The organism is Pseudomonas fuscovaginae SE-1 (assembly GCF_000364705.1).
In the GTDB taxonomy this organism is placed as follows: Bacteria; Pseudomonadota; Gammaproteobacteria; order Pseudomonadales; family Pseudomonadaceae; genus Aquipseudomonas; species Aquipseudomonas fuscovaginae_A.
On record NZ_AQOH01000021.1, the window covers coordinates 1 to 57,671 of the forward strand.

Here is a 57,671-nt window from a genome sequence, read left to right on the forward strand (position 1 = left end):
TGGCAGGCGCGGTGCCCGCGACTTTCAGCACCAGGATCAGGTCGCCGGTACCGACTTCGTCGTTCAGTTTGACGTTGATGCTTTCCACCACGCCGGCAGCCGGCGAAGGGATTTCCATGCTGGCCTTGTCGGACTCGAGGGTGATCAGCGACTGATCGGCCTCGATGGTGTCGCCGACCTTGACCGAGATCTCGATGATCTGGGCCTTGCCCGACGAACCGATGTCCGGCACGTGCACCTGCTGCGCCGAGGCGGCAGCCGGGGCGGCGCTTGGAGCGGCCGCCGGTGCAGGGGCTGGAGCCGGTGCGGCGGCGGCAGGGGCCGGGCCAGCCGCGGGGGCCGGGGCAGCGGCGCCCTCGACTTCCAGTTCCAGCAGCTCGTCGCCTTCCTTCAGGCGATCGCCCAGCTTCACTTTCAGGCTCTTGATGACACCGGTCTTCGGCGCGGGCACTTCCATGCTCGCCTTGTCCGACTCCAGGGTCAGGATGCTCTGGTCGGCTTCGATGCGGTCGCCGACTTTCACAAACAGTTCGATTACTTCACCTTCACCGCTGCCGATGTCAGGTACGCGAATGAGTTCGCTCACAGGGGGTCTCCTCAGCAGTCCAGTGGGTTGCGTTTTTCCGGGTCGATACCGAACTTGGCGATAGCCTCGGCCACCACTTTAGGCTCGATGTCGCCACGGTCAGCCAAGGCTTCCAGGGCTGCCAACACCACGAAATGACGATCGACTTCGAAGAAGTGACGCAGCTTCTTGCGGCTGTCACTGCGGCCGAAACCGTCGGTACCCAGGACCTTGAACTCCTTGGATGGGACCCACTGGCGGATCTGTTCAGCGAACAGCTTCATGTAGTCGGTGGACGCGATCACCGGACCCTTGCGGCCGGAGAGGCATTGCTCGACATAGCTCTGCTTCGGCTTCTGGCCAGGGTGCAGGCGGTTGCTGCGTTCCACGGCCAGGCCGTCGCGGCGCAGTTCGTTGAAGCTGGTGACGCTCCAGACGTCGGCGCCGATGTTGAACTGCTCGCGCAGGATCTTCGCCGCTTCACGCACTTCGCGCAGGATGGTGCCGGAGCCCATCAGTTGTACGTGGTGAGCGGCTTCCTTGGTGTCTTCCTCGAGCAGATACATGCCCTTGATGATGCCTTCCTCGACGCCGGCCGGAATGGCTGGCTGCTGGTAGGACTCGTTCATCACGGTGATGTAGTAGAAGACGTCCTGCTGCTCTTCGGTCATCTTCTTCATGCCGTCCTGGATGATCACCGCCAGCTCGTAGCCGTAGGTCGGATCATAGGTGCGGCAGTTCGGGATGGTGCCGGCCAGCATGTGGCTGTGACCATCTTCGTGCTGCAGGCCTTCGCCGTTCAGGGTGGTCCGGCCGGCGGTACCGCCGATCAGGAAACCACGGGTACGGCTGTCGCCAGCCGCCCAGGCCAGGTCGCCGATACGCTGGAAGCCGAACATCGAGTAGAAGATGTAGAACGGCAGCATCGGCTGGTTGTGGCTGGAGTACGAAGTACCGGCGGCGATGAAGGAGCTCATGGCGCCCGCTTCGTTGATGCCTTCCTCGAGGATCTGGCCTTTCTTGTCCTCGCGGTAGAACATCACCTGGTCCTTGTCGACCGGCTCGTAGAGCTGGCCGACGGACGAGTAGATGCCCAGTTGGCGGAACATGCCTTCCATACCGAAGGTACGGGCTTCGTCCGGGATGATCGGGACGATGCGCGGGCCGATTTCCTTGTCCTTGACCAGTTGCGCGAGGATTCGCACGAAGGCCATGGTGGTGGAGATTTCACGGTCGCCCGAGCCGTCCAGGATGGCCTTGAGGGTATCCAGTGGCGGAGTCGGAACGCTGAAGCTCTTGGCGCGACGCTGCGGTACGAAACCACCCAGGGCGGCACGACGCTCGCTCAGGTAGCGGGCTTCGGCGCTGCCTTCTTCCGGCTTGAAGAATGGCAGGTGTTCCAGCTCCTCGTCCTTGACCGGGATGTCGAAACGATCGCGGAACGAACGCAGGCTGTCGACGTCGACCTTCTTGGTGTTGTGGGCGGTGTTTTTCGCTTCGCCCGCACCGGTGCCGTAACCCTTGATGGTCTTGGCCAGGATGACGGTAGGCTGTTCCTTGTGGTTGACCGCCTGGTGGTAGGCTGCATAGACCTTGTACGGGTCGTGGCCACCGCGGTTGAGTTTCCAGATCTCGTCGTCGGACAGGTCGGCAACCATCGCCTTGAGTTCAGGCGAGTTGAAGAAGTGCTCGCGGACGAACGCGCCGTCCTTGGCCTTGTAGTTCTGGTATTCGCCGTCGATGACTTCGTCCATGCGGCGCTGCAGGATGCCGTCGGTGTCCTTGGCCAGCAGTGGGTCCCAGAAACGGCCCCAGATGACCTTGTTGACGTTCCACTGGGCACCACGGAACACGCCTTCGAGTTCCTGGATGATCTTGCCGTTGCCGCGAACCGGGCCGTCGAGGCGCTGCAGGTTGCAGTTGATGACGAAGATCAGGTTGTCCAGCTTCTCGCGGCCGGCCAGGGCGATGGCGCCCAGGGATTCCGGCTCGTCGCACTCGCCGTCGCCCATGAAGCACCAGACTTTCTGCTTGCCTGGCTGGATAAAGCCACGGGCTTCCAGGTACTTCATGAAGCGTGCCTGGTAGATCGCCTGGATCGGGCCCAGACCCATGGAAACGGTCGGGAACTGCCAGAAATCAGGCATCAGCCATGGGTGCGGGTAGGACGACAGGCCGTTGCCATCGACTTCCTGGCGGAAGTTGTTCATCTGGTCTTCGCTGATGCGGCCTTCCATGAAGGCGCGGGCGTAGACGCCTGGCGAGGCGTGGCCCTGGAAGTAGATCAGGTCGCCGCCGTGTTCGTCGGTCGGGGCCTGGAAGAAGTAGTTGAAGCCGATGTCGTACAGGGTGGCACTGGAGGCGAAGCTGGAGATGTGACCGCCCAGGTCAGAATCTTTCAGGTTCGTGCGCATGACCATGGCCAACGCGTTCCAACGTACCAGCGAGCGAATGCGGCGTTCCATGAACAGGTCGCCAGGCATGCGTGCTTCGTGGGTGACGGGAATCGTGTTGCGGTACGGCGTGGTGATGGCGTAGGGCAGTTGCGAGCCGCTGCGGGTCGCGAGTTCACCCATACGGGTCATCAGATAGTGAGCACGGTCTTCGCCTTCTTTGTCGAGAACCGATTCCAGGGCGTCCAGCCATTCCTGGGTTTCGACGGGATCGAGGTCTTGCATGGCTTGCTCCAGGGCGGAAAGGCTTCCAGAATCGGTTGCCTGAGTTTGCGACTGGCCTTGTGGGCAGACGACATAAATTCTTGGATGATCCGGAGGTTGTTCCGGGGTTCTGTAGTTTTACTACAAATCGCCAACCATTTCAGCCTTTCGAATGTATAGACGAGTAGTAAAACTACAGATCAATGTACGAAAACTTCCTGTTGCATTGTGAGAATAATCGATATTGTTGGTTGAAAATAAACCTGTTCAGGTGTGAGCTTGATGTTGGCTGCCAAAAAAAACCGATTATCAGCTATTTCCAACTTTTGTTCGACACTCCTTTTCGGGGCATGTTTCTCGCCCTCACCGTTTGCGGCTGCTTGTTCGCCGATCAAGGATAGACCATGAGCCTACCTGCACTGGCCGTTTTGCCGGCCATTCTCCAGCCTTTTGTCAGCCGGGCCGAACAGTCCTTCCGCGCCGCCGTCGCCGCATTGGGCGACGATCACGGCCTGGCCGGATGGCCGTCCGGGCGCTGGGCCGATTTCGCCCGGGTCAGTGCCGCCAGTGATTTCTTCATTGAACAGGCGATCCGTGACCCTTTGATGTTGCTGGAGCTGGTGCAGTTCGGCGACCTGGATCGGGTTTTCGCGCCCGGGGAAATGTGCGGGCAGATCGCTGCCGCGGTCCAGCAGGCGCAAAGCGAGGATGAGCTGGGTCGGGTATTGCGGCGTCAGCGCAATCGTCAGCAGGTACGGATCATCTGGCGTGACCTGACGCGCCAGGCCGATCTGGTGCAGACCTGTCGCGATCTTTCGGACATGGCCGATGCCTGCATCGACCAGGCCTATCAATGGTTGTACCAGCGCCATTGCCAGCAATTCGGCACGCCGACCGGCCGGCGCAGTGGCGAGCCGCAGCAGATGGTCATCCTCGGCATGGGCAAGCTCGGTGCCGTGGAGTTGAACCTGTCCTCCGACATCGACCTGATCTTCGCCTACCCGGAAGGTGGCGAGACCGTCGGCGTGAAGCGCCCGCTGGATAACCAGGAATTCTTCATTCGTCTGGGGCAGCGGCTGATCAAGGCGCTGGACCCGATCACCGTCGACGGATTCGTCTTTCGTGTCGACATGCGCCTGCGTCCGTATGGGTCGGCCGGCGCGCTGGTACTGAGCTTCAACGCCCTGGAGCAGTACTATCAGGACCAGGGGCGCGACTGGGAACGCTACGCGATGATCAAGGCGCGGGTGGTGGCTGGTGACCAGGTGGCCGGTGCGCAGTTGCTGGAAATGTTGCGGCCGTTCGTCTATCGGCGCTACCTGGACTTTTCCGCGATCGAGGCGCTGCGCACCATGAAACAGTTGATCCAGCAGGAGGTCCGGCGCAAGGGCATGGCCGAGAACATCAAGCTGGGGGCTGGTGGCATTCGCGAGGTGGAGTTCATTGCCCAGGCGTTTCAGCTGATTCACGGCGGGCGTGACCTGAGCCTGCAGCAGCGGCCGTTGCTGAAGGTGCTGGGCACCCTCGAGGGCCAGGGTTACCTGCCCTCGGCGGTGGTCGCCGAATTGCGCACGGGCTATGAGTTCCTGCGTTACACCGAGCATGCGATCCAGGCGATCGCCGATCGCCAGACCCAGATGCTGCCCGATGACGACAAGGATCGGGCGCGTATCGCCTTCATGCTCGGCTTCGATAACTGGGATGCCTTCCATGCAGAACTGATGCACTGGCGTGGCCGGATCGATTGGCACTTCCGCCAGGTCATCGCCGATCCGGACGAGGATGAGAACGAGGATTGCCAGGTCGCCGTGGGGGGCGAATGGTTGCCCCTGTGGGAGGAGGCCCAGGACGAGGAGGCCGCCAGTCGCCAGTTGCAGGAGGCCGGTTTCAAGGATGCTCCCAAGGCATTGAAGCAGCTTGCGTCGCTGCGTGCCAGTCCGCAGTTGCGGGCCATGCAGCGTCTCGGGCGCGAGCGCCTCGATGCCTTTATCCCGCGATTGCTCGCCCAGGCGGTCGAGCACGCCGATCCGGACCTGGTACTGGAGCGGGTGTTGCCGTTGGTCGAGGCGGTGGCCCGACGTTCCGCCTATCTGGTGCTGCTCACGGAAAACCCCGGGGCCTTGCGTCAATTGCTGACCCTGTGTGCCGCCAGCCCGTGGATTGCCGAGCAGATCACCCGGTTCCCGATGCTGCTCGACGAATTGCTCAACGAGGGCCGGCTGTTCAAGCCACCGCTGGCGCCGGAGTTGGCCGCCGAGCTGCGTGAGCGCCTGACGCGGATTCCCGAGGATGACCTCGAGCAGCAGATGGAAGCTCTGCGCCACTTCAAGCTGGCGCACCGGTTGCGGGTCGCCGCTTCGGAAATCTCCGGCAGCCTGCCATTGATGAAGGTCAGCGACTATCTGACCTGGCTGGCCGAGGCGATCCTGGAGCAGGTGCTGGCCCTGGCCTGGCGGCAAACGGTGAGCAAGTACGGCTCGCCGCGGCGCGCCGATGGTACGCTGTGCGATCCCGGCTTCATCATCGTCGGCTATGGCAAGGTCGGTGGGATCGAACTCGGGCATGGCTCGGACCTGGACCTGGTGTTCATCCACGATGGCGACCCGAATGCCGAAACCGACGGCGCCAAGCCGATCGACACGGCCCAGTTCTTCACCCGCCTGGGGCAGCGGATCATTCATCTGCTGACCACCCAGACCAACTCCGGCCAGCTCTATGAGGTCGACATGCGCCTGCGTCCGTCGGGTGCTTCCGGCCTGTTGGTCAGTTCCCTCGGCGCGTTCGAACGCTATCAGCAGAACGAGGCCTGGACCTGGGAGCACCAGGCGTTGATCCGGGCCCGGGTACTGGTCGGTTGCCAGGACGTCGGGGCGGCCTTCGAGAAAGTCCGTGCGGCGGTGCTGGGGCGCGAGCGCGATCTGCCGACCCTGCGCCAGGAAGTCAGCGAGATGCGCGCCAAGATGCGCGACAACCTCGGCAGCAAGGCGACCGCGGCCGGTATGGCGGCCAATGCCTTCGAGGCGACGGCGCCGTTTGACCTGAAGCAGGACGCCGGAGGTATCGTCGATATCGAATTTATGGTGCAATACGCGACTTTGGCCTGGTCGAAAGAGCACCCGGCGTTACTGCGTTACACGGATAACATCCGCATCCTTGAGGGGCTGGAGCAGGCCGGGTTGATCCCCGCGGCCGATGCCGGCCTGCTGCGCGAGGCCTACAAGGCTTATCGTTCCGCCGCCCATCGCCAGGCCCTGCAGAAGGAGGCCGGCGTCATCGGTGGCGACCAGTTCGCGGTCGAGCGGCGCGATGTGATGCGGATCTGGGCTGAACTGGGACTAAGCTAGGGCCTGTAGAGAGGGTCGTCATGCAGGCGCTTTCGTACAGGGCCTGGGACGGCCATGGGCAAAGACCGGGGAGGCTACAGGCCTCCCTGATCGTTTCCGGAATATTTATGAAGATTCTCATCGTTGGGCCCAGTTGGGTCGGTGACATGGTGATGGCTCAGACACTGTTCCAGTGTCTGAAACAACGCCACCCGCAGTGCGAGATCGATGTGCTGGCTCCCGAGTGGAGCCGCCCGATCCTCGAGCGCATGCCCGAAGTGCGTGCCGCCTTGAGCTTTCCGCTCGGCCACGGCGTACTGGACCTGGCTACCCGGCGCAAGATCGGCAAATCCCTGGTCGGTCAGTATGACCAGGCCATTCTGCTGCCCAACTCGTTGAAGTCGGCGTTGGTGCCGTTCTTTGCCGGCATCCCGAAGCGCACCGGCTGGCGTGGCGAATTCCGCTACGGCCTGCTCAATGACGTGCGCAAGCTGGATAAAGAACGCTATCCGCTGATGATCGAGCGGTTCATGGCCCTGGCCTATGAACCGGGCGCCGAATTGCCAAGGCCTTATCCCAGCCCACGTCTGCAGATTGATCCGGTCAGCCGTGAGGCGGCGTTGGGCAAGTTCGAGCTGACACTCGATCGACCGGTGCTGGCCCTGTGTCCTGGCGCCGAGTTCGGCGAATCCAAGCGCTGGCCATCGGAGCATTATGCGAAAGTCGCCGAAACGAAGATTCGCGAGGGCTGGCAGGTCTGGCTGTTCGGTTCGAAGAACGATCATGCGGTCGGTGAGGATATTCGCCAGCGGCTGATTCCCGGGCTGCGTGAGGAGTCGGTCAACCTCAGTGGGGCCACTTCGCTGGCCGAGGCGATCGACCTGCTGTCCTGTGCCGACTCCGTGGTGTCCAACGACTCGGGGCTGATGCATGTGGCCGCGGCGTTGAATCGTCCGCTGGTGGCGGTCTATGGCTCGACCTCGCCGGGCTTCACGCCGCCGCTGGCGGACCAGGTGGAAATCGTCCGCCTGGGCCTGGAGTGCAGCCCCTGCTTCGAGCGTACCTGTCGTTTCGGGCACTACAACTGCCTGCGCCAGCTGTTGCCCGCGCCCGTGAATGAAGCCCTGCAGCGTCTGCAGGGTTCCCCGGTCGAGGTCCGGTAACTTGCGAGTATTGCTGGTCAAGACATCCTCCCTGGGAGACGTGATCCATGCGCTGCCGGCCTTGACCGATGCGGCCCGGGCGATTCCCGGCATCCGCTTCGACTGGGTGGTCGAGGAAGGTTTCGCCGAGATTCCGAGCTGGCATCCGGCGGTGGACAAGGTGATTCCGGTCGCTATCCGCCGCTGGCGCAAGAACCTCTGGCAGACCTTCAAGAGTGGCGAGTGGAAGCGCTTCAAGCAAACCCTGCGCGCAACGAAGTACGATCTGGTGATCGATGCCCAGGGCCTGGTGAAAAGCGCGTTCCTGACCCGTTACGTGAAAGCCCCGGTCGCCGGGCTGGACAAACAGTCGGCCCGTGAGCCGCTGGCCAGTCGGTTCTATTCCCGACGCCTGGCCGTGGCGCGGGGGCAGCATGCGGTCGAGCGGGTGCGACAGCTGTTCGCCGTGGCGCTGGGCTATGACTTGCCCGGCGGACTGGGCGATTACGGCCTGGATGTCGAGAAGCTGGTGGTGTTGCCACGCAGCAGGACGCCGTTCGTGCTGTTTCTCCATGGCACCACCTGGGACACCAAGCACTGGCCCGAAGCCTACTGGCGTGAGTTGGCCGAGCGGATGGGACAACTGGGCGTCGAAGTGAAGTTGCCTTGGGGCAACGCTGTCGAGAAGGCACGCGCCGAGCGGATCGCCCGAGGGCTGAGGCATGCGGTGGTGCTGCCGAAGCTGAATCTGGCCGGGGTGGGCAAGGTTCTGGCCGACGCCAGCGCCTGTGTCGCCGTGGATACCGGCCTGGGCCACCTGGCCGCCGCGCTGGATGTGCCGACGCTGTCGCTGTTCGGTCCGACCAATCCGGGGCTGACCGGCGCCTACGGCAAGTCGCAGATTCACCTGGCGAGCGACTTCTCCTGTGCGCCCTGCCTGCAAAAGAAATGCACCTATGTGCCCACCGCCGAAGACCAGAAGCGCTTCGATCTCAAGCGCGAGTTGCCGCTGTGCTTCACGCGGCTCAACCCTGAACGTGTTGCCAGCCGGCTGACCGCGTTGTTACTGGCCGAGGAGCGGCACTGATGCAACTGGCTTTTGTCCTGTACAAGTATTTTCCCTTCGGTGGCCTGCAGCGCGACTTCATGCGTATCGCCTTGGAGTGCCAGCGTCGCGGCCACCAGATCCGTGTCTATACGCTGATCTGGGAGGGCGATGTTCCGCCCGGATTCGAAGTGCTGGTGGTGCCGATCAAGGCGTTCTCCAACCATCGGCGCAACGAGAAGCTCAGTGCCTGGATGGAGGCCGACCTGGCCAGGCGTCCGGTGGATCGGCTGATCGGCTTCAACAAGATGCCCGGCCTCGACGTGTACTACGCCGCCGACGGCTGCTTCGAGGACAAGGCGCAAAACCTGCGGCATTCGCTGTACCGTTTCTGGGGTCGCTACAAGCACTTCGCCGAGTACGAGCGGGCAGTGTTCGCCCGGGATGCGAAGACCGAGATCCTGATGATCTCCGAGGTGCAGCAGCCGCTGTTCATCAAGCATTACGACACGCCGTTGGAGCGTTTTCACCTGCTGCCTCCGGGGATTGCCCAGGACCGCCGGGCGCCGGCCAATGCGGCCGAGATCCGCGCCGAGTTCCGCCGTGAATTCAAACTGGCGGAGGACGAGTATCTACTGGTGCAGATCGGCTCCGGGTTCAAGACCAAGGGTGTCGATCGCAGCCTCAAGGCCCTGGCGGCATTGCCGGCAGAACTGAAAAAACGTACCCGGCTATTTGTAATCGGCCAGGACGATCCCAAGGTATTCCAGATGCAGAGTGCTGCGCTGGGGCTGGGCGAACATGTGCAGTTTCTCAAGGGACGCGGCGATATCCCGCGGTTCCTGCTGGGGGCCGACCTGCTGATTCATCCGGCCTACAACGAGAACACCGGCACCGTGCTGCTGGAGGCGCTGGTGTCCGGTTTGCCGGTGCTGGTCAGCGCGGTCTGCGGTTATGCCCACTACATTGCCGAGGCCGATGGCGGCCTGGTGCTGGACGAGCCGTTCGAGCAGAACCAGCTCAATCAATACCTGAAGCGGATGCTGTCCGATGGGACGGCGCGCACGGCATGGAGCCGCAACGGTCTGGCCTTCGCCGAGACGGCCGATCTCTACAGCATGCCGCAGCACGCTGCGGATGTGATTCTGGCGGAGCAACACCGATGAAGTTGATTCTTGCCGAACCCTTCAAGAGCCTGTGGGCCGGGCGCGACGCGTTCGCCGAGGTCGAGCGCTTGCAGGGCAAGGTTTATCGCGAGCTGGAGGCTCGTCGGACGTTGCGCACGGAAGTCGCCGGGCGTGGCTACTTCGTGAAGATCCATCATGGCATTGGCTGGCGCGAAATCTTCAAGAACCTGTTGACCGCGAAAATGCCGGTGCTGGGTGCCGGCCAGGAATGGCGGGCGATCCAGTGCCTGCACCAGGCCGGGGTGCCCACCATGACCGGCGTGGCCTACGGCGAGCGTGGCAGCAACCCCGCCGGCCAGGATTCGTTCATTGTCACCGAAGAACTGGCGCCTACCATCAGTCTCGAAGACTACACCCTGCAATGGCCGGTGCAGCCGCCAGAGCCGCGGCTCAAGCGCGCGCTGATCGCCGAAGTGGCGCGCATGACCGGTGGCATGCATCGGGCCGGGCTCAACCATCGAGACTGCTATATCGCCCATTTCCTGCTGCATACCGACAGGCCGGTGACGGCCGATGATCTCAAGCTTTCGGTCATTGACCTGCATCGTGCACAGGTTCGCCCGAGCATCCCGCGCCGCTGGCGGAACAAGGACCTGGCGGGACTGTATTTCTCGGTGCTGGATATCGGCCTTACCCGGCGCGACAAATTGCGTTTCCTGCGGGGCTATTTCCTCCGGCCGCTGCGTGAGGTCTTGCGTGACGAGGCTCCGTTGCTGGCCTGGTTGGAACGCAAGGCCGAAAAGCTCTACAAGCGCAAGCAGCGTTACGGGGATGCGCTCTGATGTCGGGTTGGAAACTGGAACCTGAATACGCGGCGCTGGCGGACGATTTTGGCAGCCTGGAGGCGGTGTTCGCCCTCGAGGGTGAGCACCTGACCCGCGATCCGCTGTCGGAGGTCATTCGGGTCAATCGCAACGGCGTGAACTATTACGTCAAGCGCTACTCCGGCGCGGGCAAGGGGCTGCGGCAGTATTTCGGCCGGCCGCGGGTCCGTTCGGAATGGCAGAACCTCAAGCGTTTCGCCAAGTGGGGGATTCCGACCGCCGAAGTGATCGCCTGGGGCCTGGAACGCCGGGGTGCCGCTTACCATCGGGGTGCCATGATCACGCGTGAGCTGCCCAATACCGAGGACCTTTCGGCGCTGGCCAACCGCAATGATCCATTGCTGCGCGATCGTGCCTGGGTCGATGGTGTCAGCCGGCAGTTGGCTCGCTACACACGTATCATGCATGACCAGCGTTTCACCCATAACGATCTGAAGTGGCGCAACCTGCTGGTCGATGACCAGGCCCAACTGTTCCTGATCGATTGTCCCAATGGTGAGTTCTGGCGCGGTTTCTGGCTGCGCTACCGGATCACCAAGGATCTGGCCTGTTTGGACAAGGTGGCCAAGTATCACTTGTCGGCTACCCAGCGGCTGCGTTTTTACTTGCAGTACCGCCAACGTAACCGGCTGAATGCGGCGGACAAGAAACGCATTCGGCATGTGTTGAGATTTTTCGAGGGACGGGAATGACCGACTTCCTGGCGGCTGCCGACCGCGCGTTGCTCGAACGCAACGGACTCGGCAACTTCGATGCGCTGTGGAACAAGGCGTTGGACGCGGTGGATGAGCCCAACACCAGTGGCGGTGGCTGGAGCAGCGTGTACCGGCTGGAGCTGGAAGGCCAGGCCTATTACCTCAAGCGCCAGAGCAATTACCTGACGCGTACCCTGCACAGCCCGTTGGGCGAGCCGACCTTTGCCCGCGAGTTCCGCAATATCAGCCGCTACCAGCGCCTGGGTATTGCGGCCCTGCAGGCGGCGTTCTTCGGCGAGCGTGCGGTTAAGGGCGAGCGCCGGGCCGTATTGTTGACCCGTGCGCTGGACGGCTGGAACGACCTGGACTCGTTGCTCGAGCAATGGCCGCAACTCACGCCGGTGCAGCGCCAGGCGATTCTGCGTTGCTGTGGCCTGCTGGCCCGGCAACTGCACGGGATGCGCCAGATCCACGGTTGCTTCTATCCCAAGCATATCTTCCTGCAGGAGTCGGCGGGCGGCTACCAGGCGCGGTTGATCGACCTGGAGAAAACCCGGCCGCTGCTGTTCGGGCAGCGTGACCGGGTCAAGGATCTCGAACCGCTGCTGCGTCGGGCACCGGTCTGGAGTGAAGCCGACGTTCGCGTTCTGCTGGCGGCCTATCTCGACCAGGCGCAGGACAGCTCGCTGGTGGATGCCTGGCTTCAGCGCCTCGGCGCACGGCGTAGCAGAAAGGGGAGTCGTTGATGCGTCTGTCCGAATTGAAGTCTGCCGGGCGTACGCCGGTTCTGCCCCTGAGCATCGAGCTGGCGGATGCCGCCGGTCCCGGTCAGTTGCAACTGCTCAGTCTTTTGCGAGTGCTGCCGGGGCAGCGTTATGTCGGTGCCGGGGTCTGGCGTGGCCGCACGGTGTTGGCCAAGTTGCTGGTGGGTGGCAAGGCAGCCCGGCATTTCCAGCGCGAGTTGCAGGGTGTGCGCCTGCTCGCCGAGCAGGGGTTGACCACGCCGCTGTTGCTGGCCGATGGCTTGAAGGAAGGCGAGGGCGGCTGGCTGCTGTTCGAGTTCCTGGAGGGCGCCGAAAGCCTGGCCGATGCCTGGAGGCAGGTCGAGGCGCTGCCGGCCCTGGCTGACGAACAGCAACGAGTGCTGGGCGAGGCGCTGGGTGCGATCGCACAAATGCACGGCAAGGGCCTGTGGCAGGAAGACCTGCACCTGGACAACCTGCTGCGTCATGATGGCAAGCTGCACCTGATCGACGGTGCCGGGATCCGTGCCGAGGAGGCGGGCAAACCGTTGTCCCGCGAGAAGGTACTGGAAAATCTCGGGGTATTCTTTGCCCAACTGCCCCGGCACTTCGAACCGTTCATCGAAGAGTTGCTGGTGCATTATCTGTTGAGCAATGCCGAGCACGCCTTGCCACTGGAGGCCTTGCTAAAGCAGGTCGACAGGATTCGTGGCTGGCGCCTGAGGGATTTCCTCGGCAAGGTGGGGCGTGAATGTACCCTGTTCAGCGTGCGGCGTGGGCCGTTCGCCTTGCGCGCCATTCGTCGCGAGGAAGAGGCGGCCTTGCTGCCGGTGCTGGCCCAGGCCGACCAACTGCTCGACCGGGGGCACCTGTACAAGACCGGCGGAGCGGCCAGTGTCGGCCGCATCGAGGCCGATGGCCGTACCCTGTTGCTCAAGCGCTACAACATCAAGGGGTTTGCCCACTGGCTCAAGCGCTTCTGGCGTCCAAGCCGGGCCTGGCATTCCTGGCGCGAAGGCAATCGACTGGCGTTTCTCGGTATTGCCACGCCCAAACCATTGGCCGTGCTGGAGAAGCGCTTCTGCTGGTTGCGGCGCCAGGCCTACCTGGTCACCGAGTACCTGCCGGGACCGGATATCATCGAGCGCTTTGCTCCCCATGTGGAAAGCGGCGCGGTGCCTGAAGCCGAGTTGCAGGCACTGGAGCAGTTGTTCGCCGACCTGATCCGCGAACGTGTCAGTCATGGCGACTTCAAGGGGCACAATCTGTTCTGGCACGAGGGACGCTGGACGCTGATCGATCTGGATGCGGTGCGCCAGCACTCCTCGAACGGCAGCTTTGCGCCCGCCTATGTCCGGGATCGCGCGCGGTTCATGCGCAACTGGCCCGAGAGCAGCGCCTTGTATCAGATCATCGATAGTCGGCTGCCCAGGAACATCGAGCCGGCCAATTGATGCTGCGATCGCCACGCCCCCGTTGCGCGGCGATCGGTCACTCACGGCTTGCCGCTAGAGGCTTGTCGCCGCTTTTACGCTATAATCCCGCCCTTTAGCTGTTTCTCGCCCCTTGCGAGGACACATTTTTCTAGAGGCGCTTTGCCGCCTGCATGCTGACTTAAAGAGGCTAGACCCCTGTGGCATTGACGATTCTTGGCCTGTCCGGCGCCCTTAGCCATGATCCTTCCGCAGCCCTGTACATCGACGGCAAGCTGATCGCGGCCGCCGAGGAAGAGCGCTTCGTACGCGACAAACATGCAAAGAACCGCATGCCCTACGAATCGGCGAAGTTCTGCCTGGAGCAGGCTGGCATCAAGCCGTCCGATGTTGACGTGGTGGCGATCCCGTTCGCCCCGATCAGCCTGTTCGGCAAGGCCCGCTGGCACTACGCCAAACGTTACTGGTATGCCCCGGATCGCGCCCTCGATGCGATCCTGATGGGCAACCGTCGCTACAAGCGCTATCGCAGGAAAATCGTCTGGTGCCTGGAGCAGTTGGGCTTCGATCCGAAGAAGATCAAGATCGAGCCGGTCGAGCATCACCTGGCCCACGCTTCCAGCGCCTATCACTGCTCCGGCTTCAAGGAGAAGACCGCGATCCTCGGGATCGACGGCAAGGGTGAATACGCCACCACCTTCTTCGGCTACGGTGAAAACGGCAGGATCCACAAGATCAAGGAGTTCTTCGATCCGGATTCCCTGGGTGGCCTGTATGGCGCGATCACCGAGTTCCTCGGCTTCGAAATGCTCGACGGCGAATTCAAGGTCATGGGCATGGCCCCCTACGGCGACGCCAGCAAGTACGACTTCTCGCGCCTGGCCTCCTTCGAGAATGGCGAGCTGGTGATCAACACCGAGTATGCCAACGTCATCGGCCTGCGTCGCTACAAGGAAAAGGGCAAGGGCTTCTACTTCTCGCCGAAGCTGATCGAGTGGCTGGGGCCCAAGCGCGAAGGCGACATCGCCGACGAGCCTTACATCCACTACGCCGCCAGCATGCAGGCGCTGTTCGAGAAGCTGGCCCTGCAGATGATCGACCACTACCTGGGTGACATCCTCAAGGAAACCGGCAAGCTGGCCTTCGCGGGTGGCTGCGCGCTGAACGTCAAGCTGAACCAGAAGATCATCGCCCGCGATGACCTCAAGGAACTGTTCGTCCAACCGGCTTCCGGCGACGCCGGTACTGCCGTCGGGGCGGCCGCGTACGTCTCTCACGCCCGCGGTGTGCCGGTGGAGAAAATGGAGCACGTCTACCTCGGCCCGTCCTACAGCAATGAAGACGTGATCGCGGCCTGTGCCCGTCATCCGAATGCGCCGAAGTGGCGCAAGCTGAACAACATGCCGGAGCAGATCGCCAGGATCATGGTCGATGGCAATCCGGTGGCCTGGTTCCAGGGGCGCATGGAGTTCGGTCCACGTGCCTTGGGCGGTCGTTCGATCATCGGTTGCCCAAGCGTCGCCGGCGTGGCGGACCGGATCAACCACCAGATCAAGTTCCGCGAGCGCTGGAGGCCTTTCTGCCCGTCGATGCTCGACACCGTTGCGCCGCAGATGATCAAGATCGATCATCCGGCGCCGTTCATGACCTTCACTTTCGAAGTGGCCGAGGAGTGGAAGACCCGCGTGCCGGAAGTCGTCCACGAAGACGGTACGTCCCGCGCCCAGGTGCTCAAGCGCGAATACAACCCGCGCTACTACGACATGATGAAGGCCCTGGAAGTGCTGACCGGCAACGGCGTGTCGCTGAATACCTCGCTGAACCGTCGTGGCGAGCCGATGATCTGCTCGCCGACCGACGCCCTTAACATGTTCTTCGGTTCCGATCTGCAGTACCTGATCATGGAAGACATCCTGGTGGTCAAAGACGGCGCGGATGCTTATGAAACGCTCGGCTGAGCGCCATGTGCTGCAGTTCTGCCACGGCTATGACGGGCCTTTCCTCGATTGTGCCCGTCAGTACGCCAGCCTGTTCAGCGGTTCCGGCTATCGGGTGACCACGGTGTTTCTCACCGGTGCCGCCGATGCCGAGGTGGCCGCGAACTGTGCGTCGGACGAAGTGCTGTTCATGGAGTACGACTCCAAGGCTATCCGTGGTCTCAAGCTCGGTGCCATCGGCGATCTGCGCAAGATCGCCGCCTCGCGCGACTTCAGCTTCTGCATCGCCCATCGCTTCAAGCCGATCTACATCGCCTTGCTCGGTACCTCGTTGCCGGTCATCGGCGTGCACCATGCATTCGGTGATTATGTCCGGGGCAGTCGCAAACTGTTCGCCCACCTGTTTCGCAAGCGCCTGAGCCTGCTCGGCGTTTCCGATGCCGTACGCGACGATATGCGCCAGTGCCTGCCGAAGTGGCCGACCGGGCGGATTCGCACGCTCTACAACCGTATCGACATCGAGGCACTGCAAGCTTCGCAGCTGCCGGCGGCCGAGGCGCGGGCAGCCCTGGGGCTGCCGGCTGACGCCTGGATCGTCGGCAATGTCGGCCGGCTGCATCCGGACAAGGACCAGGCGACCCTGATCCGTGGTTTTGCCCAGGCTCTGGATCGGCTGCCGGCCAACAGCCGGCTGGCGATACTCGGTACCGGCCGCCTGGAGGAAAAACTGAAGGCGTTGGCCGCCGAGCTCGGGATCGCCGAGCGGGTGCTGTTTCTCGGTCAGGTCCCGCAGGCGCGCCTTTACTTCCGTGGATTCGACGTTTTTGCCCTGAGCTCCGATCACGAGCCGTTCGGCATGGTCCTGCTGGAGGCCATGGCGGCTGGCGTGCCGCTGTTGGCCACTGCCTGTGGCGGCGCCAGGGAAGTGGTCGAAGGCGTCGGGATTCTTTTCCCCCTTGGCGATGCCGAGCACCTGGCCCAGGGACTGCGGCACCTGGCCGCGCTGGATGACGAGCAGCGTCGGGCCTGTGCCGAACGGATGCTGGCGCGGCTGCGCGAAAGGTTCTCGGATCAGGCTGTCCGTGAGGCCTTCTGGCATCTGCCACAAGTCACCGACCTGACAGCGGAGGCCTGATGCTCAACCTATTCCAGGGTTGGCGCGAGCGCGGCTGGTCAGTGGTCGATGCCGTGACCTACCACGAAGCCTGGCAGCGTTTTGGTGGCAGCGTCGCGACGCATCCGCTGGTGGTCGAGCGTCTGGCCGGCCTTGCCGGGATACCGGTGCGCTATCTGGCTTTCGAGCAGGGTGGCGAGCTCAAGGCGGCGATTGCGACCTGGGGCCGTGACCTGGCGTTGTCCAAGGACGTGCTCAAGCGCCAGGGCAAGAAGGGCCTGTTCGATCTCGGCAATGCCGAACTGATCCTGCCGGCGGCTGCCGGTGCGCTGGCGCCGTTGCGGCACCGTGGCCGTTATCTGTCCGAGGTGAATGCCGACCGGTTCAGCGGCCTGCAGGTGCAGACCGAACAGTTGGCGATGGCCCGCACGCCGGAGGACCTGTCGAAGAAGTTTCGCTACAACCAGCGTCGTGAACTGCGCCTGCTCGAAGAGGCGGGCGGCGTGGTGCGCCCGGTCGGCGAGTTTTCCAGTGCCGAACTGGCGGCGATCTATTGCGATCTGTTCCAGCGCCGCTGGGGCTTCGCGGCCACCGGCGCGGAGCGTATGGCCGAGGTCATCGAGCTGCTGCGCGAACTGCTGGTCGGTTCGGTGATCTTTCTCAACGATGCGCCGATCGCGGTGCAGTTGATCTACCGGGTGGAGGCCCCCGAGTGGATCAGCGTCGAGTACATCAACGGCGGCGTCGATCCCGAGACCCGGGCCTTCAGTCCGGGCAGCGTGCTGAGCTTCCTCAACACCCAGAGTGCCTGGGAAGAGGCTCGGACGCTGGGCAAGGCGTTGCGCTTTTCGTTCGGGCGTGCGGACCGTGAGTACAAGGATCGTTGGTGCAACCCCGTGCCGGTGTTCAAGGTATGAGCCGTAAACAGCAGTTGCTCAAGCGTCATCGCCGTAACAAGCGACTGGCGCTGCTGGTTGCTCTGGTGCTGCTGGTCGTGATCGGCCTGCTGGTGGCCTGGTGGCTGCCGTTGGTTCTGGCGGTGATGGCCTGGGTTGCCCATGAGGCGTGGTTTGCCGATCACCTGTTCTATTCCCCGGGCGACGATTATCAATATGCCTTTCCCGAGGGCAGTGAGCAGGTTGCTGCCCGTCTCGACGGTGGGCTGTTGAAACTGGACGATGCCCTTGCACTGGACGGGGAGGAAACCCTGATCCTGGCGGTCAGGCTCAAGAGCCGCTGGCTGGGGCGCTTCCTCGATCCGGCAGTCGAAATCGAGAGCGCGCAATCCTCCGATCGCCAGGCGTTCGAGCGCGGCGTCAATGGTTTGCGTTATCTCAACCTGGGTGGCTTTGCCCCGGCGCTGACTACCGGCTCGTTGCGTTTGCGCGGGCGTTTCTGTCGCTTGCTCGGTGAGCCGATGCTATGGATTTTCCGCCAGCCGGACCTGCGGCGCCAGCGGGTCATGGTGATCGCTCCGCATGCCGACGATGCCGAGTTGGCGGCCTACGGTCTGTACAGCCAGGCCGATGAAACCTGGATCGTGACCCTGACCGCGGGTGAAATCGAAGCCGAACACTACCAGGCGATGGGCTTGCCCCGTGCCGAAGCGGCTCGTCTGAAGGGGCGCCTGCGGGCCTGGGACAGCATCGCGGTGCCGCGTTGGGCTGGTGTGCCCCAGGAGCATTGCGTGCAGCTCGGCTATTTCTGCCTGCAGTTGCCGGCCATGCAGGCCGCCCCGGACCAGCCGGTGGCGTCCCGCGAGGCCGAGCTGGACGATATCCGCCTGTTCCGCCAGCTCAACCCGTTCGCCTTGCCGGGTGACCGCGATGGCGTGCCCAGTTGGAACAACCTGCTGGCCGACCTGCGTGAGTTGCTGAATCGGGCCCGGCCCCAGGTAATTGTGTTACCGCATCCTTCACTCGATCCGCATCCGGACCATATCTGTGCCCAGGCGGCGGTGCTGGAGGCGCTGACGGGGCTGGAGTGGCAGCCGACGACGTTGCTGGGCTATGCCAACCACCTGCATGACAACGATCGCTGGCCCATGGGCGATTCAGGTGCGGGAGTCGCCTTGCCGCCGGTCTTCGATGCCGCGCGGGCGATGCGGCCCTATTGCCTGTCGCTGTCGCTGGAGCAGCAGCGCGACAAGGCCATGGCGCTGGGCATGATGCATGACCTGCAGCCGCGGGCGCCGTTCAAGCGGCGACTGCGCCGTCTGCTGCAGTGTCTGTTGGCATTACGTAACAAGTCGCCTTATGGCGAGAATGAATTTTTCCGCAAGGCCGTGCGCAGGCACGAGCTGTTCTGGCGCCTTTGACGGTGGCAAGGAAGGACATGAAAGTTCTGTTTCTGGTACAGAAAGAACAACGGGCCATTCTGGACCGTTTCTACGACGGTATTGCCGCCAATTGCGAATGCGACCTGCGTTGGCTCAGTAGTGAGGAACAACGTGATCTGCGAGGTTATTTTCGTCGACACGTCGATGTATCGCGTTATGACCGTATCGTGTTCTTCCTGCGTTTCAAGCAGGAAATCCGCCAGGTCGGGTTCATTCGTACGATTCCCAACCTGGTGATTCTGGAACACGATGCCTATCAGAATTACATCCCCTGCAAGTACACCGGGAAGTTCAGCAGGCACTATCGGCGGTTACCTTGGGCGCGGGTGATCAGCTCCGGGTTCATGGTCAGCGAGCGCTTGCGCGAAGAGGGTTTTGACGCGGTATTCGTACCCAAGGGCTACGATCAGAGCCTGCTGGCCGACCAGGGGCGCGAGCGGGATATCGAACTGGCATTCGTTGGCAGTACCAACAGTGTCGCCTACAGTGGGCGCAAGGCTCTGCTGGATGAATTGGCGCAGGTCGAGCCGTTGCTGGTCACGCGGACCAAGTCCGGTGACGAGTATCGCGATACGCTCAACCGCATTCGGTTCTTCGTCAGTGCCGATGTTGGCATGGGCGAATACATGATCAAGAACTTCGAGGCCCTGGCCTGTGGTTGCGTGTTGCTGGCCTATGATCAGGGGGAAGCGGAAAACCGTGCCTTGGGGTTGGTGGACATGCACAACGTGGTCTTCTACCAGACGATTCCGCAGTTGCAGGAAAAGCTGGCCCTGTTGCGCGCCGATGCTGATCTGGCCGCCCGCATTGCGCGCAATGGGCGCGACCTCGCGGTTGCTCATTACGGTTTTTCCCGGATCGGTCAGCGTGTCGTCGAGGTGATGCGGCCGGCTTTACGCCCTCATCCTGCCTTGAGCTGGGTTGAGCGCCTTCGTTTGCGGATAGGTGTTTAGTGGCAATTTGATGTCGTTCGTGTCAGGCTTTCAAGAGGTTCTCCTGAGCGCCAACGCAAGGAAGCGGATAAAGCTGCCACTGGAGCTTTTTGTTGTTATTGAATGGGGTCCGAGTGGCACTATGTTCGCGTTCGAGAGCGGCGGGGCGATCCGTTGAGTATTATCAATGTGATGTGGTCTGGCGGTGCACCCTATGTGTCCGTACATAAAGTGCATCAACAGGTACTTTCCCAACTTGATCCTGGTAGCCCGGTAGAGACCTGGTTGCTGCAGGGCCAAGGCATCCCGGATTCGAGCATATTCGGGCAGTGTCGTGAATGGCGATTGTCGACTGCCGCGCTGAAGGGGCGAAGGCTGTCGCGTTTGCTGACACCTTGGCTCCGCATTCGTTTTCTTCGTGCCCTCCAGAACAGCAACGCGCAGGTCGTGTTGCTGGATGGGATCGGGGCTGCTCGTGCCCTGCTTTCTTGCATCGGAAAGCTGCCCGAGTTGCGGGTCGTTGTGCTCTTTCACGGGCAAACCCGCCTCAGGCCCGCGGATCTTGCGTTGTTCGCCCGGCTTCCAGCTTCTCAGTTGCAACTGGTGGCAGTTTCCAAGACGTTGTCGGCCAGCCTGCAGGCGGATTTGCAGTTGCCAGTGATGACGCTGCGTACCGCACTGGAGCCTGAATCTTTTCTCACCGTGGCGGCGACGCGGGAGCAGGCACGGCAGATATTGGAGATTCCCGTCGATGCGGGGCCGGTGTTTGGTGCAGTCGGCCGACTGGTGCCCGACAAGGGCTTTGCCTGTCTGCTCGAGGCCTTTTCCCGTTTGAGTGTCGAATGCCCCAGTGCACGTCTATGGATCATCGGTGAAGGACTTGAGCGTACTGCGCTTGAGGCTCGGGTAGCGCGTCTTGGCCTTGGCGGCAAGGTGTTTCTGCCTGGTCATATCGACGATGCTGCTCGTTTTTTCAGAGCTTTCGACTGGCTGGTGGTTCCGTCGCGCGCCGAGGGGTTGGGCTTGATTGTTCAGGAGGCGGTGCTGGCAGGGGTGCCGGTTCTGCTCAGCGATCTGGACGTTTTCCGCGAGCAGTTGGGCGATGCGGCCTGCTATGTTCCGGTTGATGATGCCAGTGCCTGGGCACAGGCCATGTTGAAAGTTGTCGAGCAGTCGGGGCTTCAGGTTGCCCGCGAACAGGATGCCGCGCTCGATCCTCGAGGCTCCTGGCAGCGATTTCGCCAAGGCGTGCGTGCTCTGCTGTCAATTGGAGAGTAGTGCCTGTTCGAGGGTCTTGAGCGGGAAATCGCCGCTGAGCTGTTCACGACCGAGGTAGCGAGCAAAGTGCTGCAGATTGCGCTTGACCAGGCGTTGGGGCAACGGCGCCTTGAGAAAGCGCATGTCGGCGACATCGATCAACCCCAGTTGACCCTGTGGGGTCTTGACGACATTGCCCAGGTGCAGGGAGCGAAAATAGATACCCGCTTCATGCAAGTTGCGGATCAGGTCTATCAGTGCCGGTAGTATCTGTTGCCAGTTGAAGCCTGGCTCATGTGCGATTTGTCGCAGTGTCTGTCCAGGCAGTGGTTGATAAAGCACAGCAGTCATGCCGGGTGCTTCCAGGGTGTAGCAGTCCAGAACCGTGAGTGTGGGAACACCCAACCTGGTCAGTTGAAACGTATTGTCGATAAAGCGCTTCGAATAGGGTCGCAGTAATGCGGACGAAAAAAAGCGTTTGCGACGAAACAGTTTAAGGATTTTTCCATCTTGCAGCAGGTAGACTTTCGCGCCGAAGCTGTCGGCCTCGAGAATTCTCGCGCCGTCGACCAGTGAGTTCAAGGCGGAGTTTGAAAGTCGGGAGCATTGCATCGTTGAAACCTTTTGGGATTGCGTGCCATGTGACGGACAATAATGCCCAAAAGTAGTCGTTTCCACCATGGCAGTTTTGTCGCCGGGTGGGTTAGGAGAACTGGATGTATACAAATCGTTGGACGCAGGGTTTGATGGGTTTTGCCTTTTTATGGTTTTTGCTGGCAATTGCCTTGGCTCCGACCAACAAGATCTATCAGCAGGGTATGGCGCTCTTTCTATGGGTGCCGACCTTGTGCCTCGCCTGGTCCGCCCGTAGCAGGTTTGTTGAACTCTGGCGCGCACAGCGCCTGCTATGCCTATCGGTATTGGCATTGTTCTGCTGGGCGCTGATCTCGATGCTGTGGAGTCAGGAACCAGACCTCACGCGTGGCCCCAAAAGGTTGCTCTATATCCTGGTTTTCCTGTTGTTCTTTCCGATTCTTGCCGATGGCCGCCCGGAGCGGGTGATACGACTGATGCAGTGGGGGGGGCTGGGGCTGGCTTTGGTAGCCCTGTTGGCAATCATTCGTTTCTACTGGGTGGAAGGCAATCCCTGGATTGGGCGTCTGACGGGATTGGGTGAACTGGCACACCCCATTCTAGGTGGATATGCGTTGGGCCTGGCAATGGTCTGGATGCTTTTTTGGCTTCCGTCTTCGCACCTGATGCGTGGTGTCTGGTTTCTGGCGCTGGGGGCGCTCTGTGCATTTGTGGTGCTGTGCCAGAGTCGGGGCGTAGCCGTTGCGTTGCTGGCGACGATTCTGGCTGCACCGCTTTGGCGTCGCGACCGACAGGCACGCTTGCTGGCCATCTTTTCGCTGCTCTTTGCCATTGTGGTTTTCTGGCTGCTTGCTCCCCTTATGCTGGGGCGTGGTGTCTCTTATCGGCCGCAGATCTTCATGGCCAGCCTGCAGATGATTGCCGAACACCCTTGGACCGGACTGGGTCTGGAAAGCGCCTATAGGGTTTTCGCCGCCGATCTGTACTTTGATCATTCGCACAACCTGCTGACACATGTTGCTATCGAGTTGGGCATTCCAGGTCTACTGCTCTGGATCACTGTTTGGCTGGCAACCTTGAGTGAGGCTTGGCGCTCCCGTCATACCCTGTTCGGGCAAGGTCTTCTGGGGGTGTGGGTGTTCTCGACCGTGGCCATGCAATTCGATGCGGCCAGCTTGACCGGAACGCCTCGGGCCGAATGGTTCATCACCTGGTTGCCGGTCGGTCTGGCGGTGGTTTCGGCCTGGGCAAGGGGCTCCGATAAAGCCTGTGATAAGATTCCCCGTTCTATATGATCAGTGAGCTTTACGATGAGTAATGCACCGTCCGAAACGGGACAGACTTCAAGCCTGAAAATCTACTTCAGGCTGCTGAGTTATGTGGCGCCCTATATCGGCATCTTTGTGCTGAGCATCATTGGCTTCGTGATATTCGCCTCGACTCAGCCGATGCTGGCGGGAATCCTCAAATACTTCGTCGACGGATTGACCAACCCGGAAGCGGTGCTGTTCCCCCACACGCCCTACCTGCGCGACCTGCAACTGCTGCAGGCGGTTCCCCTGCTGATCGTGGCCATTGCGGCGTGGCAGGGATTGGGTTCGTACCTGGGGAACTACTATCTGGCCAAGGTTTCACTGGGGTTGGTGCATGATTTGCGTGTCGAGTTGTTCAACAAGTTGTTGGTCCTGCCCAACCGTTATTTCGATAGTCACAACTCCGGACATCTGATTTCGCGGATCACCTTCAACGTGACCATGGTCACCGGCGCCGCGACCGACGCCATCAAGGTCGTGATTCGTGAAGGGCTGACCGTGGTGTTCCTGTTCGTCTATCTGTTGTGGATGAACTGGAAGCTGACGCTGGTGATGCTGGCTATCCTGCCTCTGATCGCCGTAATGGTCGGTAGTACCAGCAAGAAATTCCGCAAGCAGAGCAAGAAGATTCAGGTCGCCATGGGGGACGTCACTCACGTGGCCTCCGAAACCATCCAGGGTTATCGCGTGGTGCGCAGCTTTGGCGGTGAGAGTTACGAGCAGCAACGCTTTGCCAAGGCCAGCCAGAGCAATACCGATAAGCAAATGCGCATGACCAAGACTGGTGCCGTCTATACGCCGATGCTTCAACTGGTGATTTACGTTGCCATGGCGGTTCTGATGTTCCTGGTTCTGTTTCTGCGCGGCGATGCGACGGCTGGCGACCTGGTGGCATACATTACGGCGGCGGGTCTACTGCCAAAGCCTATCCGTCAGCTTTCGGAGGTCAGTTCTACCATTCAGAAAGGTGTGGCTGGAGCTGAGAGCATTTTCGAGCAGTTGGATGTCGAGCCTGAGGTCGACCATGGGACTGTGGAGCGCGATACGGTTACCGGGCATCTGGAGGTACGCGGGCTGAGCTTTGCCTACCCCGGTACTGATCGTCTGGTGCTGGACGATATCTCTTTTTCCGCTGCGCCTGGGCAAATGGTTGCGCTGGTAGGACGTTCCGGCAGTGGAAAGTCGACTCTGGCCAATCTGATTCCACGGTTCTATCACCACGAAGTTGGAGAGATTCTGCTCGATGGAGTGGATATCGAGGATTATCGGTTGTTGAATCTGCGCCGCCACATTGCCCAGGTGACCCAGAGCGTGACGTTGTTCAGCGATACGGTAGCCAACAATATTGCTTATGGCGACCTGGCTGGAGCGCCGCGTGAGGATATCGAGAAAGCGGCGGCCGATGCTTATGCCAAGGACTTTATCGATCAGCTACCCAACGGCCTGGATACTCAAGTCGGCGAAAACGGTGTGCTGCTCTCCGGTGGTCAGCGCCAGCGCCTGGCCATTGCCCGGGCATTGTTGAAGAACGCCCCGTTACTGATTCTCGACGAGGCCACTTCGGCGCTCGATACCGAGTCCGAGCGACATATTCAGGGGGCCTTGGATCATGTCATGGAAGGGCGTACCACCCTGGTGATTGCCCATCGTCTCTCGACTATCGAGAAGGCCGATCTGATCCTGGTGATGGATCAGGGGCGTATCGTTGAACGTGGCACTCATTCCCAGTTGTTGGAAAAGAACGGTTACTACGCACGTCTGCATTCCATCGGTCTCGAAGAACCAACTTCCACCGGCATTGCCTGAAGCCTGCAAGCCAGGGCTTGCAGGCTCGCCTTAGCAATTTCCCTTGGCCTGATACTTCCTTTTGTATCAGGCTGATTACATTCTTGACGAAGCCTAAATATTTCCGGCTATAGACCTTGTTATTGTTCTGCAATGAATCGATGACAACTTCGAAGAGGCCATCCTCTTCGTGCAGGTTTTGGGATGTTTCAGCGCTATCTATGGAAGTTGTTGCCCAAGTCCCAGCGTTCATTCCTGCTGGACCGGCTGTCTGTGGTCGACCGGCAGGTGGTGAACAAGGCAATGTCGGCCAATGTAAAATTTCCAGATCCTTTCAAGGCTCGCTCTTGCCTGTTCATCCACGTCCCCAAGTGTGCGGGAAGTAGTATCAGTTCCGCCCTGTTCAATGGCTGGACGCCGGGGCACCTGCCTTTGTATTGGTATGAACAGCAGTTCCCGGAGCAGTTTGCCAGCAGCTTCAAGTTTGCCTTTGTTCGCGATCCACTGGAACGAGCCTATTCGGCCTATACCTATCTGAAAGTCAGAGGCGAGGAGTATCGGAGGGATCTTCCGGCCAAGGCACTGATGGATTCATACCGGGACTTCGATGATCTGGTTTGTCGCTGGTTGGACGCGGACAACGTCCGCAGGCAACTTCATTTTGCTCCTCAGACAGATTTCATTACCACCTCCCTGGGGCATCTTTCTCTGGACTTCATTGGTTATCAGGAAAACATCGAGAATGACTTTCAGGCGGTATGTGAAAAAATTGGGGTCGATCTGCACCTGCCTCATCTGAATCATTCGGCCCTGCGTAATCGTGCACCGGCCAGAGATTTCTGCACTGCAAGAACCCGTCGACTGGTTCGTCGCGTCTACCAACGAGACTATGAGCTACTGGGCTATGAATAGACTGGCAACGATTCCTCTGGAAAAACCGCAGATCCGTCCCTATACCCTGGCGCTTTCCACGGCGCAGCGGGCGGCGATCAAGCATCAGCGCCCCTGCTGCATCTGGCTGACCGGGTTGTCGGGAGCGGGCAAGTCGACCCTGGCCAATGCCCTCGAAGTGCAACTCAACCAGCGCGGCCTGCATACCTTCCTGCTCGATGGCGACAACGTGCGCAACGGCTTGTGCGGCGACCTTGGCATGTCTGCAAAGGCCCGCAAGGAAAACATCCGGCGGGTGTCCGAGGTGGCGCGGCTAATGGTCGATGCCGGGTTGATCGTTATCGTCTCGGCGATTTCACCGTTTCGCGCCGACCGTGATCAGGCCCGCTCGCTGTTCAAGCCGCAGGAGTTCTCCTGCGTCTATGTCAGCACGCCCTTCGACGTCTGTTCCCAGCGCGACCCCAAGGGGCTGTACAAGGCGGCCCTGGCCGGGCGGATCAAGGACTTCACCGGGCTCGACAGCCCTTACGAGGTACCCCTCGATGCCGATTGCGAAATCGACACGACCTCGCTGGCGCTGGAGGCCTCGACCCGGCGCCTGCTGGATTTTTTGATCAATAAAGGTGCAATTTCCAATGGCGAAGCCACTCACTTGAAGCCATAGGCTAGCCTGGGGCCACCCTGTGTTAATATCGCGCCCCTGTTCATTTTGTATGTGGGTTGCTCCATGAAGTTGTCCATGCCGCGATTCGATCAAGCCCCTGTCTTGGTGGTCGGCGATGTCATGCTCGACCGTTACTGGCATGGTGGTACCTCACGGATTTCCCCTGAGGCGCCGGTACCGGTGGTCAAGGTCGAGCAGATCGAGGACCGCCCGGGCGGTGCTGCCAACGTTGCCCTGAACATTGCCGCGCTGGGTGCGCCGGCGTCCCTGGTGGGTGTCACCGGTGACGATGAAGCCGCCGACAGCCTGACCAACAGTCTCAAGGGCGCGGGCGTGCGCGCCCTGTTCCAGCGCATTGCGCACCAGCCGACCATCGTCAAGCTGCGGGTCATGAGTCGTCACCAGCAACTGCTGCGCATCGACTTCGAAGAACCGTTCGCCACCGACGCCCTGGCGCTGGGCGCCGAGGTGGACAACCTGCTCGAAGGCATCAAGGTGCTGGTGCTGTCCGACTACGGCAAGGGCGCGCTGAAGAATCACCAGGCGCTGATCCAGGCGGCGCGGGCACGGGGCATTCCGGTGCTGGCCGATCCCAAGGGCAAGGATTTCTCGATCTATCGCGGAGCCAGCCTGATCACGCCGAACCTCAGTGAGTTCGAAGCCATCGTCGGCGCTTGTGCCGACGAGCACGAGCTGGTGTCCAGGGGCGCCAAGCTCATGCAGGACCTCGACCTGGGGGCCTTGCTGGTCACCCGTGGCGAGCACGGCATGACCCTGTTGCGTCCCGATCATCCGGCCCTGCACCTGCCGGCCCGGGCACGTGAAGTGTTCGATGTGACGGGTGCCGGCGATACGGTGATTTCCACCCTGGCCGCGGCCATCGCCGCCGGCGAGGAACTGCCCCATGCCGTAGCCCTGGCCAACCTGGCGGCGGGCATCGTGGTTGGCAAGTTGGGTACGGCGGCCATCAGCGCGCCGGAGTTGCGGCGCGCCATCCAGCGCGAGGAAGGTTCCGAGCGCGGGGTGCTGGGGCTCGAGCAACTGCTGCTGGCGGTGGATGACGCCCGGGCGCACAACGAGAGGATCGTCTTCACCAACGGCTGCTTCGACATCCTCCACGCCGGTCATGTGACCTATCTGGAGCAGGCGCGGGCCCAGGGTGATCGGTTGATTGTCGCGATCAACGACGATGCTTCGGTCAGTCGCCTGAAAGGTCCGGGACGGCCGATCAACAGCGTCGATCGGCGCATGGCGGTCCTGGCCGGCCTTGGCGCGGTGGATTGGGTGATCAGTTTCCCGGAGGGGACTCCGGAGAACCTGTTGAGCAAGGTCAAGCCCGATGTGTTGGTCAAGGGTGGCGACTACGGTATCGACCAGGTGGTCGGCGCCGACATCGTCAAGGCTTACGGCGGCACGGTGAAGGTGCTGGGGCTGGTGGAAAACAGCTCGACCACGGCGATCGTCGAGAAGATTCGCAGCAACTGATCGTCGCCGGCCCCTGCTTGTCAGGGGTCGGCTTGTGGGCGATTACTGGGCCTTGGCCGGTACGATCTTGCGCAGGATCTGCCGGGCCCTGCCGGTCAGGCGTCTGAGCTTCGAATCCTTTTCCGGCTCTTCCAATCCCTGCTGACGGACCCAGTCCTTCCAGCGTATCCGCTCATCGCGCACCAGCCAGCCGTCCTGGCGGGCGAAGCTTTCCGCCAGATACAGGCCGCGCGTGCTGGCGGCAATCAACTGATCCTTCTTCAGCGTGTACAGCTCGGCGCAGGGCTGGCCGTCCTGCAGGGGCATCAGGTAGAGGTCGGGACGGGAACGGTTCAGCCGGGCCACCAGTTCGTCGTTTTCCAACCGCTCGTCGACATGGAACAGGCTCAGGGACTTGGCTTCCCGTGGTACGTCCAGGCGCAGGTCGTAGATCAGTTGCAGCGAGGCGGTCGGCAGGTGTACGTAGGCCCGTGGCCGCTCCATCAGTTGCTGGGCGCCGCAACGTACCGGCAAGGCCGAGCCCGACAGTGGGGTCAGGCGAAACGGCAGCGCCTCGCGATAATGCAGGGCGGCGGAGTAGGGCGCCGGCAGCCAGGTGTCGTTGAACCGCCCACTGAGCCAGCCTTCCGGTGTTTCCAGCAGGCACTCCTCGGCGATTTCCTGGATGGCGGTGTGCAGCGGCAGGTTCAGTTCCTGGGCCGGGACGTAGCCGGAAATCAGCTTGAGCACCACGTCGCCACGGTCCTGTCGGCGCTGGCGGACCAGCACCCAGTAATCGCGGTTCTGCCAGTGCAGCGTGAGTCGCACCGAAACCCCGAGGTTGGCCAGTTCCAGGGCAAAGCGCCCGGCGTCGGCGACGTCCACCGGTTTGCGCTTTTGCAGGGTTTGCGCAAAGTTCAGCGGCATCCCGACGCTCTGGTAGCTCAGGCCTTCGGGAGTCGCTTCGACGAACAGGGGCAGGGTCTTGAAGTTGCTGGGGTTCTTTCTGATCAGTGTTCGCGGCATGTCGGCTCCTTCTTGCGTCGGGGTCGGCCGCGTGGGCGGCATCAGTTCTGGCGAATGACCCGGGCTACGGTTGCCACGTTATGGGCGAGGTGCAGCGGATTGATGGTACCGACGATAGCACTGGCGACGCCGGGGTGCTCGAACAGCAGCTCAAAGCTGGCCCTTACCGGATCGATACCCGGGCTCAGGCAGGCATGACCGCTGGCCAGGGCCTTTTTTACCAGAATCGCCTTGCCATGGGCAGCGGCATAGTCAATGACCGGTCGTTCGGCCTGTTCGTTCAGATTGTAGGTGATCATGGCGCAGTCACCCTGTTCCAGAGCTCTGAGGCCACCCTCGACGGTCTTTCCGGAAAAGCCGAACGCGCGGATCTTGCCTTCGCGCTTGAGCTCGGAGAGGGTCTGGTAGACATCGCTCCCTTCGAGGATCGCCAGGTCGTTGCCGTCGGAGTGCACCAGCACCAGGTCGATGAAGTCGGTCTCCAGGCGCTGCAGGCTACGTTCCACGGAAAGACGGGTGTGCCCGGCGCTGAAGTCGTGGCGCGACTGGCCGGCCTCGAATTCCTCGCCGACCTTGCTGACGATCACCCACTCATGACGTTGCCCGCGCAGCAGCGGGCCGAGGCGCTCTTCGCTGCGGCCATAGGCCGGTGCGGTGTCGATCAGGTTGATCCCCAGGTCGCGGGTCAGCTTGAGCAACTGGCGGGCCTCGTCGTCATCGGGAATCTGGAAACCACTGGGGTACTTGACGCCCTGGTCGCGGCCCAGCTTGACGGTGCCCAGGCCCAGCGGAGAGACGTTCAGGCCGGTGCTGCCCAGGGGGCGGTGCAGTTCGTGCAGGGTGGGCAGGCTCATGGCAGCAGTTGTTCCCAGGCGGTTTGTGTCATGGCGGGGCGAGGCAGCTCGGGCAATGCCGGCGCATGGCTGGGCTGGATGCCATCGCGCTGCAGGCTGGCGATGACCCGGTCGGCGAAGTCTGGCGCCAGCGCCAGCTTGGTCGGCCAGCCGACCAGCAGGTGCCCGTCGTCGGCGAGAAAGGCATTGTCCGGACGGGTCAGGCCTGTTTGCTGTGGCTCGGCGCGATCGACCCGCAGGGTGGCCCAGCGGCTCTGGCTCTGGTCGATCCAGGGCAGCAGGTTCTCCAGTTCCTTGCGTGCGGCGGCAATCTGCTCGGTGCTGTCGCGTGCGACGCCTTCGGCCTCGGCGATGTCGCCGCCGAGGTACCAGACCCATTGGCCATCGGCCGCCGGGTGGGTGGTGACGGTGATCCGTGGCTTGGGGCCGCCGCCCAGGCAGTGGGCATACAGTGGTTTGAGGCTCGGGCCCTTGACCAGCACCATGTGCAACGGACGTGTCTGCATCGCCGGTTGGCTCAGGCCCAGCGCGCTCAGCAGTTCGGCATTGCCGGCGCCGGCACTCAGCACGATGCGCTGGGCGCGGATCTCGCGGTCATCGACGCGCAGGCCGACCAGTTGGTCGTTGTCGCGCAGCGGCTCGATCTTCCGCCCGGCGAGCAAGCCGTCGCCCGCCAGTTCGGCCAGGCGTGCAATCAGGCTGGGGACGTCGACCACCAGTTCGGCCAGGCGATAGACCTTGCCCTTGAAACGTGGGTTCTGCAGGGCGGGCGGCAGTTGGTCACCCTTGACCTGGTCGACCCGGCCACGCACGGCCTTGCTGGCGAAGAAGCTGGTGAGGTTTCCGGCCAGGGTACCCGGCGACCAGAGGTAGTGGGCGTCCGATAGCAGGCGCACGCCGGAGAGGTCGAGTTCGCCGTTGCCGGCCAGGGCCTCGCGCCAGCGGCGCGGCATGTCGGCGATGGCTTCCGAGGCGCCGGTCAGGGCACCGTGCAGCGCGTACTTGGCGCCGCCATGGATGATGCCCTGGGACTTCACGCTCTGGCCGCCGCCGAGGCTGGCGCTTTCCACCAGCACCGTCGAAAAGCCCTGGCGGCGCAGGCGCGCATTCAGCCAGAGGCCGGCAACGCCGGCGCCGACAATCAGGACATCGGTGGATATAGCGGATGGCATGCAGCGACCTCGGTTGTTCTGACTAAGGCCGCAGTATACAGGTTCGGGGAAGGCGTCGATGGCCTGCCATCAATGCCCGGCGGTTTTCGAGAACAGCTGGATCACCACCACACCGAGAACGATCAGCGCCATGCCGAGCATGGCTGGCAGATCCAGTTTCTGCCCGTAGAGGAACAGCGCGGCAACGCTGACCATCACGATGCCCATGCCGGCCCAGACCGCGTAGGCCACGCCGACTGGCACCGTGCGCACCACCAGTGTGAGCATCCAGAAGGCGGTGGCATAACCGGCGATGATCAGGGCCAGGGGCAGCGGGGTGCTCAGGCCCTTGACCGCTTTCATGGAGACAGTGGCGATGACTTCGGCGCAAATGGCGATGGCGAGGTAGTAGTAGGCATTCATGAAGTGATCTCCCCTGTCTTTTGGACCTGTTGACGGGTTGGCATTTTAGTCGTCAGCCAGATGGGGTAAAGTCATTACCTATCTGTATGAGAGATAGGTTGATCGCCCAATGCAATGGAATCTGGAGCAGATGCGGCTGTTCGTGGATGTCGCCGAGCAGCGTTCTTTTTCCGCGGTGGCCCGTCAGCAGCGCAAGGCGCAATCGGCGGTCAGCTCGGCGATTGCCCTGCTCGAAGATGATCTTGGTGTGTTGCTGTTCGAGCGCAGCAGCGGCCGCCAGCCGAGGTTGACGGCGGCAGGGGAGTCTTTGCTGGAGGAGGCGCGCGAGGTGCTGCGCCAGTGCGAGCGTCTCAATGGCCGGGCCATGTCGCTGATGCGGGGGCAGGAAGCCTGCCTGCGTCTGGCCCAGGATGAGGCGATGCCCTACCAGTCGGTGGTCGACAGCCTGGAGGCGCTGGCCAACCGCTTTCCCAACCTCGAGGTGCAATTGACCAGCGCGGCCCAGGGTGATGTGGCGCGCAAGCTGGTGGAGCGGCGTGCCGACCTGGGGCTGCTGTTCTACCACGACCAGATTCCCGAGGCCCTGGAGCGGCGGGTGCTGGGCAGGATCGAGATGGTCACGGTATGTGGTGTCGGCCATCCGATGGCGGCGTTGGCGCGGGTGAATTGCCAGCAACTGGCGCAGCATCGGCAGTTGCTGATGTCGACGCAGTCGAGTGTCTACCCGGGCAGCGAGGCGGCGAGCCCGCGGGTCTGGCGGGCCGACAGCTTCTACGTGATGGCCGAGTGGTTGATCCGGGGCCTCGGCTGGGCCTGGCTGCCGCGTCACGTGGTGCAGTATCCGACGTACCAGGGGCAGATGGTCGAGTTGGTCAGCGAGTGGACGCCGCCGGCGCTGGTGGTCGAACTGGTCTGGCGCCGCGACGAGCCCCTGGGGCCGGCAGGACGCTGGCTGGCCGAGCGTTTTGCCGAACACTTGCAGGCGATTGGCTGAAAACACAGTAAACTCCGCGGCCATGAATAGAACTCTCTACACCTTGCTGTTTCATCTGGGGTTGCCGCTGGTGGCGGTGCGTCTATGGCTGCGGTCGCGCAAGGCGCCGGCCTATGCCCGACGGATCGCTGAACGTTTCGCCCGCGGCTTGCCGCCGATGCGTCCGGGCGGGATCTGGGTGCATGCGGTGTCGGTGGGCGAGAGCATTGCCGCCGCGCCGATGATCCGGGCGTTGCTGGCGCAGTATCCCGAGCTGCCGATCACCGTGACCTGCATGACGCCCACCGGCTCGGAGCGAATCCAGGCGTTGTTCGCCAATGAACCGCGCATCCAGCATTGCTATCTACCCTATGACCTGCCCTGGGCGGCGGCACGCTTCCTCGATACGGTGCGCCCCCGGCTGGCGGTGATCATGGAAACCGAACTGTGGCCCAACCACATCCACCAGTGCGCCCGCCGCGCGATCCCGGTGGCGCTGGCCAATGCTCGGCTGTCGGCACGCTCGGCCAGGGGCTATGCGCGGTTTGCCCGGCTGACCCGGCCCATGCTCGAGGAAATGAGCCTGATCGCGGTGCAGACCGAGGCCGAGGCCGGGCGTTTCCGGCAGTTGGGCGCCCGGGCCGAGTCGGTCCAGGTCACCGGTTCGATCAAGTTCGACCTGACCATCGACCCGCAACTACAGGTACGTGCGACCGAGTTGCGTGAGCAGTGGCAGGCCCGGCAGCGTCCGGTGTGGATTGCCGCGAGTACCCACGAGGGCGAGGACGAAGTGGTTCTGGCGGCGCATCGGCAACTGCTGGGCAACTACCCGGATGCGCTGCTGATTCTGGTGCCGCGTCATCCGGAGCGTTTCAACGGTGTTTTCGAACTCTGCCGCCAGCAGGGTTTCCCGACGGTCCGGCGTTCGACCGGGCAGCCGGTCGGCGCGACGGATTCGGTTTTGCTCGGCGACACCATGGGTGAATTGCTGTTTCTCTACGCCCTGGCCGACAGTGCCTTCGTCGGCGGCAGCCTGGTGCCCAATGGCGGGCACAACCTGCTGGAGCCGGCTGCCCTGTGCAAACCGGTCCTGAGTGGGCCGCACCTGTTCAACTTCCTCGAGATCGCCGCGTTGATGCGCGAGGCGGGCGCGTTGCAGGAAGTCGATGATGCCGAGGGGCTGGCGGTGGCGGTGCGCAGCCTGTTCGAACTGCCCCAGGATGCCCGCCGGATGGGCGAGGCGGGACTGAAGGTGATGCAGGCCAACCAGGGCGCCTTGCAGCGTCTGCTGGATGGGCTGGGGCGTCTGCTGGCACGCTGAGCCCTGTTGCTTGATCGTTCCCACGCTCCGCGTGGGAATGCAGCCGGTGACGCTCCGCGTCAAAGGGGCGGACGCGGAGCGTCCTGGGAGGCATTCCCACGGGGACCGTGGGAACGATCGGGGGCTAGCGCTCCGACGGCGTCTTGAGGCTGGCCGACGCGGCCTTCGCCAGGTCCGGTGGCAGGAAGTCCTTGTCCGGGTTGTAGTCGGCCTTCAGGTAGCGCGACAGGGCGCTCAGGTCGTCCGGGCTCAAGGTGCCCGCGGCCTGCTTCAAGCGCAGGTTGTCGAGGATATAGTCGTAGCGGGTGTTGTTGTAGTCGCGCACCGAGGTGTACAGCTGGCGCTGGGCATCGAGCACGTCGACGATATTGCGCGTGCCCACCTGGTAGCCTATCTCGGTCGCCTCCAGTGCACTCTGGTTGGAGATGATCGACTGCTTGCGCGCCTGTACCTGTTCCACATCGGTGTTCACCGCCCGATGCAGGTTGCGGGTGTTTTCCACCACCTGCCGACGCAGGGCCTCACGTTGCTGTTCGGTCTGGCTCAGGCGCGAATAGGATTCGCGTACCTGCGAGCTGGTCAGTCCGCCGCTGTACAGCGGGATGTTCAACTGCAGGCCAACGGTGGTCTGCTTCACCGGCCCGCCATAGTTCTGGCCCAGGGTATTGGGGTTGGTCAGGCCGAAGCCGTCGTTGTCGCCGGCCTGGTACTGGGCGACGGCATCGAGGGTCGGGGCGTGGCCGGCCTTGCGCTGCTTGAGGGTTTCCTCGGCGGCGCTGACCGCGTAGTTGCTCGCCAGCAGGTTGAGGTTCTGCCTGGCGGCGGTATCGACCCAGGCCTTGGCGTCATTCGGCGTTGGCGCCAGCACCGGCAGGGTGTGGACGATGCCCTGGATCGAGTTGTACTGGCGGTTGGTCAGGGTGATCAGCGCTTCGAACGCATCCTCGACCTGGCGCTGGGCGACGATGCGGTTGGCCCGCGAGGTGTCGTAGCTGGCCTGGGATTGCAGGACGTCGGTCTTGTCCGACAGGCCGACGTCGAAGCGCTCGTTGGACTGGTCCAGCTGGCGCTTGAACGCCGCTTCCTCGGCCTTGGTCGAGGCCAGCGTATCCTGGGCGCGCAATACCGCGAAGTAGCGTTCGGCGCTCTGCAGGATCAGGTTCTGTTCGGTGGCCGAGAGTTGCAGCGCGGCCTGTTCGTTGACGTCCTTGGCCGCCTGGAACTGGAACCAGCGGTCGGCGCGGAAGAGCGGTTGGCTCAGGGTCGCCTGGTAGACGTTGGCACTACGGGTCGTGGTGACCGAGGGCCGGTCGATGGAGGTATGAACGTTGTTGCTGCTGGCGCCGGCCGACAGGTTCGGCAGCAGTCCGGCACGGGCCTGGGGCACGACTTCCTTGCGTGCGTCGTAATCGGCGCGGGCGGCGGCCAGGTCGGCGTTGTTGTCCAGGGCTTCCTGGTAGACGCTGACCAGGTCGGTCTTGGTCGACAAGGGCGCTTCAGCTGCCCAGACCAGTCCGTTGGTCGCACAAGACACGGCCAGGGCCAGTGATAGTTTGCGCAGCATGAGGCGATCCTTGGAGTGAATATTACGGTGATAATTCGGGGCCGAGGCTAATGTGCACGGTGCGCAGCGTCAAGCCGTAGGCGAGTGTAGTTGTCGCCGGGGTTCGCAACAATCCTGCATATCGGCCATTTATCCAGACGGATACGAGGGTGGTGGCGTCCTGTCCCCGTCCTGGTCTACACTCGTCGGGTTCTTGTCGGGGTGCCTTGCTAGGAGGCTGAGATCGGATAATCCGGATCCCGTTGAACCTGATCAGGTTAGCGCCTGCGTAGGGAACAAGATTGCTCGTCTCCCGGCGAGTCCTCTTGTGCTTCGTCCGGGGTGTTGTTCGACAATCGAACAACGTTCGTCCGGGCAAGGCACAGCGCCAGTCATGGTGCGTCCGTGCACTTCAGGTTCGTCCCGACAATCCACCTGGATGCAGTCTGGAGAGCCCGTGATGAGTACAAGATTAAAAGACGCCGCGAACCTCAGCGATTCGGCCAAGGTCGACGAGCAGTCGGTTCAGCCTTTCCCCCGCTCGCAAAAAATCTACGTCCAGGGTTCGCGCCCGGATATCCGCGTGCCGATGCGCGAAATCAGTCTCGACGTGACCCCGACCGACTTCGGCGGCGAGATCAACGCGCCGGTGCTGGTCTACGATACCTCCGGTCCCTATACCGACCCGAACGTGACCATCGATGTGCGCAAGGGCCTGGCCGATGTCCGTTCACCATGGATCGACAGCCGTGGCGACACCGAGCGCCTGGCCGGCCTGAGCTCGAACTTCGGCCAGCAGCGCCTGGCCGATCCGGAGCTGACCAAGCTGCGCTTCGCCCACGTCAACAACCCGCGCCGGGCCAAGGCCGGGGCCAACGTCACCCAGATGCACTATGCCCGCCAGGGCATCATCACCGCCGAGATGGAATACGTCGCCATCCGCGAGAATCTCAAGCTGCAGGAGGCCCGCGCCGCCGGCCTGCTCGACCAGCAGCACGCCGGCCACAGCTTCGGCGCGAGCATTCCGAAAGAGATCACGCCGGAATTCGTTCGCGAGGAAATCGCCCGCGGCCGCGCGATCATCCCGGCGAACATCAACCACGTGGAACTGGAGCCGATGATCATCGGCCGCAACTTCCTGGTGAAGATCAACGGCAACATCGGCAACAGTGCCCTGGGTTCTTCCATCGAGGAAGAAGTCGCCAAGCTGACCTGGGGCATCCGCTGGGGTTCGGATACGGTCATGGACCTGTCCACCGGCAGGCACATCCATGAAACCCGCGAGTGGATCATCCGCAACTCGCCGGTGCCGATCGGTACCGTACCGATCTACCAGGCCCTGGAAAAGGTCAACGGCGTGGCCGAGGACCTGACCTGGGAGCTGTTTCGCGACACCCTGATCGAACAGGCCGAGCAGGGCGTCGACTACTTCACCATCCATGCCGGCGTGCTGCTGCGCTATGTGCCGCTGACCGCCAAGCGGGTCACCGGGATCGTCTCTCGCGGCGGCTCGATCATGGCCAAGTGGTGCCTGGCGCACCACAAGGAAAACTTCCTCTATACCCACTTCGAGGAAATCTGCGAAATCATGAAGGCCTACGACGTCAGCTTCTCGCTGGGCGATGGCCTGCGCCCGGGCTCGATCGCCGACGCCAACGACGAAGCGCAGTTCGGTGAGCTGGAGACCCTGGGCGAGCTGACCAGGATCGCCTGGAAGCATGACGTGCAGTGCATGATCGAAGGTCCGGGCCACGTGCCGATGCAGTTGATCAAGGAGAACATGGACAAGCAACTGGAGTGCTGCGACGAGGCGCCGTTCTACACCCTCGGCCCGCTGACCACCGACATCGCACCCGGCTACGACCACATCACCTCCGGTATCGGGGCGGCGATGATCGGCTGGTTCGGTTGCGCCATGCTCTGCTACGTCACGCCCAAGGAGCACCTGGGGCTGCCGAACAAGGATGACGTGAAGACCGGGATCATCACCTACAAGATCGCCGCCCACGCCGCCGACCTTGCCAAGGGCCATCCGGGCGCGCAGATCCGCGACAACGCGCTGAGCAAGGCGCGTTTCGAGTTCCGCTGGGAAGACCAGTTCAACCTCGGCCTGGATCCTGACACCGCGCGGGCGTTCCATGACGAGACGCTGCCCAAGGACTCGGCCAAGGTCGCGCATTTCTGCTCCATGTGCGGACCGAAGTTCTGCTCGATGAAGATCACCCAGGAGGTTCGCGACTACGCGGCCAACCAGCGGATCGAGGCGGTCGACGCGGAGGCGGTGCAGGGCATGGCGGAGCAGGCCGAACGCTTCAAGCGCGAGGGCAGCCAGTTGTACCAGAAGGTCTGACCCGGTTCGGACTCCTGTGGCGAGCGGGCTTGTCGGATCGCCGCACCGCCGCGCTGGGGCGTGAAACGCCCCTGAAACCAGGCAACCCGGTGTATCAGATACACCGGGTTGCCCGTTTTTACGACTGCTTCGCAGTCGAGCGCGGCGGTGCGGCGTCCCGACAAGCCCGCTCGCCACGGGTCCGCTTATATTTCTGCTTTTCCTGAGAGGACAACCGTGCATACTCCCAGCGCCTATTCTCCCGACCTCGCCGTGCCGCTCGACAAGCGCGTGTTCGGCGCGCGCGATCTGTTTTCCCTGTGGTTCTCCCTCGGTGTCGGCCTGATGGTGCTGCAGACCGGCGCCCTGTTGGCTCCGGGCCTGGGGCTGTCCGGCTCGCTGCTGGCGATCCTCCTTGGCACGGCGGTTGGCGTGCTGCTGCTGGCCGCTGTCGGCGTCATTGGCAGCGACACCGGCCTGGCCGCCATGGCCGCGCTGAAGTTGAGTCTCGGCCGCTATGGGGCGAGCCTTCCGGCGGTCCTCAACCTGCTGCAACTGGTGGGCTGGGGCGCCTTCGAAATCATCGTCATGCGTGATGCCGCCAGCCTGCTCGGCGGCCGGGCGTTCGGCGAGGGCAGTGCATTGGCCAATCCGCTGCTCTGGACCCTGCTGTTCGGGGCGCTGGCGACCCTGCTGGCGGTCAGCGGCCCGTTGACCTTCGTGCGCAGGATCCTGCGCAAGTGGGGCATCTGGCTGCTGCTGGCGGCATGCCTGTGGCTGACCTGGAACCTGTTCGCCAAGGCTGACCTGGCTGCGCTGTGGGCCCAGGCTGGAGATGGTTCGATGACGTTCGCCGTGGGCTTCGATATCGCGATCGCCATGCCGCTGTCCTGGCTGCCGCTGATCGCCGACTACTCCCGCTTCGGCAAGCGCGCACAGGGCGTGTTCGGTGGTACCGCACTGGGCTTTTTCATCGGCAATCTGTGGCTGATGAGCCTTGGCGTGGTCTACACCCTGGCCTTCGCGCCGAGTGGCGAGGTCAATGCCCTGCTGCTGGCCCTGGCGGGTGCGGGGCTGGGCATACCGTTGCTGCTGATCCTGCTCGACGAGTCGGAGAATGCTTTCGCCGACATCCATTCGGCAGCGGTTTCCAGTGGCATCCTGTTGCCGCTGAAAGTCGAGCAACTGGCCCTGGGCATCGGCGTGATCTGCACCTTGATCGCCTGCTTCGCACCCTTGGCGCAATACCAGAACTTCCTGCTGCTGATCGGTTCGGTGTTCGCGCCGCTGTTCGGCGTGGTGCTGGCCGACCACTTCATCCTGCGTCGGCGTGGTGTCCGGAGCGAGCAGTCAATCCTGCGCTGGTCGGCAGTGTTGGCCTGGCTGGGCGGTGTTGCCACCTATCACCTGCTGGCCAACTTCCATCCGGAGCTCGGCGCGACCCTGCCTTCGCTGCTGCTGGCAGGGTTGCTGCAACTGCTGCTGGGCAAGGTCTTCACCGGCGGGCGGGAAACCGCTCGGGCTTGAGGATGCCGTTGAGGCTTGAGTAGTCGACTTTCAGGTCGATCAGGCCCATGGCGTAGGGGGCGATGGTCTTCACGTTGTACTTGAGCAGCACGCCGTCGCTGGTCAGGGCGACGTTCGGGGTGGTCTGGAACGGCCATGTGCGAACGAAGTCCTGATCGGCGCGGTTGCCGATCTGCCAACTGTTGTGGGCGACCTTGACCCGTTTCCAGAAGGCTTCTTCCTGGCCCGGCAGCAGCATGTCCTGGAGGGTCAGGGCTTTGTGTTCCTCACGTGACCAGTTGATGAAGCCGCGCTCCGGCGTGCCCTGGGGGGTACCGTTGTCCAGGTAGCTGACCAGTTCGATGATCACCAGTCCGTCATGCTGTTCGAGTACCTTGGCTTGCAGGTAGCTGCCCTGGCGACTGGCGGCGGTGGCGAGGAACTGGTCCTGGTAGGCCTTGAGCGAGGTCGGCAGCGGCGTGACGTGGGTCATCTGCAGCAGCCGGCGCTCTGCCAGGCTGTCCAGTTGCGGTTCGCCCGGGAAGTGCACCGTATCGATGTTCACCAGCGGGCAGTCCGGGTCGTTGCAGCCCGGCTTGACCTGTTCCCACGCGTCGCGCTTGAACTCCAGCGGTTTCTGCGTGGCGGGTTGGAGCAGACTCTGGCAGGCACCCAGGGTCAGGGCGATGCAGGTCAGCGAGGCGATTTTTAGAAACGACATGTACGTCCTTCGTCAGCGAAAGATAGGTCAGGGAGAGCGTGCTTTGACTGTCAGCGGCGAACTCGGTTCGCCACTACGCTAATTAGAGTAGGTTTCGATGGCAGCCGTCCATCCCGACGATGGGAAAGTGGCTGCATCAGCGGGTGTCGGCGCGTTAGGATGGCGCGAAGTCGAGGGGGAGCCTCGCCGCAACAGCCAAGAGGATCAACATGACCGACATCAGCAAGTCCAGTCCGACGAACGTCGAGATCATTCGCCGGGAGAACTGCTTCAAGGGCTTCTACCGGCTCGATCGCCTGCACCTGCGTCATGAACTGTTCGCCGGTGGCATGGGCAAGGAGATCAATCGCGAGGTGTTCGTGCGCCATGATGCGGTGTGTGTCCTGCCCTACGATGCCCGGCGCGACGAAGTGGTATTGCTGGAGCAGTTCCGGGTCGGGGCCATGGGCAAGACCGACAACCCGTGGATGGTCGAGCTGGTGGCCGGCCTGATCGACAAGGACGAGCAGCCGGAGGAGGTGGCCCATCGCGAGGCACAGGAGGAAGCGGATCTGCGACTGCAGGCGCTGTGGCCGATCACCCGCTACTTCCCGTCGCCTGGCGGCAGCAACGAGTTCGTTCATCTGTACCTGGGGCGCTGCCAGACCGAAGGTGCCGGCGGCCTCTACGGGCTGGTGGAGGAAAGCGAGGACATCCGGGCCACGGTCTGGTCCTTCGATGACGCCCTGCAGGCGGTACGCGACGGGCGGATCATCAATGCGGCGTCGATCATCGCCCTGCAATGGCTGGCGTTGAATCGTGCCGAAGTGAGGGGCTTATGGTCGTAAGTCTGCTGCGCGAGCGTTATCGGGTCGATCTGGTCGGGCTGCAGGCCGCTTGCGAGGCGAACTATGCCCGCCTCATGCGCCTGCTGCCCGAGATGCGCGACCAGCAGCGCGCCCGCCGGATTGCCGTGACCCAGGGCGACCAGATGCTCGGGGTGCTGGCCCTGGAGGTGTTGCAGGACTGCCCCTACACCACCACCCTGCTGGTCCGCCAGGAACACAGCCTGCCGTGGTTGCCGGTGCCCCAGTTGCAGGTGCAGGTCTACCACGATGCGCGCATGGCCGAGGTGATCAGCGCCGAGCATGCGCGGCGCTTTCGCAGCATCTACCCGTACCCGAACGCGGCGATGCACCAGCCGGACGAGAAGGCCCAGCTCAACATCTTCCTCGGCGAGTGGTTGAGCCACTGCCTGGCTTGCGGTCATGAATTCGAGGCGGTCCGCTAGGTTGTATCCGGCTAAATGTGAACTGTGCCCGTTTTCAGCCATTTCCTCTTTGCAGGTTCCCTGACCATAATTGCGCGCAACGCGGTTTTGAACGAATCGGTTAGAACCTGTCCAGCCAGCAATTCCCGGGAGAGCGCCTTGTCGAGCGTAGTCACTCAATCGACCACCACGGATCCGGTGCTGTTGGTCCAGCTGTCCGACAGCCACCTGTTTGCCGAGACGGACGGCACTCTACTGGGCATGAATACCCGCGACAGCCTGCAGCGGGTGATCGATTGTGTCCTGGCCGAGCAGCCGCGTATCGACCTGTTGCTGGCCAGCGGCGATCTGTCCCAGGACGGTACGTTGGAGTCCTACCAGTGCTTTCGCCGGATGAGCGGGCGTATTCCGGCGCCGGCCCGCTGGTTTCCCGGCAACCACGACGAACTGCGCGAAATGGCTGCGGCCGCCGCTGGCAGCGACCTGCTGGAACCGGTGGTGGATATCGGCAACTGGCGCGTGACCCTGCTGGATTCCGCGGTACCCGGTTCGGTGCCGGGGTTCCTGCAGGATGATCAGTTGCAACTGCTGGAGCGTTCACTGAGTGGGGCGCCGGAGCGCCATCACCTGATCTGCCTCCATCACCACCCGGTATCGATTCAGTGCCCCTGGATGGAGCCGATCGGCTTGCGCAATCCGCGGTCCCTGTTCGCCGTGCTGGAGCGCTTTCCCCAGGCACGGGCCTTGCTCTGGGGGCATATCCACCAGGAATTCGACCGCGAACACCAGGGGCTGCGCCTGCTGGCGTCGCCTTCGACCTGTATCCAGTTCGCGCCGGGCAGCGAGGATTTCAAGCTCGACGACAAGGCCCCCGGCTACCGCTGGCTGCGCCTGCATCCGGATGGTCAACTGGAAACCGGCATATCGCGGATCCAGGGCTTCGAGTTCACTGTCGACCATAGCGGCACGGGTTACTGAACTTCCCCAATATCGGTAGGAATTATCTCAGGGCGAGTCATGGCCCCGGACTCAGGCTAAACTGCGCGTCTTTGCCTGGCGCCTGGAGAGCGATGACATGTCCGGTTCGATCCTGTATATCCACGGTTTCAACAGCTCGCCCGAGTCGAAGAAGGCCACGCAACTGATGGCGGTGATGGCGAGCCTGGGCTTGAGTGGGCAACTGCGAGTCCCGGCTCTGCACCATCATCCGCGCCAGGCGATGGTCCAGCTCGAGGCGGCGATCGCCGAGCTGGGACGTCCGCTGCTGGTCGGCAGCTCGCTCGGCGGCTACTATGCGACTCACCTGGCCGAGCGCCATGGCCTGAACGCCCTGCTGGTCAACCCGGCGGTCAGTCCGCACCGGCTGTTCGACGGCTTTCTCGGCCCGCAGCAGAACCTCTACAGTGGCGAAACCTGGGAGCTGACTCTTGACCACGTGACGGCCCTGGCTGCGCTGGAAGTGCCGCCGCCCCAGGATCCGCAACGGTTTCAGGTATGGTTGCAAACGGCCGACGAAACCCTTGATTATCGCGCCGCGCAACACTATTACCGGGCGTGCGCCTTGCGGATCCAGGCCGGCGGCGACCATGGTTTCCAGGGCTTTGCCCGACAATTGCCGGCGTTGCTCAGTTTTGCCGGCATCGGTGCCGATAAGTACCAAGCGATCGATTTCTCCGCACTTTGAGAATGACCCCCATTCATAGACGACTGATGAAGAGACCCCATGGCCACTCCCAGCGCTAGCTCCTATAACGCAGACGCCATCGAAGTCCTCTCGGGCCTCGACCCGGTGCGTAAGCGTCCGGGCATGTACACCGACACCAGTCGGCCGAACCACCTCGCCCAGGAAGTCATCGACAACAGTGTCGACGAAGCCCTGGCCGGGCACGCGAAGTCGGTGCAGGTCATCCTGCATGCCGACCATTCCCTGGAAGTCTGCGACGACGGTCGCGGCATGCCGGTGGACATCCACCCGGAAGAGGGGGTGTCCGGCGTCGAACTGATCCTCACCAAGCTGCACGCCGGCGGCAAGTTCTCCAACAAGAACTACCAGTTCTCCGGCGGCCTGCACGGCGTGGGGATCTCCGTGGTCAACGCCTTGTCGACCCAGGTCCGGGTCAAGGTCAAGCGCGACGGCAACGAGTATCAGATGACCTTCGCCGACGGCTTCAAGGCCACCGAGCTGGAAGTGGTCGGTAGCGTTGGCAAGCGCAATACCGGGACCAGCGTGTACTTCTCGCCGGACCCCAAGTACTTCGATTCGCCGAAGTTTTCCGTCAGCCGCCTCAAGCATGTGCTCAAGGCCAAGGCGGTGCTGTGCCCGGGGCTGCTGGTCAGCTTCGAGGACAAGGGCACCGGCGAGAAGGTCGAGTGGCATTACGAAGATGGCCTGCGCTCCTACCTGGTGGACTCGGTCAGCGAATTCGAGCGCCTGCCGAACGAGCCGTTCTGCGGCAGCCTGGCCGGCAACAAGGAGGCGGTCGACTGGGCCCTGCTGTGGTTGCCCGAGGGCGGCGACAGCATCCAGGAGAGCTACGTCAACCTGATCCCGACCGCCCAGGGCGGTACCCATGTCAACGGCCTGCGCCAGGGCCTGCTCGATGCCATGCGCGAGTTCTGCGAGTTCCGCAGCCTGCTGCCACGCGGCGTCAAGCTGGCCCCAGAGGACGTCTGGGAGCGGATCGCCTTCGTCCTGTCGATGAAGATGCAGGAGCCGCAGTTCTCCGGGCAGACCAAGGAGCGCCTGTCGTCCCGCGAGGCCGCCGCGTTCGTTTCCGGCGTGGTCAAGGACGCCTTCAGCCTGTGGCTCAACGCCAACCCCGAACTGGGCATGCAGTTGGCCGAGCTGGCGATCAGCAACGCCGGACGTCGCCTGAAGGCGAGCAAGAAGGTCGAGCGCAAGCGCATCACCCAGGGGCCGGCGCTGCCGGGCAAGCTGGCCGACTGCGTCGGGCAGGACCCGCTGCGTTCCGAACTGTTCCTGGTCGAGGGTGATTCCGCCGGCGGTTCGGCCAAGCAGGCGCGGGACAAGGAGTTCCAGGCGATCCTGCCGCTGCGCGGGAAGATCCTCAACACCTGGGAAGTCGATGGCGGCGAAGTACTCGCCAGCCAGGAAGTGCACAACATCGCCGTGGCCATCGGCGTCGACCCGGGCGCGGCGGACATGAGCCAGCTGCGCTACGGCAAGATCTGCATCCTCGCCGACGCCGACTCCGACGGCCTGCATATCGCGACCCTGCTCTGCGCATTGTTCGTCCAGCATTTCCGCCCGCTGGTGGATGCCGGCCACGTCTACGTGGCGATGCCGCCGCTGTACCGCATCGACCTCGGCAAGGAGATCTTCTACGCGCTGGACGAAGCCGAGCGTGACGGCATTCTCGACCGCCTGGTGGCCGAGAAGAAGCGTGGCAAGCCGCAGGTCACCCGATTCAAGGGCCTTGGCGAGATGAACCCGCCGCAACTGCGTGAAACCACCATGGACCCCAACACGCGGCGCCTGGTGCAGTTGACCCTGGACGATTTCGCCGCGACTGCGGAAATCATGGACATGCTGCTGGCGAAGAAACGCGCCGGCGATCGCAAGACCTGGCTGGAGTCCAAGGGCGACCTGGCGGAGGTGCTGGTCTGATGCGCAGAGCCCTTGCGGCGCTGTTGCTGCTGGTCGCATGGCCGGCATTCGCCGATTCGGTACCGGAGCTCAGGCTGTTGTCCGAGCATCCGGTCGAGGGTATGCGCGGCGGAAATCTGTCCGGGTTGGCGCTGTGCGGCAGTGAGTTGTGGACGATCTCGGACCGTGACGACGACCTGCTCTATCGGTTGGACACCTCGAGCCGGGTCTGGAAGGCCGAGGGCATGCACCTCGAGGTGCCTTCGGTACCCGACGGTGGCCTGTCCTGGGGGCTGCGCCTGAAGGTCTGGGCCGCTTCGTTCATTCGCGGTGGCGAGCTGGACTTCGAAGGGGTGAGCTGTGATGACGCGGGCAACCGCTATATCGTCAGCGAAGCCCACGCGGCGGTGCTGAAGGTGCCGCCAAGCGGCGCGCCACAGTGGCTGGCGATCACCCCGGAACTGGTGAGCGAGGCCAGGGACAACGGCATGCTCCTGCACTTCAATGCCGTGTTCGAGGGCCTGGCGGTCAGCCCGGCGGGCGACCGGCTGTGGCTGGCGGCCGAGCGCGAGCGACGTGGCCTGTTGCTGCTCAAGCGGCAATCGGCGCAATGGGACTGCGAGGGAAGCTGCGTGCTGATGAGCGAGGACGGCAGCGAGATGCAGCCGCCGCAGTTCCCGAATGCCAAGGCCGTGACGCGGGACTTTGCCGATCTGTCGCTGTTCGACGGCAAGCTGTTCACCCTGGAGCGCAACGCCTATCGGATCTGTCGCCGTGATGCGCAGACCGGCGCGCTCGAGCGGTGCTGGTCGTTCGCCGCCGAAGCGCTGACCGAGCCGCGGCGTTATCCACAGAACTACGGCCTCGCCGAGGCGCTGGTGGTGGATGCCGACGGGGCCTGGATCGGCCTGGACAATAACGACGGGGCCCGTGCCGACGGCGAGGCCCGGCCGATCGTCTGGCGCTTCGCCGCGCCGGAAGGCGGCTGGAGTGCCCGGCCGTGAGCCAGCCGCCGCCCGGCCAGCGTGCCGGTCGCGTGCTGATGATCATGGCCTGGTGCGCCGGGCTGTTTCTTGCCACGCGCTTTTTCGGGCAATGGGAGGAGCGTCAGGAAAACCCCAACAGCGTCGTCACCTCGCAACAGGGCGAGGGTTACGTGGAAGTCCAGCTGGCTGGCAACAGCCAGGGGCATTTTGTCGCCAACGGCCGGATCAACGGCGCGCCGGTGCAGTTCATGCTCGATACCGGGGCCACCGATGTGGCGATTCCGCTCGAAGTGGCCGAGCGGCTGGGCCTGGAGCGGGGCCCGTCGGTCACTGTCAGCACGGCCAACGGGCGTGCCGAAGGCTACCGGACCCGGCTCGACCGCGTGCAGCTGGGCGATATCATCCTGCGGGATGTGCGCGCCCTGGTGGCGCCGGGCCTGGATGGCGAGCAGGTATTGTTGGGCATGAGCGCTTTGAAGAAACTTGAATTCACCCAGCGTGGCGGCACCTTGCTGCTGCGCCAGACTACGAACTGATGAGGCCCGCATGAGCGAATCCCTTGATCTCAGCCTGGATGGCGTGGAACGCCGGTCACTGGCTGACTTCACCGAACAGGCCTACCTCAACTACTCCATGTACGTGATCATGGACCGTGCACTGCCGCATATCGGCGACGGTCTCAAGCCGGTGCAACGGCGGATCGTTTACGCCATGAGTGAGTTGGGGCTGGACGCCGACGCCAAGCACAAGAAGTCCGCCAGGACCGTCGGTGACGTGCTCGGTAAGTTCCACCCCCACGGCGATTCGGCCTGCTACGAGGCGATGGTGCTGATGGCGCAGCCGTTCAGCTACCGCTACACGCTGGTGGACGGCCAGGGCAACTGGGGGGCGCCGGATGATCCGAAATCCTTCGCCGCCATGCGCTACACCGAGTCGCGGCTGTCGCGTTACTCCGAAGTGCTGCTCAGCGAACTGGGCCAGGGCACCGCGGACTGGGTGCCGAACTTCGACGGTACCCTCGAGGAACCCGCGGTGTTGCCGGCGCGTTTGCCGAATATCCTGCTCAATGGCACCACCGGTATCGCCGTGGGCATGGCCACCGATGTCCCGCCGCACAACCTGCGGGAAGTCGCCAATGCCTGCGTGCACCTGCTCGATGAGCCCAAGGCCACGGTCGAGGAGCTGTGCAAGTTCGTCCCGGGCCCGGACTATCCGACCGAAGCGGAAATCATCACGCCCCAGGCCGATCTGCTGAAAATCTACGAAACCGGGCGCGGCTCGGTGCGCATGCGCGCGGTCTACCGCGTCGAGGATGGCGATATCGTGGTGCACGCCCTGCCGCATCAGGTCTCCGGGGCCAAGGTGCTGGAGCAGATTGCCGCGCAGATGCAGGCCAAGAAGCTGCCGATGGTCGCCGACCTGCGCGACGAGTCCGACCATGAACATCCATGTCGTATCGTGATCATCCCGCGCTCGAACCGGGTCGATCCCGAAGAGCTGATGCAGCACCTGTTCGCCACCACGGACCTGGAGTCCAGCTACCGGGTCAACATCAACATCATCGGCCTGGACGGCAAGCCGCAGCTCAAGAATCTGCGTTCGCTGTTGGTGGAGTGGCTGGAGTTCCGGGTCAATACCGTCCGTCGCCGCCTGAAGTTCCGCCTGGACAAGGTCGAGAAGCGCCTGCACCTTTTGGACGGCTTGCTGATCGCCTACCTCAACCTGGATGAAGTGATCCATATCATCCGCACCGAGGATCATCCACGCGCCAAGCTGATCGAGCGTTTCGCCCTCAGCGAGATCCAGGCCGACTACATCCTCGACACCCGTCTGCGCCAGTTGGCGCGGCTGGAAGAGATGAAGTTGCGCGGTGAGCAGGACGAACTGCTCAAGGAACAGGCCAAGCTGCTGGCGCTGCTCGCCAGCGAAGCGAAGCTGAAGAAACTGGTGCGCAGCGAGCTGCTCGCCGATGCCAAGACCTATGGCGATGACCGCCGTTCACCGATCGTTGCCCGGGCCGAAGCCAAGGCTCTATCGGAAAACGAACTGATGCCCACTGAGCCGGTGACGGTCGTTCTGTCGGAAAAAGGTTGGGTTCGCTGTGCAAAAGGTCATGATATTGACGCCACCGGTTTGTCCTACAAGGCCGGCGATGGCTTCAAGACCGCAGCGGCCGGACGTTCCAACCAGTTTGCGGTGTTCATCGACTCCACCGGCCGCAGCTATTCGGTGGCAGCCCATACGCTGCCATCGGCGCGTGGCCAGGGTGAGCCGCTGACCGGTCGTCTGACGCCGCCGCCGGGCGCCAGCTTCGAGTGCGTTCTGCTGCCGGAGGACGAAGCGTTGTATGTGATCGCGTCCGATGCGGGTTATGGGTTCGTGGTCAAGGGCGAGGACCTGCAGGCCAAGAACAAGGCGGGCAAGACATTGTTGAGTCTGCCCAATGGTTCGAAGGTGATGGCGCCGCGGCCGGTGAGCGATCGCGAGCAGAACTGGCTGGCGGCGGTGACCACTGAAGGTCGCCTGCTGATCTTCAAGATCAGCGACTTGCCACAGTTGGGCAAGGGCAAGGGCAACAAGATCATCGGTGTCCCCGGTGAGCGGGTGGCCAGCCGCGAAGAGTACGTCAGCGATCTGGCCGTGCTGCCGGAAGGCGCGACGCTGGTGCTGCAGGCCGGTAAACGCACCTTGTCGCTCAAGGCCGACGACCTGGAGCATTACAAGGGCGAGCGCGGACGTCGGGGCAACAAGTTGCCGCGTGGCTTCCAGCGCGTCGACGCGTTGTTGGTAGAGACTGGCAATTAGTCCGGTACAGTGTGCCTGTCCTGTATTTTTAGCGCAGGATAGACGCCGCAACACTGGAGTAACGGCGCATATTCACGGATGATATGCGCCTCTTGGGCGGCCGCGTCGCGGTGCGCCCGGACGAATTTTCTGGATCAGACTGTGGCATGCCTTGCGGCGGCCACCTGGATGGGATGATGACTGTTCTGCGCCTTCCTTTAATGTTGCTGCTCACCGGCGTGCTCGGTTTGGCCGGTTGCAGCGTTAACAAGCCGGTTTCCTTATATCAGCTGGACAGTGGCACGCCGGGCCAACCTCAACAAAGCGCGGGCATGTTCGTGGTACTGGGTCCTGTCACCCTGGCCGATTACCTGCAACGCGAAACCCTGCTGCAACGCCAGCCGGATGGCAGCCTGACGGCGGCGACCGATGGTCGCTGGGCGGGCAGTCTGTCTTCGGATATCAACCAGTTGCTGGTCCGGCAACTGGCCTGGCGGCTCGATAGCCAGCGGGTGGTGCTGTCGCCGGCGACGGCGGGTGCGACGCCGGACGTGCAGGTATTGCTGTCGATCACCCGCCTGGACTCCGGCACCAAGCAGCCGGCGGTCCTCGATGCCCAATGGCGCCTGCTGGATCGGCGTGGCCAGGTACGGGACAACCGTATCGTGCATCTGGAGCAGCAGCATGCCGGTACTTCGGCGGCGCAGGTCCAGGCCCAGGGCGAGCTCCTGCAACGTCTGGCCGAGCAGTTGAGCGTGGCGCTCAAGCCGCTGGCCAACCAGCCGCCGGTCGCCGAAGTGCGCAACAAGCCTTCAGCGCCAGCGCCGACCAAACCGGCCGAACCGCAAAAGCCGAAGATCCCTATGGCCACACCCATCCGTACGGATATGGAAGTGTTCCGCTTCTGAGGCAATCGACAACAAAAAGCCCGCACTCGTTGCGGGCTTTTTGTTGTCGCTGGTTTTGCCGAAGCGGACCTACCTGCTACCGCTTTCGTGCATCCGTGCCAGTTGGCGTTCCAGCATCGATGGATAGGGCTCCATCAGCCGTTCGACGCAGCAGGCGCCCTCGGGGCTGGCGATCGGACGGATGCGGGCGCGCTGGCGAATCAGCGGATCGTCGCTGATCTGGCGCTCCACCAGCAGCAGGTTGCGGCTGTGTTGCGACAGGGCCAGGGCGTCCTGGGCGGTTTCGGTCAGCAGCAGGTCGATCTGACTGACGCCGAACAGTTCTTCGCCAAGGGTCAGGCCCAGTTGCAGTTGCAGGGTGATGCCGCTGTCGGCGACTTCGATCTGTAACTGATGGCCCAGCGCCCTGAGCAGTTCACCGCAGCAGATGGCATTGGTCAGGTAGTCGTCGCCGCTGTCCTCGGTATGGAACAGCATCAGCGTGCTGCCATCGTTGAGGGTGTGCAGTTCGCTCTGGTAGAGCGAGGCGGCCTGGTCCAGACAGTCGCGATAGCGCTCCAGCAGTTCGGTCAGGCGGGCTCTTGGCAGGCGCCGCAACTGGTCCTGGGCACCCAGTTGCACGGCCAGCACCGCACTGTGCTGGGGGTGTGCCGCCGCCACCGGCTTCGCCACGGCAGCGGCCGAGCCCTGCGGGCTGTCGCGCAGGTCGGCGAACGGATCTTCCTCGTCGTCCAGTTCCAGCTCGTCGTCCACATGACGTGGCACGGGGCGTGGTGTCGGCCTGGCTGGCGCGGTTGTGCCGTTGTCGAAGCTCGGATCACGCAGGTTGCGAACCTGGAAGCCTGGTCCGGTGGGCACTGGTTCTTCGTCGTCGTGATCGTCGTAGTCGATTTCCGGCTCGGGCTCCGGTTTCGCCGGGGCAAAGCGCGAATGCAACTGGCGGGCGAGGTCGCCGATCTCGTCCTGACGCCGGGTGGCCGGGGTATGTTCGTCCATGTCCCGCAACCAGACCCGCAATTGCAGCAGCGGCGTCGAGATATGCCGGCCCAGGCGCAGGCTCAATGCCAGGGCCAGGGCCAGCAGGATGGCGCTGAGAATGCCCATGCTCTGCAGGCTGATGGTCATCGGCTGCTGGAACTGGGCCATGTCCAGGCTGATCCGCAGGTTGCCGGCGGTCACGTCCTGGAAGGTGATCTTGGTCTGGTAGACGCCCTCGGTTTCGCCCAGCAGGCCGCTTTTCGGGCGTTGACCGGCTTCGGCGAGGATCCGATTGTCCACGCTGTAGATCGCCGCATGGGCCACCAGCGGGTTCTTCGTCAGGTTGTTGAGCAGCACGTTGAGGCTGAGGATGTCGTTGGACACCAGCAGCTCTGTCGCCGAGGTGGCGGTCTGGGTGGTCAGGCTCTGGCCAAGGGCATCGGCCTGCTGGTGCATGGCTTCCTTGAACTGCAGCCCCATCACGCAGGCGTAGATGACCAGCGCCAGCGCGACGAGAATCACGTTGTGGCTGGCAATACGCAGTGCAATCGGTACCCGGCGGTGACGCAATGCCCGGAAGATCAGCAGGAAGAAATTATCGGTTTTGACTGGCGTGGGCCGGTTCACTGAGCGCGGCTCTTTTGTCCGTGAAGTTGACGCGCAGTATAGCGAGAGGCCCTAGACCGGCAAAGCGCTGGCGGTGCCGATGGTCACTGAAAGTGGGTAGAATGCGACTTTTTTAACGAACGGGGGTGCGCTTTGCGCGAAATCGTCCTGATTAACATCACCGGTGGCGACCGTCCGGGTCTCACCGCGGCCATTACCGGCGTGCTGGCGCAAGGTGGTGTGAACATTCTCGACATCGGTCAGGCGGTTATCCACGACACCCTGTCGTTCGGCATCCTGGTCGAGGTACCCGGTGGCGAACAGTCGCCGGTGCTGCAGCAGGTGCGGGCCACGGCCGATGGCCTGGAGCAGCACGTGCGCTTCACGGCGGTCTCGGAAGACGACTACCGGCGCTGGGTCGACAGCGAGGGCCGGGATCGGCATATCGTCACCCTGCTGAGCCGCAAGGTCACGGCCGAGCAAGTGCAGCGGGTCAGTGCGATCACTGCGCGCCACGGCCTGAACATCGAACGTATCGACCGCCTGTCGGCGCGTCTGCCGCTGGACGTTTCGACAGACTTGAGCAAGGCCTGCATCGAGTTTTCGGTACAGGGGGCGGTAGCCGACCTGCCGGCGTTGCGCGCCGAATTTCTGGGCCTGGCCCAGGAACTGAGTATCGACGTGGCCTTCCAGGAGGATTCACTGTTCCGTCGTAACCGGCGCCTGGCGGTATTCGACATGGACTCCACGCTGATCGAGGCCGAAGTCATCGACGAATTGGCCAAGGCCGCGGGCGTTGGCGAGCAGGTGTCGGCGATCACCGAGCGGGCGATGGCCGGCGAGCTGGATTTCCGCGCCAGTTTCAAGGAGCGCCTGGCGCTGCTCAAGGGGCTTGACGTCAGTGTGCTGGACTCGATCGGCGCCTCGCTGCGTCTGACCGAAGGCGCCGAAGTCCTCTTTGCCGAACTCAAGCGCCTGGGCTACAAGACCGCGATCCTGTCCGGCGGCTTCACCTACTTCGCCCGGCAGTTGCAGGCCAGACTGGGGATCGACTACGTCTTCGCCAACGAGCTGGAAGTGGTCGACGGCAAGTGCACCGGTGTCGCGATCGAGCCGATCGTCGATGCCCAGCGCAAGGCCGACCTGTTGCGCGAGTTGGCCGGCAAGGAAGGCCTGAGCCTGGAGCAGACCATTGCGGTGGGGGACGGTGCCAACGACCTGCCGATGCTGGCGATCGCTGGCCTGGGTGTGGCGTTCCGGGCCAAGCCGCTGGTCAAGCAATCGGCCAGGCAGGCCATCTCGACTCTTGGCCTGGATGGGGTGCTGTACCTGCTGGGCCAGCAGGACCGTCACGGTCGCAACTGATCGCCCGCTTTCATGGGGCCGGTTGCGGCCTGTAGGAGCCGGCTTGCTGGCGATAGCGATTCAACAGGCGGCAGCCATCCTGGTGAATGGCCGCCTGAGGCGGATCCTCGGAACGCCGCCCGCGGCAAGCCGGCTCCCACAACGGTTCTGCGGTCCACCTTGTTGGCGGGGCTGGCGCCCTATAGCGTCTTCCACAATGAGCCGAAGTCTTCCTCGGGGCTGCTTGCAGAGCCTCCCGAGGCTTCGTTCCTGGCCGCTGCCGGTGGCTCGAACAGCCGATACTCGAACTGGTTGAAGCTGCCGGTACTGGCCTTTCGGTTATTCAGCCCGGCGCGCCGTTCTTCTCCATGGGTGTTGATCATCACCTTGTGGCCTTCCTGGAAAGGCAGGCGCGGTGCCAGCAGGGTGGCGGGGACGCCGATGGCGCTGATCTCCGGCAACAGCAGGGCGCGCAGGTACTGGCTGTTTTCCTCGCTGTTGCGCAGCAGTTGCAGGCCGCATGGCTGGGCATGCGGTGCGATCAGCTCGATACCCATCTGCGTCCCGCCGCTGCGCACCTGGCGAATCCAGCGCACGACCGCGACGCTCCAGCCCTGGGACGTCGCATCCTGAATGCCCACCAGTTCGCCCGCCTGCAACTGGCTGGGTACTTCCCGTGGCCAGGCCAGGCAATAACCGCCAGGACTGTGGTTGATGATTTGCAGGCTGAAGGTCGGGAAGTCCTCGGCGCTGTTGGCCGCCGCCTGGCTGACCTCGGCCTCTGTCGGGTGATACTGGATTTCCTCGTAGGGCAGCAGTGTGTCGGCGCTGCCATAGCGTTCGGCATCGAAGGCCAGGCTCCAACTGTCCTTCTGGTTGCTGTTGGCCAGTTGTGCAGTGAAATGCGCGGTGCGGTTGGCGGCCGGACTTTTGAGAATCTCGCTGAAGGAGCGTTGCCCGCCCAGGTAGAAATGCAGGGCGCTCATGCCGATGCATAGCGTCAGGGAGCCCTGTCCCGGTGTACGCTGGAAGCTTCGCTCGGCTGATTCGCCCCAGGCTGCGCAGAGGTGCTGCAGAGTGTCCGGGCTCAAGCCGCTGGGCACCAGCAGGCGCGAGTGGCTGCGCTGTTCGGCGGGCAGGTCGAGGTATTCCTTCATGGCCTCGACCAGTGCCAGGGTATTGATGCCCATCAGGCCGGCCTGTTGCCCGGCGGTGAACAACGAAGTGTAGCGGGGAGGTGCATCTGCCAGCGGGGCAACGGCGAACAGGCTCGATGCGAGGCTGGCATCCTGCAGCTTGACCAGCATGCTCCAGGGTTCCAGGACTTCGGCCAGGCGGGCGATATTGTTCTGGCGCATCTGGTTGCAACGTGAGCAGCCCAGCAGCAGTGCGACGATGTAGGTCTGCTCGATGGTCAGGGACTGGGTCTGGCTGGCCAGTTCGTCACGTACCGGGCTGTGCTGCAACTGATGCGCAATGGCGACCTGGTACAACTGGTGCACTTCGAGCCACAGGCCTTCCGGCACCGGGCAATACAACTGGCTGGCCCGGACCAGCGGGCCGTTGAGGCAGTGCAGGGCGCGCTGCACGGCCATGGTCAGCAACCCGGCGCGCTCCTTGCCGAACCTGGACGCGACGCGCACCGCGATCTGCTTGTAGCCAATGGCCAGATGATTTTGCAAGGCCTGGCAGAGGTTGGCGACCTTGCGTGGACGCTCATCGAGCACGACGGACTGGTTGAGGAAGTGCCGCTCAAGGTGTTTGCAGACGTAATACACCTCGGGACGCATCAGTTCGAGCAACTGCAGGCGGTTTTCGCTGGGGGTGAGCAGTTGGTTGAGCTCGGCCAGGCCCTGGTACAGCAGGCGCGCGGTTTCTCCGAGATTGGCTTTCGGCAGTTCGGCGATCCAGCGTCTCAGGTCACGCGGTGTGCCATCGCAGAATGACAGGCTTGGCTGCGTGGGTATTGGCGCGCGCAACAACAGATGGGGGCTCGGATTGCTCATCTAACGGGCCAGCTCCAGCAAGGAAAACGTGCATCATCCATCGGCAAGGTGACAAAAAATTGGTGGCAATATAATGCCACGACTCTAACAGCAATGCGGTACAGGTGCATCGTTGCCGATCAGGTCAGGTTGCGACCGATTGTCCGTGGCGTGGCCTCGTGGACTCGAGCAGTGCCGGGTCGCGAGGCCACCAGCCTATCAGGCGTGCTTGGGCAGGCCCAGGCCCTGGCCCATGGCCACTGTCGAGCCGGCCGCCAGGCCTTCGGCCCATTTCACCTGATCTGGGCCGAACAGTACGATGGCGGTCGAGCCCAGCTTGAAGCGCCCGAGCTCAGCACCCTTTTCCAGATGGATCGGCGCACGGGCGGCTTCATCGTAGCGGAACGTCTTGAGCTCGCGCTTGGGGGGCGTGACCAGACCGGCCCAGACGGTTTCGACCGAGGCGACGATCATCGCGCCGACCAGCACCACGGCCATTGGCCCGCGCTCGGTGTCGAACAGGCAGACGACGCGTTCGTTGCGGGCGAACAGTTCCGGTACGTTCTCGGCGGTGGTCTGGTTCACCGAAAACAGGCGGCCTGGTACGTAGACCATCTCGCGCAGGGTGCCGGCCAGCGGCATGTGCACCCGGTGGTAGTCCTTGGGCGACAGGTAGATCGTGGCGAAATCACCGCCCATGAACGGTGCGGCAAGTGCGGCATCGCCCCCCAGCAGTTCGAGGGCGCTGAAGCTGTGGCCCTTGGCCTGGAATATCCGGCCGTGCTCGATCGGGCCGAGCTGGCTGACGGCGCCGTCAGCCGGGCAGAGGATCGCCCCCGGGGTCGGGTCGAGCGGCCGCGCACCGTCTTTCAGGGCGCGGGTGAAAAAGGCGTTGAAGTGTTCGTAGGCGGTCAGGTCTTCAACCAGTGCCTGGGACATGTCGACCTGGTAGCGCTTGGCGAACCAGGCGGTGAAGGCGTTCTTGAACCAGCGTACGCGGCATTCGGCGATGCAGCCGGCCAGGCGCGACAGCAGGTGGTGGGGCAGCAGGTACTGGCTGAGGATGAACAAACTCTTTTTCATCAAGGATCCTTGGGAATCTCAAATCTCTACAGGGGTGTCGGGGTGATTGCCCCATTCGCCCCAGGAGCCGGCGTAGCCCTTGACGCGCGGATAGCCGAGCGCCTTGGCCACCAGGTAGGTGAAGCCGGAACGGTGGTGGGTCTGGCAATGGGTGATCACTTCCTTGTCGGCAGTGATGCCCAGGCTGTCGAGGATCGCCGGCATATCCTGGCGGATGCGCAGGCTGCGTGCCTTGTCCATGCCGGCTGTCCATTCGAAGTTGACCGCGCCGGGAATGTGTCCGCCCCTGGCGGCCAGTACCTTCTCGCCGGAATACTCCAATGGGCCGCGGGCATCCCAGATCGCCAGGTCGGCCGCGCCCAGGCGCGACTGCAGGTAATCGCGGGTGGCGGTCGGCTCGTCGTGCAGGGTCAGGGTGACCGGGCCACCGGCAACCGTCGGAATGTCCTCGGACACCGGCAGGCCTTCGTCCAGCCACGCCAGCAGGCCACCATCCAGATAGTGGTAGCGGGTATGGCCGATGACATCCAGCAGCCAGATGAAGCGTCCGGCCCAGCCGCCGCCTTCATCGTCGTAGACCACGTAGACCGCGTCCGGGTTGTGGCCCAGTTCGCCGAACAGGGCTTCGAGCGCTTCTTGCGGTGGCATCAGCCCCGGAGCCGGTGGCTGGCCCAGCTGGGTTCGCTTGGGGTCGACGAAGCGGGCGCCGGGAATATGCCCCGCGCCGTAGCGGGCGCTGCTGGTCAGGTCCACCAGGATCAGGCCGGGGGTGTCGAGGCGCGGCAGCAGATCGCTGGGCTCGATTACCAGCGGCAAGCCAGAGAAGTCAGGCATGTGGGTTCTCCTGGACGCAAAGGGGAGGATTGTAGCGCAAGCTTCAGGCGCTGCGGTTGGTAAAGGCGTGCAGCGCCTTTTCGATGCATTGCACGGTTTTGCCGAAGGCTTGCACGGTGATCTCCGAGAACGGCACGCCCTCCTGGTCGGCCAGCACCACCATTACCACTCGACCGTTGTTGCTCAGCGAGCGCAGCAGCAGATGTTCGCCGGGAAGAAACTGCGCCCGCAGGCTGTTGGGCAGCAGCGCCTGGAACTGGCGGGCGTTTTCTGGCGACAGGCGAATCTGTGTCGGCTGGCTCATCAGTCGTTGCAGGAGCGTGCTCTGGGCCACCTGCAGGATCAGATTGTTCGCCTCGGCGGGAAGGCCGGCGGTCTGGTGGACCCGCAGGGCGCTGCGACTGCGATCGGTCATCAGGATCATCACCCGGCGCAGGCCGCAGGCCGCCAGGGCATCGCGGGCCACGGTGGTCAGGTGCATGGCGTTGGTGAAACGGCTGGGTTCTGCCAGCAATTGCGCGCAGTGCCGGCGCCAGAGGCCCATCGCCTCGGCGCTGGGGGCGGCGGCCGGCAGCAGGTCGGCATGCATGCGGCGCACATGCCACGGCCAGATCAGTGCTTCTGCCGGGTGCCACAGATCCTGCATCGAATGCTGGTTGGCGCTCTGGGCCGCCTGTTGGTGGATCTGCTGCTGCAACTCGTTCATCGGTTGTTGCAGGTAGAGGCTCGACAGGTACTGCCAGCGCAGACAGTGCGGGCTGTCCCAGGCCTGCTGCGCCGCCACGGCCAGGCCGTTGGCCAGCAGTACGGTGTTGGCGGGCTGGTTCAGCCAGCGGCGCAGTTCCGGGTCGGCATCCAGTCGCTGTTGCTGATGCAGGGGATTCCCGTCGTCGCGAGCGATATGCAGCGCCTGCACGAGGGTCTTGCGTTCGTTCAGCAGCAGTTGATAACCCTGGGTCACCCAGACCGGCAGGCGCCAGAACTCGGCCATGGCCAGGCACAGTTCCGGCAGGCGCACGCCGAACAGCTCCCGTTCGACCTTGGCGGCGGGTTCGTGTTTGTACAGCACCCGCAGCTCCCAGGTTTCGAGCAGCTTGGGATGGGTCAGTGCCAGCGGCCAGAGTGGGGCCAGGAACAGCAGGCTGCCCCAATGGATGTCCTGCCAGAGCCTGGCCAGGCGTGCGGCGAACAGGCCGTTGGCCTGTTGGCTGGCGTGCTGGCTGATCAGTTGCAACTGGCGCAGGGCGACCGGGATGTCTTCCGGCAGTCGCGCGGGGAGGCGTTCGAGCAACTCCTCGGTACGTTTCAGGCCGAGGCGATTGATCGCGATCTCAAGGTTTTCGGCCGGCTCGGTCATGCTGCCGTGGGTGTGATGATTGGCTTCGCAGATCACGCTCAGTGCCAGGGCTGGGCTATCCTGCATGAGTTCGGCAATGTCGCGCAGCGAGCTGCGGCTGTCGCGAATGGCCCGGCAGACGCGGTCATGACTATCCTGCGGGACGGGCAGGCGCACGTCCTGCAGCAGCCGTGTCCAGCCTTGCAGGGTGTTCGGTCTTG

The 57,671-nt window shown here is 63.1% G+C and carries 47 protein-coding genes and 1 riboswitch (1 of these 48 running past the window's edge); of the genes, 33 read left to right on the forward strand and 14 right to left on the reverse strand.

Translation table 11 applies throughout. The features are described from left to right. Both K675_RS30290 and aceE read right to left on the reverse strand, forming a co-directional pair. The coding region (locus K675_RS30290) for a biotin/lipoyl-containing protein (protein WP_037006239.1) at nucleotides 1-586 on the reverse strand (586 nt) is incomplete at its 3' end. An 11-nt stretch (nucleotides 587-597) separates the two neighbouring features. Then, nucleotides 598-3,243, reverse strand: coding sequence for a pyruvate dehydrogenase (acetyl-transferring), homodimeric type (gene aceE / locus K675_RS0102935; protein WP_017902013.1), 2,646 nt, complete (start codon nucleotides 3,241-3,243; stop codon nucleotides 598-600). Between the two features lie 383 nt (nucleotides 3,244-3,626). Between aceE and glnE the strand changes: the two genes are divergently transcribed. From glnE to K675_RS0103005, 14 genes are all read left to right on the forward strand, one after another. Beyond that, a complete protein-coding gene (gene glnE / locus K675_RS0102940) occupies nucleotides 3,627-6,566 on the forward strand; it encodes a bifunctional [glutamate--ammonia ligase]-adenylyl-L-tyrosine phosphorylase/[glutamate--ammonia-ligase] adenylyltransferase (protein WP_017902014.1) in 2,940 nt (979 codons plus the stop codon). Nucleotides 6,567-6,673: 107 nt separating this feature from the next. Then, complete coding sequence (waaF, locus tag K675_RS0102945) at nucleotides 6,674-7,708, forward strand: lipopolysaccharide heptosyltransferase II (protein WP_017902015.1); 1,035 nt, start codon at nucleotides 6,674-6,676, stop codon at nucleotides 7,706-7,708. A 1-nt stretch (nucleotide 7,709) separates the two neighbouring features. Continuing rightward, nucleotides 7,710-8,774 (forward strand): lipopolysaccharide heptosyltransferase I, encoded by a 1,065-nt coding sequence (gene waaC, locus K675_RS0102950; protein ID WP_026144868.1) that lies wholly within the window; start codon nucleotides 7,710-7,712, stop codon nucleotides 8,772-8,774. Beyond that, complete coding sequence (locus tag K675_RS0102955; protein WP_017902017.1) at nucleotides 8,774-9,898, forward strand: glycosyltransferase family 4 protein; 1,125 nt, start codon at nucleotides 8,774-8,776, stop codon at nucleotides 9,896-9,898. Before waaC ends, K675_RS0102955 begins: the two co-directional genes overlap by 1 nt. Continuing rightward, nucleotides 9,895-10,701, forward strand: coding sequence for a lipopolysaccharide core heptose(I) kinase RfaP (gene rfaP, locus K675_RS0102960; RefSeq protein WP_017902018.1), 807 nt, complete (start codon nucleotides 9,895-9,897; stop codon nucleotides 10,699-10,701). The genes K675_RS0102955 and rfaP overlap by 4 nt, the downstream gene beginning before the upstream one ends. Next, the gene (locus tag K675_RS0102965; protein WP_017902019.1) at nucleotides 10,701-11,435 is read left to right on the forward strand and encodes a lipopolysaccharide kinase InaA family protein; all 735 of its coding nucleotides are present in this window, start codon (nucleotides 10,701-10,703) and stop codon (nucleotides 11,433-11,435) included. Before rfaP ends, K675_RS0102965 begins: the two co-directional genes overlap by 1 nt. Continuing rightward, on the forward strand, nucleotides 11,432-12,184 hold the full coding sequence (locus K675_RS0102970; protein ID WP_017902020.1) for a lipopolysaccharide kinase InaA family protein: 753 nt from the start codon (nucleotides 11,432-11,434) through the stop codon (nucleotides 12,182-12,184). Before K675_RS0102965 ends, K675_RS0102970 begins: the two co-directional genes overlap by 4 nt. Next, nucleotides 12,184-13,635 carry a lipopolysaccharide kinase InaA family protein gene (locus tag K675_RS0102975; protein ID WP_017902021.1) on the forward strand — a complete coding sequence of 484 codons (1,452 nt, stop codon included), beginning with the start codon at nucleotides 12,184-12,186 and terminating at the stop codon, nucleotides 13,633-13,635. The genes K675_RS0102970 and K675_RS0102975 overlap by 1 nt, the downstream gene beginning before the upstream one ends. A 179-nt stretch (nucleotides 13,636-13,814) precedes the next feature. Then, a complete protein-coding gene (locus K675_RS0102980) occupies nucleotides 13,815-15,572 on the forward strand; it encodes a carbamoyltransferase family protein (protein WP_017902022.1) in 1,758 nt (585 codons plus the stop codon). Next, nucleotides 15,556-16,686: a glycosyltransferase gene (locus tag K675_RS0102985; protein ID WP_017902023.1), complete on the forward strand. Its 1,131-nt coding sequence runs from the start codon at nucleotides 15,556-15,558 to the stop codon at nucleotides 16,684-16,686. The genes K675_RS0102980 and K675_RS0102985 overlap by 17 nt, the downstream gene beginning before the upstream one ends. Further along, a complete protein-coding gene (locus tag K675_RS0102990) occupies nucleotides 16,686-17,582 on the forward strand; it encodes a GNAT family N-acetyltransferase (RefSeq protein WP_017902024.1) in 897 nt (298 codons plus the stop codon). The genes K675_RS0102985 and K675_RS0102990 overlap by 1 nt, the downstream gene beginning before the upstream one ends. Further along, nucleotides 17,579-18,982 carry a PIG-L deacetylase family protein gene (locus K675_RS0102995; protein WP_017902025.1) on the forward strand — a complete coding sequence of 468 codons (1,404 nt, stop codon included), beginning with the start codon at nucleotides 17,579-17,581 and terminating at the stop codon, nucleotides 18,980-18,982. The genes K675_RS0102990 and K675_RS0102995 overlap by 4 nt, the downstream gene beginning before the upstream one ends. A 17-nt stretch (nucleotides 18,983-18,999) precedes the next feature. After that, nucleotides 19,000-19,956: a glycosyltransferase family protein gene (locus tag K675_RS0103000; RefSeq protein WP_017902026.1), complete on the forward strand. Its 957-nt coding sequence runs from the start codon at nucleotides 19,000-19,002 to the stop codon at nucleotides 19,954-19,956. A gap of 153 nt (nucleotides 19,957-20,109) precedes the next feature. After that, complete coding sequence (locus K675_RS0103005; protein ID WP_026144869.1) at nucleotides 20,110-21,213, forward strand: glycosyltransferase; 1,104 nt, start codon at nucleotides 20,110-20,112, stop codon at nucleotides 21,211-21,213. Here the strand turns inward: K675_RS0103005 and K675_RS0103010 are convergent. Beyond that, on the reverse strand, nucleotides 21,199-21,804 hold the full coding sequence (locus K675_RS0103010; protein ID WP_037006242.1) for a toluene tolerance protein: 606 nt from the start codon (nucleotides 21,802-21,804) through the stop codon (nucleotides 21,199-21,201). The genes K675_RS0103005 and K675_RS0103010 overlap by 15 nt on opposite strands. Nucleotides 21,805-21,908: 104 nt before the next feature. Here K675_RS0103010 and K675_RS0103015 point away from each other — a divergent pair, with 104 nt between their 5' ends. The 5 genes from K675_RS0103015 (at nucleotide 21,909) to hldE (ending at nucleotide 27,924) form a co-directional block, all read left to right on the forward strand. Further along, nucleotides 21,909-23,081 (forward strand): O-antigen ligase family protein, encoded by a 1,173-nt coding sequence (locus K675_RS0103015; RefSeq protein ID WP_017902030.1) that lies wholly within the window; start codon nucleotides 21,909-21,911, stop codon nucleotides 23,079-23,081. 15 nt (nucleotides 23,082-23,096) lie between these two features. After that, nucleotides 23,097-24,905 carry a lipid A export permease/ATP-binding protein MsbA gene (msbA, locus tag K675_RS0103020; protein WP_017902031.1) on the forward strand — a complete coding sequence of 603 codons (1,809 nt, stop codon included), beginning with the start codon at nucleotides 23,097-23,099 and terminating at the stop codon, nucleotides 24,903-24,905. 183 nt (nucleotides 24,906-25,088) lie between these two features. After that, nucleotides 25,089-25,796, forward strand: a complete 708-nt coding sequence (locus tag K675_RS0103025) for a sulfotransferase family 2 domain-containing protein (protein WP_017902032.1) — start codon at nucleotides 25,089-25,091, stop codon at nucleotides 25,794-25,796. After that, nucleotides 25,789-26,439, forward strand: coding sequence for an adenylyl-sulfate kinase (cysC, locus tag K675_RS0103030; RefSeq protein WP_017902033.1), 651 nt, complete (start codon nucleotides 25,789-25,791; stop codon nucleotides 26,437-26,439). The genes K675_RS0103025 and cysC overlap by 8 nt, the downstream gene beginning before the upstream one ends. Nucleotides 26,440-26,502: 63 nt before the next feature. After that, nucleotides 26,503-27,924: a bifunctional D-glycero-beta-D-manno-heptose-7-phosphate kinase/D-glycero-beta-D-manno-heptose 1-phosphate adenylyltransferase HldE gene (hldE, locus tag K675_RS0103035; protein ID WP_026144871.1), complete on the forward strand. Its 1,422-nt coding sequence runs from the start codon at nucleotides 26,503-26,505 to the stop codon at nucleotides 27,922-27,924. 42 nt (nucleotides 27,925-27,966) lie between these two features. Here the strand turns inward: hldE and K675_RS0103040 are convergent, their stop codons facing one another. From K675_RS0103040 to K675_RS0103055, 4 genes are all read right to left on the reverse strand, one after another. Then, nucleotides 27,967-28,929, reverse strand: a complete 963-nt coding sequence (locus K675_RS0103040) for a hypothetical protein (protein WP_017902035.1) — start codon at nucleotides 28,927-28,929, stop codon at nucleotides 27,967-27,969. Nucleotides 28,930-28,970: 41 nt separating this feature from the next. Then, a complete protein-coding gene (locus tag K675_RS0103045) occupies nucleotides 28,971-29,783 on the reverse strand; it encodes an aldo/keto reductase (protein ID WP_017902036.1) in 813 nt (270 codons plus the stop codon). Beyond that, complete coding sequence (locus K675_RS0103050; RefSeq protein WP_017902037.1) at nucleotides 29,780-30,955, reverse strand: NAD(P)/FAD-dependent oxidoreductase; 1,176 nt, start codon at nucleotides 30,953-30,955, stop codon at nucleotides 29,780-29,782. The genes K675_RS0103045 and K675_RS0103050 overlap by 4 nt, the downstream gene beginning before the upstream one ends. Nucleotides 30,956-31,024: 69 nt before the next feature. Beyond that, complete coding sequence (locus tag K675_RS0103055) at nucleotides 31,025-31,357, reverse strand: DMT family transporter (RefSeq protein WP_017902038.1); 333 nt, start codon at nucleotides 31,355-31,357, stop codon at nucleotides 31,025-31,027. A gap of 109 nt (nucleotides 31,358-31,466) precedes the next feature. On the opposite strand from K675_RS0103055, the gene K675_RS0103060 reads away from it, so the two are divergent. Both K675_RS0103060 and waaA read left to right on the forward strand, forming a co-directional pair. Beyond that, nucleotides 31,467-32,351 (forward strand): LysR family transcriptional regulator, encoded by an 885-nt coding sequence (locus K675_RS0103060; RefSeq protein ID WP_026144872.1) that lies wholly within the window; start codon nucleotides 31,467-31,469, stop codon nucleotides 32,349-32,351. A gap of 22 nt (nucleotides 32,352-32,373) precedes the next feature. Beyond that, nucleotides 32,374-33,651 carry a lipid IV(A) 3-deoxy-D-manno-octulosonic acid transferase gene (gene waaA, locus K675_RS0103065; RefSeq protein ID WP_026144873.1) on the forward strand — a complete coding sequence of 426 codons (1,278 nt, stop codon included), beginning with the start codon at nucleotides 32,374-32,376 and terminating at the stop codon, nucleotides 33,649-33,651. A gap of 124 nt (nucleotides 33,652-33,775) precedes the next feature. Here the strand turns inward: waaA and K675_RS0103070 are convergent, their stop codons facing one another. Beyond that, nucleotides 33,776-35,215: a TolC family outer membrane protein gene (locus tag K675_RS0103070; RefSeq protein ID WP_017902041.1), complete on the reverse strand. Its 1,440-nt coding sequence runs from the start codon at nucleotides 35,213-35,215 to the stop codon at nucleotides 33,776-33,778. Between the two features lie 187 nt (nucleotides 35,216-35,402). Continuing rightward, nucleotides 35,403-35,507: riboswitch (TPP riboswitch) on the forward strand. A gap of 147 nt (nucleotides 35,508-35,654) precedes the next feature. Between K675_RS0103070 and thiC the strand changes: the two genes are divergently transcribed. Then, a complete protein-coding gene (thiC, locus tag K675_RS0103075; RefSeq protein WP_017902042.1) occupies nucleotides 35,655-37,544 on the forward strand; it encodes a phosphomethylpyrimidine synthase ThiC in 1,890 nt (629 codons plus the stop codon). Nucleotides 37,545-37,760: 216 nt separating this feature from the next. Then, nucleotides 37,761-39,050, forward strand: a complete 1,290-nt coding sequence (cytX, locus tag K675_RS0103080; protein WP_017902043.1) for a putative hydroxymethylpyrimidine transporter CytX — start codon at nucleotides 37,761-37,763, stop codon at nucleotides 39,048-39,050. Here the strand turns inward: cytX and K675_RS0103085 are convergent. Beyond that, entirely contained in the window at nucleotides 39,019-39,750 is a 732-nt protein-coding gene (locus K675_RS0103085; RefSeq protein ID WP_017902044.1) for an RsiV family protein, read from the reverse strand. The genes cytX and K675_RS0103085 overlap by 32 nt on opposite strands. A 209-nt stretch (nucleotides 39,751-39,959) precedes the next feature. Between K675_RS0103085 and K675_RS0103090 the strand changes: the two genes are divergently transcribed. From K675_RS0103090 to K675_RS0103130, 9 genes are all read left to right on the forward strand, one after another. Further along, nucleotides 39,960-40,577, forward strand: a complete 618-nt coding sequence (locus K675_RS0103090; protein ID WP_017902045.1) for an NUDIX domain-containing protein — start codon at nucleotides 39,960-39,962, stop codon at nucleotides 40,575-40,577. Beyond that, a complete protein-coding gene (locus K675_RS0103095) occupies nucleotides 40,568-41,020 on the forward strand; it encodes a DUF1249 domain-containing protein (RefSeq protein WP_017902046.1) in 453 nt (150 codons plus the stop codon). Before K675_RS0103090 ends, K675_RS0103095 begins: the two co-directional genes overlap by 10 nt. A 138-nt stretch (nucleotides 41,021-41,158) precedes the next feature. Then, complete coding sequence (cpdA, locus tag K675_RS0103100; protein WP_017902047.1) at nucleotides 41,159-41,977, forward strand: 3',5'-cyclic-AMP phosphodiesterase; 819 nt, start codon at nucleotides 41,159-41,161, stop codon at nucleotides 41,975-41,977. A 97-nt stretch (nucleotides 41,978-42,074) separates the two neighbouring features. Next, entirely contained in the window at nucleotides 42,075-42,683 is a 609-nt protein-coding gene (locus K675_RS0103105; protein WP_017902048.1) for a YqiA/YcfP family alpha/beta fold hydrolase, read from the forward strand. A gap of 39 nt (nucleotides 42,684-42,722) precedes the next feature. After that, a complete protein-coding gene (parE, locus tag K675_RS0103110) occupies nucleotides 42,723-44,627 on the forward strand; it encodes a DNA topoisomerase IV subunit B (protein ID WP_017902049.1) in 1,905 nt (634 codons plus the stop codon). After that, nucleotides 44,627-45,610 (forward strand): esterase-like activity of phytase family protein, encoded by a 984-nt coding sequence (locus K675_RS0103115; RefSeq protein WP_017902050.1) that lies wholly within the window; start codon nucleotides 44,627-44,629, stop codon nucleotides 45,608-45,610. Before parE ends, K675_RS0103115 begins: the two co-directional genes overlap by 1 nt. After that, nucleotides 45,607-46,128 (forward strand): retropepsin-like aspartic protease family protein, encoded by a 522-nt coding sequence (locus tag K675_RS0103120; RefSeq protein ID WP_017902051.1) that lies wholly within the window; start codon nucleotides 45,607-45,609, stop codon nucleotides 46,126-46,128. The genes K675_RS0103115 and K675_RS0103120 overlap by 4 nt, the downstream gene beginning before the upstream one ends. A gap of 10 nt (nucleotides 46,129-46,138) precedes the next feature. Continuing rightward, nucleotides 46,139-48,397 carry a DNA topoisomerase IV subunit A gene (gene parC / locus K675_RS0103125; protein ID WP_017902052.1) on the forward strand — a complete coding sequence of 753 codons (2,259 nt, stop codon included), beginning with the start codon at nucleotides 46,139-46,141 and terminating at the stop codon, nucleotides 48,395-48,397. A 200-nt stretch (nucleotides 48,398-48,597) separates the two neighbouring features. Next, the gene (locus tag K675_RS0103130) at nucleotides 48,598-49,284 is read left to right on the forward strand and encodes a PqiC family protein (protein WP_017902053.1); all 687 of its coding nucleotides are present in this window, start codon (nucleotides 48,598-48,600) and stop codon (nucleotides 49,282-49,284) included. Between the two features lie 69 nt (nucleotides 49,285-49,353). On the opposite strand, the gene K675_RS0103135 is transcribed toward K675_RS0103130, so the two are convergent. Continuing rightward, the gene (locus K675_RS0103135) at nucleotides 49,354-50,889 is read right to left on the reverse strand and encodes an AhpA/YtjB family protein (protein ID WP_017902054.1); all 1,536 of its coding nucleotides are present in this window, start codon (nucleotides 50,887-50,889) and stop codon (nucleotides 49,354-49,356) included. Nucleotides 50,890-51,021: 132 nt separating this feature from the next. Here K675_RS0103135 and serB point away from each other — a divergent pair, with 132 nt between their 5' ends. After that, complete coding sequence (gene serB, locus K675_RS0103140; RefSeq protein ID WP_017902055.1) at nucleotides 51,022-52,233, forward strand: phosphoserine phosphatase SerB; 1,212 nt, start codon at nucleotides 51,022-51,024, stop codon at nucleotides 52,231-52,233. Between the two features lie 179 nt (nucleotides 52,234-52,412). Here serB and K675_RS0103145 read toward each other — a convergent pair whose 3' ends face one another. The 4 genes from K675_RS0103145 to K675_RS0103160 all read right to left on the reverse strand — a co-directional run. Beyond that, the gene (locus K675_RS0103145; RefSeq protein ID WP_017902056.1) at nucleotides 52,413-54,218 is read right to left on the reverse strand and encodes a hypothetical protein; all 1,806 of its coding nucleotides are present in this window, start codon (nucleotides 54,216-54,218) and stop codon (nucleotides 52,413-52,415) included. 198 nt (nucleotides 54,219-54,416) lie between these two features. Continuing rightward, nucleotides 54,417-55,280 carry an archaetidylserine decarboxylase gene (asd, locus tag K675_RS0103150; protein WP_017902057.1) on the reverse strand — a complete coding sequence of 288 codons (864 nt, stop codon included), beginning with the start codon at nucleotides 55,278-55,280 and terminating at the stop codon, nucleotides 54,417-54,419. 18 nt (nucleotides 55,281-55,298) lie between these two features. Then, nucleotides 55,299-56,114, reverse strand: coding sequence for a rhodanese-like domain-containing protein (locus K675_RS0103155; RefSeq protein WP_017902058.1), 816 nt, complete (start codon nucleotides 56,112-56,114; stop codon nucleotides 55,299-55,301). Between the two features lie 43 nt (nucleotides 56,115-56,157). Beyond that, nucleotides 56,158-57,671: the 3' portion of an HDOD domain-containing protein gene (locus K675_RS0103160; protein ID WP_026144875.1), read on the reverse strand. Its footprint extends 28 nt past the window's final position; only the last 1,514 of its 1,542 coding nucleotides appear in the window; its start codon lies beyond the right edge, outside the window — the gene reads right to left on this strand; it ends in the stop codon at nucleotides 56,158-56,160.

Coding starts and splice junctions, on each gene's coding strand:
- aceE (WP_017902013.1), bottom strand. CDS start 3,243: ATGCAAGACCTCGATCCCGTCGAAACCCAGGAATGGCTGGACGCCCTG.
- K675_RS0102970 (WP_017902020.1), top strand. CDS start 11,432: ATGACCGACTTCCTGGCGGCTGCCGACCGCGCGTTGCTCGAACGCAAC.
- K675_RS0103105 (WP_017902048.1), top strand. CDS start 42,075: ATGTCCGGTTCGATCCTGTATATCCACGGTTTCAACAGCTCGCCCGAG.
- waaA (WP_026144873.1), top strand. CDS start 32,374: ATGAATAGAACTCTCTACACCTTGCTGTTTCATCTGGGGTTGCCGCTG.
- K675_RS0103130 (WP_017902053.1), top strand. CDS start 48,598: ATGTTGCTGCTCACCGGCGTGCTCGGTTTGGCCGGTTGCAGCGTTAAC.
- K675_RS0103025 (WP_017902032.1), top strand. CDS start 25,089: ATGTTTCAGCGCTATCTATGGAAGTTGTTGCCCAAGTCCCAGCGTTCA.
- K675_RS0103015 (WP_017902030.1), top strand. CDS start 21,909: ATGTATACAAATCGTTGGACGCAGGGTTTGATGGGTTTTGCCTTTTTA.
- K675_RS0102955 (WP_017902017.1), top strand. CDS start 8,774: ATGCAACTGGCTTTTGTCCTGTACAAGTATTTTCCCTTCGGTGGCCTG.
- asd (WP_017902057.1), bottom strand. CDS start 55,280: ATGAAAAAGAGTTTGTTCATCCTCAGCCAGTACCTGCTGCCCCACCAC.
- K675_RS0103055 (WP_017902038.1), bottom strand. CDS start 31,357: ATGAATGCCTACTACTACCTCGCCATCGCCATTTGCGCCGAAGTCATC.
- K675_RS0103145 (WP_017902056.1), bottom strand. CDS start 54,218: ATGAGCAATCCGAGCCCCCATCTGTTGTTGCGCGCGCCAATACCCACG.
- K675_RS0103000 (WP_017902026.1), top strand. CDS start 19,000: ATGAAAGTTCTGTTTCTGGTACAGAAAGAACAACGGGCCATTCTGGAC.
- K675_RS0103045 (WP_017902036.1), bottom strand. CDS start 29,783: ATGAGCCTGCCCACCCTGCACGAACTGCACCGCCCCCTGGGCAGCACC.
- waaF (WP_017902015.1), top strand. CDS start 6,674: ATGAAGATTCTCATCGTTGGGCCCAGTTGGGTCGGTGACATGGTGATG.
- K675_RS0102965 (WP_017902019.1), top strand. CDS start 10,701: ATGTCGGGTTGGAAACTGGAACCTGAATACGCGGCGCTGGCGGACGAT.
- rfaP (WP_017902018.1), top strand. CDS start 9,895: ATGAAGTTGATTCTTGCCGAACCCTTCAAGAGCCTGTGGGCCGGGCGC.
- K675_RS0103095 (WP_017902046.1), top strand. CDS start 40,568: ATGGTCGTAAGTCTGCTGCGCGAGCGTTATCGGGTCGATCTGGTCGGG.
- K675_RS0103050 (WP_017902037.1), bottom strand. CDS start 30,955: ATGCCATCCGCTATATCCACCGATGTCCTGATTGTCGGCGCCGGCGTT.
- K675_RS0102990 (WP_017902024.1), top strand. CDS start 16,686: ATGCTCAACCTATTCCAGGGTTGGCGCGAGCGCGGCTGGTCAGTGGTC.
- K675_RS0102995 (WP_017902025.1), top strand. CDS start 17,579: ATGAGCCGTAAACAGCAGTTGCTCAAGCGTCATCGCCGTAACAAGCGA.
- K675_RS0103060 (WP_026144872.1), top strand. CDS start 31,467: ATGCAATGGAATCTGGAGCAGATGCGGCTGTTCGTGGATGTCGCCGAG.
- glnE (WP_017902014.1), top strand. CDS start 3,627: ATGAGCCTACCTGCACTGGCCGTTTTGCCGGCCATTCTCCAGCCTTTT.
- cysC (WP_017902033.1), top strand. CDS start 25,789: ATGAATAGACTGGCAACGATTCCTCTGGAAAAACCGCAGATCCGTCCC.
- msbA (WP_017902031.1), top strand. CDS start 23,097: ATGAGTAATGCACCGTCCGAAACGGGACAGACTTCAAGCCTGAAAATC.
- parC (WP_017902052.1), top strand. CDS start 46,139: ATGAGCGAATCCCTTGATCTCAGCCTGGATGGCGTGGAACGCCGGTCA.
- K675_RS0103085 (WP_017902044.1), bottom strand. CDS start 39,750: ATGTCGTTTCTAAAAATCGCCTCGCTGACCTGCATCGCCCTGACCCTG.
- K675_RS0103070 (WP_017902041.1), bottom strand. CDS start 35,215: ATGCTGCGCAAACTATCACTGGCCCTGGCCGTGTCTTGTGCGACCAAC.
- K675_RS0102985 (WP_017902023.1), top strand. CDS start 15,556: ATGAAACGCTCGGCTGAGCGCCATGTGCTGCAGTTCTGCCACGGCTAT.
- K675_RS0103010 (WP_037006242.1), bottom strand. CDS start 21,804: ATGCAATGCTCCCGACTTTCAAACTCCGCCTTGAACTCACTGGTCGAC.
- K675_RS0103040 (WP_017902035.1), bottom strand. CDS start 28,929: ATGCCGCGAACACTGATCAGAAAGAACCCCAGCAACTTCAAGACCCTG.
- thiC (WP_017902042.1), top strand. CDS start 35,655: ATGAGTACAAGATTAAAAGACGCCGCGAACCTCAGCGATTCGGCCAAG.
- parE (WP_017902049.1), top strand. CDS start 42,723: ATGGCCACTCCCAGCGCTAGCTCCTATAACGCAGACGCCATCGAAGTC.
- hldE (WP_026144871.1), top strand. CDS start 26,503: ATGAAGTTGTCCATGCCGCGATTCGATCAAGCCCCTGTCTTGGTGGTC.
- K675_RS0103090 (WP_017902045.1), top strand. CDS start 39,960: ATGACCGACATCAGCAAGTCCAGTCCGACGAACGTCGAGATCATTCGC.
- K675_RS0103155 (WP_017902058.1), bottom strand. CDS start 56,114: ATGCCTGACTTCTCTGGCTTGCCGCTGGTAATCGAGCCCAGCGATCTG.
- K675_RS0102975 (WP_017902021.1), top strand. CDS start 12,184: ATGCGTCTGTCCGAATTGAAGTCTGCCGGGCGTACGCCGGTTCTGCCC.
- K675_RS0103115 (WP_017902050.1), top strand. CDS start 44,627: ATGCGCAGAGCCCTTGCGGCGCTGTTGCTGCTGGTCGCATGGCCGGCA.